The sequence below is a fragment of the Brevundimonas sp. genome, from assembly GCF_003248455.1.
Lineage (GTDB): Bacteria > Pseudomonadota > Alphaproteobacteria > Caulobacterales > Caulobacteraceae > Brevundimonas.
Map to the genome: position 1 here is coordinate 1 of NZ_QFNM01000002.1, position 54,578 is coordinate 54,578.

General features: G+C 67.6%; 57 protein-coding genes (1 of these 57 running past the window's edge). 19 read left to right on the forward strand and 38 right to left on the reverse strand.

Annotation, left to right across the window (positions count from 1 at the left end):
* Nucleotides 1–200: 200 nt before the first annotated feature.
* The 4 genes from DI624_RS00615 to DI624_RS00630 all read right to left on the reverse strand — a co-directional run bounded on the left by DI624_RS00615 (nt 201) and on the right by DI624_RS00630 (nt 2,536).
* Entirely contained in the window at nt 201–407 is a 207-nt protein-coding gene (locus DI624_RS00615) for a hypothetical protein (protein ID WP_291535404.1), read from the reverse strand.
* Nucleotides 408–464: 57 nt separating this feature from the next.
* Nucleotides 465–767, reverse strand: coding sequence for a DUF167 domain-containing protein (locus tag DI624_RS00620; protein ID WP_314187550.1), 303 nt, complete (start codon nt 765–767; stop codon nt 465–467).
* Between the two features lie 73 nt (nt 768–840).
* Complete coding sequence (locus DI624_RS00625) at nt 841–1,770, reverse strand: electron transfer flavoprotein subunit alpha/FixB family protein (protein WP_291535406.1); 930 nt, start codon at nt 1,768–1,770, stop codon at nt 841–843.
* A 1-nt stretch (nt 1,771) separates the two neighbouring features.
* Entirely contained in the window at nt 1,772–2,536 is a 765-nt protein-coding gene (locus DI624_RS00630; RefSeq protein WP_291535407.1) for an electron transfer flavoprotein subunit beta/FixA family protein, read from the reverse strand.
* 103 nt (nt 2,537–2,639) lie between these two features.
* Here DI624_RS00630 and DI624_RS00635 point away from each other — a divergent pair, with 103 nt between their 5' ends.
* The gene (locus DI624_RS00635; RefSeq protein ID WP_291535408.1) at nt 2,640–2,981 is read left to right on the forward strand and encodes a hypothetical protein; all 342 of its coding nucleotides are present in this window, start codon (nt 2,640–2,642) and stop codon (nt 2,979–2,981) included.
* A 16-nt stretch (nt 2,982–2,997) separates the two neighbouring features.
* Here DI624_RS00635 and DI624_RS00640 read toward each other — a convergent pair whose 3' ends face one another.
* Both DI624_RS00640 and DI624_RS00645 read right to left on the reverse strand, forming a co-directional pair.
* Nucleotides 2,998–3,570: a cob(I)yrinic acid a,c-diamide adenosyltransferase gene (locus DI624_RS00640; RefSeq protein WP_291535409.1), complete on the reverse strand. Its 573-nt coding sequence runs from the start codon at nt 3,568–3,570 to the stop codon at nt 2,998–3,000.
* A 2-nt stretch (nt 3,571–3,572) separates the two neighbouring features.
* Complete coding sequence (locus DI624_RS00645; RefSeq protein ID WP_291535410.1) at nt 3,573–3,776, reverse strand: twin transmembrane helix small protein; 204 nt, start codon at nt 3,774–3,776, stop codon at nt 3,573–3,575.
* 192 nt (nt 3,777–3,968) lie between these two features.
* Between DI624_RS00645 and DI624_RS00650 the strand changes: the two genes are divergently transcribed.
* A complete protein-coding gene (locus DI624_RS00650; protein WP_291535411.1) occupies nt 3,969–5,123 on the forward strand; it encodes a hypothetical protein in 1,155 nt (384 codons plus the stop codon).
* 7 nt (nt 5,124–5,130) lie between these two features.
* Here the strand turns inward: DI624_RS00650 and polA are convergent, their stop codons facing one another.
* From polA to DI624_RS00675, 5 genes are all read right to left on the reverse strand, one after another.
* Entirely contained in the window at nt 5,131–8,043 is a 2,913-nt protein-coding gene (gene polA / locus DI624_RS00655; RefSeq protein WP_291535412.1) for a DNA polymerase I, read from the reverse strand.
* Between the two features lie 37 nt (nt 8,044–8,080).
* Entirely contained in the window at nt 8,081–8,698 is a 618-nt protein-coding gene (locus DI624_RS00660) for a DUF6655 family protein (protein WP_291535413.1), read from the reverse strand.
* Nucleotides 8,698–9,138, reverse strand: a complete 441-nt coding sequence (locus tag DI624_RS00665; protein WP_291535414.1) for a VOC family protein — start codon at nt 9,136–9,138, stop codon at nt 8,698–8,700. Before DI624_RS00665 ends, DI624_RS00660 begins: the two co-directional genes overlap by 1 nt.
* Before the next feature lie 156 nt (nt 9,139–9,294).
* A complete protein-coding gene (locus DI624_RS00670; RefSeq protein ID WP_291535415.1) occupies nt 9,295–9,534 on the reverse strand; it encodes a zinc-finger domain-containing protein in 240 nt (79 codons plus the stop codon).
* Nucleotides 9,535–9,648: 114 nt separating this feature from the next.
* A complete protein-coding gene (locus DI624_RS00675; RefSeq protein WP_291535416.1) occupies nt 9,649–9,906 on the reverse strand; it encodes a hypothetical protein in 258 nt (85 codons plus the stop codon).
* A 206-nt stretch (nt 9,907–10,112) separates the two neighbouring features.
* Here DI624_RS00675 and DI624_RS00680 point away from each other — a divergent pair, with 206 nt between their 5' ends.
* The gene (locus tag DI624_RS00680; protein ID WP_291535417.1) at nt 10,113–11,087 is read left to right on the forward strand and encodes an ABC transporter ATP-binding protein; all 975 of its coding nucleotides are present in this window, start codon (nt 10,113–10,115) and stop codon (nt 11,085–11,087) included.
* On the opposite strand, the gene DI624_RS00685 is transcribed toward DI624_RS00680, so the two are convergent.
* Genes DI624_RS00685 through DI624_RS00695 form a run of 3 tightly spaced genes read right to left on the reverse strand, consistent with a single transcriptional unit; the run spans nt 11,084 to nt 13,634 of the window.
* The gene (locus tag DI624_RS00685) at nt 11,084–11,980 is read right to left on the reverse strand and encodes an alpha/beta fold hydrolase (protein ID WP_291535418.1); all 897 of its coding nucleotides are present in this window, start codon (nt 11,978–11,980) and stop codon (nt 11,084–11,086) included. The genes DI624_RS00680 and DI624_RS00685 overlap by 4 nt on opposite strands.
* A gap of 59 nt (nt 11,981–12,039) precedes the next feature.
* Nucleotides 12,040–12,549 carry an HAD family hydrolase gene (locus tag DI624_RS00690; protein ID WP_291535419.1) on the reverse strand — a complete coding sequence of 170 codons (510 nt, stop codon included), beginning with the start codon at nt 12,547–12,549 and terminating at the stop codon, nt 12,040–12,042.
* Entirely contained in the window at nt 12,546–13,634 is a 1,089-nt protein-coding gene (locus tag DI624_RS00695) for an AGE family epimerase/isomerase (protein WP_291535421.1), read from the reverse strand. Before DI624_RS00695 ends, DI624_RS00690 begins: the two co-directional genes overlap by 4 nt.
* A 198-nt stretch (nt 13,635–13,832) precedes the next feature.
* Here DI624_RS00695 and DI624_RS00700 point away from each other — a divergent pair, with 198 nt between their 5' ends.
* The 4 genes from DI624_RS00700 (at nt 13,833) to DI624_RS00715 (ending at nt 17,510) form a co-directional block, all read left to right on the forward strand.
* Nucleotides 13,833–14,990 (forward strand): DegT/DnrJ/EryC1/StrS aminotransferase family protein, encoded by a 1,158-nt coding sequence (locus tag DI624_RS00700; protein ID WP_291535423.1) that lies wholly within the window; start codon nt 13,833–13,835, stop codon nt 14,988–14,990.
* A 5-nt stretch (nt 14,991–14,995) separates the two neighbouring features.
* A complete protein-coding gene (locus DI624_RS00705; RefSeq protein ID WP_291535424.1) occupies nt 14,996–15,928 on the forward strand; it encodes a Gfo/Idh/MocA family oxidoreductase in 933 nt (310 codons plus the stop codon).
* A 32-nt stretch (nt 15,929–15,960) separates the two neighbouring features.
* The gene (locus DI624_RS00710; RefSeq protein ID WP_291535425.1) at nt 15,961–16,476 is read left to right on the forward strand and encodes a hypothetical protein; all 516 of its coding nucleotides are present in this window, start codon (nt 15,961–15,963) and stop codon (nt 16,474–16,476) included.
* Nucleotides 16,477–16,712: 236 nt separating this feature from the next.
* Nucleotides 16,713–17,510 (forward strand): exodeoxyribonuclease III, encoded by a 798-nt coding sequence (locus tag DI624_RS00715; protein ID WP_291535426.1) that lies wholly within the window; start codon nt 16,713–16,715, stop codon nt 17,508–17,510.
* A gap of 32 nt (nt 17,511–17,542) precedes the next feature.
* Here the strand turns inward: DI624_RS00715 and DI624_RS00720 are convergent, their stop codons facing one another.
* Both DI624_RS00720 and DI624_RS00725 read right to left on the reverse strand, forming a co-directional pair.
* Nucleotides 17,543–18,229, reverse strand: a complete 687-nt coding sequence (locus tag DI624_RS00720; RefSeq protein ID WP_055755062.1) for a response regulator transcription factor — start codon at nt 18,227–18,229, stop codon at nt 17,543–17,545.
* Between the two features lie 82 nt (nt 18,230–18,311).
* On the reverse strand, nt 18,312–19,010 hold the full coding sequence (locus DI624_RS00725; protein ID WP_291535428.1) for a YggS family pyridoxal phosphate-dependent enzyme: 699 nt from the start codon (nt 19,008–19,010) through the stop codon (nt 18,312–18,314).
* On the opposite strand from DI624_RS00725, the gene DI624_RS00730 reads away from it, so the two are divergent.
* Nucleotides 19,009–19,668: a thiamine phosphate synthase gene (locus tag DI624_RS00730; protein ID WP_291535430.1), complete on the forward strand. Its 660-nt coding sequence runs from the start codon at nt 19,009–19,011 to the stop codon at nt 19,666–19,668. The two genes, DI624_RS00725 and DI624_RS00730, sit on opposite strands and share 2 nt — an antisense overlap.
* On the opposite strand, the gene DI624_RS00735 is transcribed toward DI624_RS00730, so the two are convergent.
* Complete coding sequence (locus DI624_RS00735) at nt 19,658–20,014, reverse strand: NtrZ family periplasmic regulatory protein (protein WP_291535431.1); 357 nt, start codon at nt 20,012–20,014, stop codon at nt 19,658–19,660. The genes DI624_RS00730 and DI624_RS00735 overlap by 11 nt on opposite strands.
* A 392-nt stretch (nt 20,015–20,406) precedes the next feature.
* Between DI624_RS00735 and DI624_RS00740 the strand changes: the two genes are divergently transcribed.
* The 4 genes from DI624_RS00740 (at nt 20,407) to holA (ending at nt 25,174) form a co-directional block, all read left to right on the forward strand.
* Entirely contained in the window at nt 20,407–20,871 is a 465-nt protein-coding gene (locus tag DI624_RS00740; RefSeq protein ID WP_291535432.1) for a DUF3576 domain-containing protein, read from the forward strand.
* Between the two features lie 195 nt (nt 20,872–21,066).
* Nucleotides 21,067–23,646: a leucine--tRNA ligase gene (gene leuS, locus DI624_RS00745; protein ID WP_291535433.1), complete on the forward strand. Its 2,580-nt coding sequence runs from the start codon at nt 21,067–21,069 to the stop codon at nt 23,644–23,646.
* Nucleotides 23,646–24,125, forward strand: a complete 480-nt coding sequence (lptE, locus tag DI624_RS00750; RefSeq protein ID WP_291535435.1) for an LPS assembly lipoprotein LptE — start codon at nt 23,646–23,648, stop codon at nt 24,123–24,125. Before leuS ends, lptE begins: the two co-directional genes overlap by 1 nt.
* Nucleotides 24,122–25,174: a DNA polymerase III subunit delta gene (gene holA, locus DI624_RS00755; RefSeq protein ID WP_291535437.1), complete on the forward strand. Its 1,053-nt coding sequence runs from the start codon at nt 24,122–24,124 to the stop codon at nt 25,172–25,174. Before lptE ends, holA begins: the two co-directional genes overlap by 4 nt.
* A gap of 20 nt (nt 25,175–25,194) precedes the next feature.
* Here holA and DI624_RS00760 read toward each other — a convergent pair whose 3' ends face one another.
* From DI624_RS00760 to hemE, 11 genes are all read right to left on the reverse strand, one after another.
* A complete protein-coding gene (locus DI624_RS00760) occupies nt 25,195–25,377 on the reverse strand; it encodes a hypothetical protein (RefSeq protein WP_291535438.1) in 183 nt (60 codons plus the stop codon).
* Nucleotides 25,378–25,403: 26 nt separating this feature from the next.
* Nucleotides 25,404–26,291, reverse strand: a complete 888-nt coding sequence (locus tag DI624_RS00765) for a ParB/RepB/Spo0J family partition protein (protein ID WP_291535440.1) — start codon at nt 26,289–26,291, stop codon at nt 25,404–25,406.
* A gap of 29 nt (nt 26,292–26,320) precedes the next feature.
* Entirely contained in the window at nt 26,321–27,142 is an 822-nt protein-coding gene (locus tag DI624_RS00770) for an AAA family ATPase (protein ID WP_291535441.1), read from the reverse strand.
* Complete coding sequence (gene rsmG / locus DI624_RS00775; protein ID WP_291535443.1) at nt 27,123–27,755, reverse strand: 16S rRNA (guanine(527)-N(7))-methyltransferase RsmG; 633 nt, start codon at nt 27,753–27,755, stop codon at nt 27,123–27,125. Before rsmG ends, DI624_RS00770 begins: the two co-directional genes overlap by 20 nt.
* Entirely contained in the window at nt 27,755–29,635 is a 1,881-nt protein-coding gene (mnmG, locus tag DI624_RS00780) for a tRNA uridine-5-carboxymethylaminomethyl(34) synthesis enzyme MnmG (RefSeq protein WP_291535445.1), read from the reverse strand. Before mnmG ends, rsmG begins: the two co-directional genes overlap by 1 nt.
* 110 nt (nt 29,636–29,745) lie before the next feature.
* Nucleotides 29,746–31,053 (reverse strand): tRNA uridine-5-carboxymethylaminomethyl(34) synthesis GTPase MnmE, encoded by a 1,308-nt coding sequence (gene mnmE, locus DI624_RS00785; protein ID WP_291535447.1) that lies wholly within the window; start codon nt 31,051–31,053, stop codon nt 29,746–29,748.
* A 74-nt stretch (nt 31,054–31,127) separates the two neighbouring features.
* Nucleotides 31,128–31,352, reverse strand: coding sequence for a DUF6489 family protein (locus tag DI624_RS00790; protein WP_291535449.1), 225 nt, complete (start codon nt 31,350–31,352; stop codon nt 31,128–31,130).
* Nucleotides 31,353–31,404: 52 nt separating this feature from the next.
* Nucleotides 31,405–32,832, reverse strand: a complete 1,428-nt coding sequence (gene rho, locus DI624_RS00795; RefSeq protein ID WP_291535451.1) for a transcription termination factor Rho — start codon at nt 32,830–32,832, stop codon at nt 31,405–31,407.
* A gap of 203 nt (nt 32,833–33,035) precedes the next feature.
* Nucleotides 33,036–33,503 carry a CopD family protein gene (locus DI624_RS00800; protein ID WP_291535453.1) on the reverse strand — a complete coding sequence of 156 codons (468 nt, stop codon included), beginning with the start codon at nt 33,501–33,503 and terminating at the stop codon, nt 33,036–33,038.
* Nucleotides 33,500–34,573, reverse strand: coding sequence for a ferrochelatase (gene hemH / locus DI624_RS00805; protein WP_291535455.1), 1,074 nt, complete (start codon nt 34,571–34,573; stop codon nt 33,500–33,502). Before hemH ends, DI624_RS00800 begins: the two co-directional genes overlap by 4 nt.
* Nucleotides 34,570–35,628, reverse strand: coding sequence for a uroporphyrinogen decarboxylase (gene hemE, locus DI624_RS00810; protein ID WP_291535457.1), 1,059 nt, complete (start codon nt 35,626–35,628; stop codon nt 34,570–34,572). Before hemE ends, hemH begins: the two co-directional genes overlap by 4 nt.
* A 446-nt stretch (nt 35,629–36,074) precedes the next feature.
* On the opposite strand from hemE, the gene DI624_RS00815 reads away from it, so the two are divergent.
* From DI624_RS00815 to dnaQ, 5 genes are read left to right on the forward strand one after another with little or no spacing between them, the layout of a single operon-like run.
* The gene (locus DI624_RS00815; RefSeq protein WP_291535459.1) at nt 36,075–36,959 is read left to right on the forward strand and encodes a pyruvate, water dikinase regulatory protein; all 885 of its coding nucleotides are present in this window, start codon (nt 36,075–36,077) and stop codon (nt 36,957–36,959) included.
* Nucleotides 36,956–37,558, forward strand: coding sequence for a nucleoside triphosphate pyrophosphatase (locus DI624_RS00820; RefSeq protein ID WP_291535461.1), 603 nt, complete (start codon nt 36,956–36,958; stop codon nt 37,556–37,558). The genes DI624_RS00815 and DI624_RS00820 overlap by 4 nt, the downstream gene beginning before the upstream one ends.
* Nucleotides 37,555–38,361 (forward strand): shikimate dehydrogenase, encoded by an 807-nt coding sequence (locus DI624_RS00825; RefSeq protein WP_291535463.1) that lies wholly within the window; start codon nt 37,555–37,557, stop codon nt 38,359–38,361. Before DI624_RS00820 ends, DI624_RS00825 begins: the two co-directional genes overlap by 4 nt.
* Nucleotides 38,358–39,008, forward strand: a complete 651-nt coding sequence (gene coaE, locus DI624_RS00830) for a dephospho-CoA kinase (RefSeq protein WP_291535464.1) — start codon at nt 38,358–38,360, stop codon at nt 39,006–39,008. The genes DI624_RS00825 and coaE overlap by 4 nt, the downstream gene beginning before the upstream one ends.
* A 7-nt stretch (nt 39,009–39,015) precedes the next feature.
* Complete coding sequence (dnaQ, locus tag DI624_RS00835) at nt 39,016–39,738, forward strand: DNA polymerase III subunit epsilon (RefSeq protein ID WP_291535466.1); 723 nt, start codon at nt 39,016–39,018, stop codon at nt 39,736–39,738.
* A gap of 98 nt (nt 39,739–39,836) precedes the next feature.
* On the opposite strand, the gene dapB is transcribed toward dnaQ, so the two are convergent.
* The 3 genes from dapB to dnaK all read right to left on the reverse strand — a co-directional run bounded on the left by dapB (nt 39,837) and on the right by dnaK (nt 43,906).
* Nucleotides 39,837–40,586, reverse strand: a complete 750-nt coding sequence (dapB, locus tag DI624_RS00840) for a 4-hydroxy-tetrahydrodipicolinate reductase (RefSeq protein ID WP_291535468.1) — start codon at nt 40,584–40,586, stop codon at nt 39,837–39,839.
* Nucleotides 40,583–41,779 (reverse strand): molecular chaperone DnaJ, encoded by a 1,197-nt coding sequence (gene dnaJ / locus DI624_RS00845; RefSeq protein ID WP_291535471.1) that lies wholly within the window; start codon nt 41,777–41,779, stop codon nt 40,583–40,585. The genes dapB and dnaJ overlap by 4 nt, the downstream gene beginning before the upstream one ends.
* A 222-nt stretch (nt 41,780–42,001) precedes the next feature.
* A complete protein-coding gene (gene dnaK / locus DI624_RS00850) occupies nt 42,002–43,906 on the reverse strand; it encodes a molecular chaperone DnaK (RefSeq protein ID WP_291535473.1) in 1,905 nt (634 codons plus the stop codon).
* A gap of 394 nt (nt 43,907–44,300) precedes the next feature.
* Between dnaK and DI624_RS00855 the strand changes: the two genes are divergently transcribed.
* The gene (locus tag DI624_RS00855; RefSeq protein ID WP_291535475.1) at nt 44,301–44,948 is read left to right on the forward strand and encodes an alpha-ketoglutarate-dependent dioxygenase AlkB; all 648 of its coding nucleotides are present in this window, start codon (nt 44,301–44,303) and stop codon (nt 44,946–44,948) included.
* On the opposite strand, the gene DI624_RS00860 is transcribed toward DI624_RS00855, so the two are convergent.
* Both DI624_RS00860 and DI624_RS00865 read right to left on the reverse strand, forming a co-directional pair.
* Entirely contained in the window at nt 44,945–45,754 is an 810-nt protein-coding gene (locus DI624_RS00860; protein ID WP_291535476.1) for a siderophore-interacting protein, read from the reverse strand. The two genes, DI624_RS00855 and DI624_RS00860, sit on opposite strands and share 4 nt — an antisense overlap.
* A complete protein-coding gene (locus DI624_RS00865; RefSeq protein ID WP_291535477.1) occupies nt 45,751–46,386 on the reverse strand; it encodes a PadR family transcriptional regulator in 636 nt (211 codons plus the stop codon). The genes DI624_RS00860 and DI624_RS00865 overlap by 4 nt, the downstream gene beginning before the upstream one ends.
* A 107-nt stretch (nt 46,387–46,493) precedes the next feature.
* Here DI624_RS00865 and DI624_RS00870 point away from each other — a divergent pair, with 107 nt between their 5' ends.
* The gene (locus DI624_RS00870; RefSeq protein ID WP_291535478.1) at nt 46,494–47,243 is read left to right on the forward strand and encodes a dienelactone hydrolase; all 750 of its coding nucleotides are present in this window, start codon (nt 46,494–46,496) and stop codon (nt 47,241–47,243) included.
* A gap of 8 nt (nt 47,244–47,251) precedes the next feature.
* Here DI624_RS00870 and DI624_RS00875 read toward each other — a convergent pair whose 3' ends face one another.
* The 5 genes from DI624_RS00875 to typA form a co-directional block, all read right to left on the reverse strand.
* Complete coding sequence (locus DI624_RS00875) at nt 47,252–47,716, reverse strand: OsmC family protein (RefSeq protein WP_291535479.1); 465 nt, start codon at nt 47,714–47,716, stop codon at nt 47,252–47,254.
* Nucleotides 47,716–48,765 (reverse strand): tryptophan--tRNA ligase, encoded by a 1,050-nt coding sequence (gene trpS, locus DI624_RS00880; protein ID WP_291535480.1) that lies wholly within the window; start codon nt 48,763–48,765, stop codon nt 47,716–47,718. Before trpS ends, DI624_RS00875 begins: the two co-directional genes overlap by 1 nt.
* Before the next feature lie 125 nt (nt 48,766–48,890).
* On the reverse strand, nt 48,891–50,486 hold the full coding sequence (murJ, locus tag DI624_RS00885) for a murein biosynthesis integral membrane protein MurJ (protein WP_291535481.1): 1,596 nt from the start codon (nt 50,484–50,486) through the stop codon (nt 48,891–48,893).
* Nucleotides 50,487–50,520: 34 nt separating this feature from the next.
* The gene (gene glnD / locus DI624_RS00890; protein ID WP_291535482.1) at nt 50,521–53,220 is read right to left on the reverse strand and encodes a [protein-PII] uridylyltransferase; all 2,700 of its coding nucleotides are present in this window, start codon (nt 53,218–53,220) and stop codon (nt 50,521–50,523) included.
* Between the two features lie 42 nt (nt 53,221–53,262).
* Nucleotides 53,263–54,578: the 3' portion of a translational GTPase TypA gene (typA, locus tag DI624_RS00895; protein ID WP_291535483.1), read on the reverse strand. Its footprint extends 517 nt past the window's final position; the window shows 1,316 of its 1,833 coding nt (coding positions 518–1,833); its start codon lies off the right edge, out of view — the gene reads right to left on this strand; the stop codon is at nt 53,263–53,265.

Consider the following 54,578-nt stretch of genomic DNA (forward strand, 5'->3'; position numbering starts at 1 on the left):
CAAGACGTTTCTCAACACCCCGCTCCCCAAAAACCCCAGGAACCAAAGCCCCCAAGGCCCCAAAGGCCGGCCCGTCTCCGAGCGAGGCAGCCCTATACGCACCGCCCTTTTCCGCAGCAAGCGGATTCTGAAAACCAGGCGAAGATTCTCGCGGAATCGGGATCGGTGAACGCCGCCCTGCGTGGATCACGGCGGCCCGGCTAGGCTCCGCCAAGTCTGGACATCAGTTCGGGATCCTTTTCGGCCGCCACGACCTCGGCGTCGAAGGCGCGCAGCGCTTCGTCTTGGCTGTCGAACCTCATCGTCTGTTCCAGCCTCAGGCTGGCGACGGCGAACCGGTCGCCTTGCTGTTCGAGGGTCACGCCGCTGCGGGCGTGTAGGATTCGTGTTTGCGTCGCTTCGCTCATGGCCCAGGTCTCCGATTTCGCAAAACAACGCGGCAGAACCGGGAATGGCCGCGCCGTTCAGCCATTGGCGATAAGCTGCTCGATTCGCGCGGCGAGGGCGTCGTCATCCACGCCCTCGACAACGATCATCTTCAGGCGCGACTGGCCGCCGCGCGCCAAGCTGACGGCGGATTTCGGCTGGTCCAGGCTCCGGGCGAGGAACCGGATCAGGCCGGCATTGGCCTCGCCGTCGACGGGACGCGCCCGCACACGGATCTTCAGAACACGGCGGCCGGACGCATCGACGTCCCAGCTGTCGATCCGGTCCGAAGCGGCGCCGGGTTGGAGCTTCACGGCCAGGGTCGCCATCGTCTTGCTCACGGATACGAACAGGGGCGCAACGTCGGCTTGGACATCGCGCCCCTTCCCCAAGTTCGACTATCGCCTCGGCGCCTTAACCCAGGGCGGCCATCAGATCCGGCACGGCGGTCTTGTAGTCGGCGACTAGGCCATAGTCCGCCACCTGGAAGATCGGAGCGTCCGGATCCTTGTTGATGGCGACGATGGTCTTGGAATCCTTCATCCCCGCCAGGTGCTGAATCGCGCCCGAGATGCCCACGGCGATGTAGAGCTGGGGCGCGACCACCTTGCCGGTCTGGCCGACCTGATAGTCGTTGGGCGCATAGCCGGCGTCGACGGCGGCGCGCGAGGCGCCGATGGCGGCCCCCAGCTTGTCGGCCAGCGGCTCCATCACCGCGTGGAATTCGTCCGCCGAGCCCAGGGCGCGGCCGCCCGAGACGACGATCTTGGCGGCGCCCAGTTCGGGGCGATCCGACTTGACCATCTCCTCGGAGACGAAAACGGTCTTGGGCGCATCGGCGCCGGCGACGCTCTCCACCGGGGCCGATCCGCCCTCGGCGGCGGCGGCGAAGGCGGTCGGCCGCACGGTGATCACCTTTTTTTCGTCGGACGACTGGATCGTCTCCAGCGCATTGCCGGCGTAGATCGGGCGCACGAAGGTGTCGGGCGACACGACCTCGACGATGTCCGAAATCGGGGCCACGTCCAGCTTAGCGGCCAGACGCGGGGCGAAGTTCTTCCCGTCCGTGGTGGCCGGCGTCAGGATGGCGTCGTAACCGGAGGCCAGCGGCAGGACGGTCGCCTCGACCGCCTCGGCCAGCATCTTGCCAAGACCGGCGCTGTCGGCCAGCAGCACCTTGCGGACCCCGGCGATCTTGGCCGCGCTGTCGGCGGCGGCTTGCGCTCCCTGGCCCAGGACCAGCACGTCCACGTCGGACGACAGGCCGAGCGCGGCGGTCACGGTCTTGTGGGTGGTGTCGCGGACGGTCGAACCGTCGTGATCGGCGATGACGAGGACAGCCATATTACAGCGCTCCCGCAGACTTGAGCTTGGAAACCAGTTCGGCCGCATCCGCGACCTTGACCCCGGCCGACCGCTTAGGCGGTTCGGTCACTTTCACGACCTTCAACCGGTCGGCGACATCGACGCCGTAGTCGGCGACCGCCTTGACGGCGATCTCCTTCTTCTTGGCCTTCATGATGTTCGGTAGCGAGGCGTAGCGCGGCGTGTTCAGCCGCAGGTCCACCGTCACCACAGCGGGCAGGTCGACCGCAAGGGTCTGAAGGCCGCCGTCGACTTCGCGCGTCACGGTCGCCTTGCCGCCGTCGACGACCAGCTTGCCGGCGAAGGTCGCCTGGGGCCAGTCCAGAAGGGCGGCCAGCATCTGGCCTACCGCATTGTTGTCGCCGTCGATGGACTGTTTGCCCATCAGCACCAGGTCGGGCTTTTCTTCCTCGACCACCGCCTTCAGCAGTTTGGCGACGGCCAACGGCTCAAGATCCGCGTCCGACTGGATCAGCAGGCCGCGATCCGCGCCCATGGCCAGGGCCGTGCGGATGGTTTCCTGCGCCTGGGCGACGCCGATGGAGACGACCACGATCTCGTTCGCCGTGCCGGCGGCGTGGTGCTCCTTGCCTTCCTTGAGGCGAACCGCCTCTTCGACGGCGATCTCGTCGAAAGGGTTCATGCTCATTTTGACGTTGGCCAGATCGACGCCCGACTGATCCGCCTTGACGCGGGCCTTGACGTTATAGTCGATCACCCGTTTGACGGGGACGAGTACCTTCATGGGTCTATCCGTGAAATCGCCTGAATGATGGAGCGGTCGCGAAGGCCTGTCAACGTAACGCCGCGTCAGGTTTCCTGGCCGTCGTCCTCTAACGGATCCCGAGATGAAGCGTTTCCTGACATTCCCCAGGCTGGCGATGCTGTTCGGAGCCGCCTTCGCCGTGGTGCTGGCGGGCATTTTCGTCCTGCAGACCTATTGGGTGAACCCGGGCGCGCGCTGCGAGGCCAAGGGCAGCTGGTACGATATCGAAAGCCGCACCTGCGCGACGCCCATCTATATTCCCGACATCACCGGCCGCCCCGCCGGCGTGACGCGCGCCGAAGCCTCGGCCGAGAAGAACAAGGATCTGGTGCGCCTGGAGGACGAGGTGAACGCTCAGCAGCGCGCCGTCCGCGCCGAGGTCGCCCGGGAAAAGGCCGAACTGGCCGCCCGCCAGGGACGTTGACGGCCGATACGGCGGTTCAGCGGGTCGCGCCCGGCTTCCACTTGATGTCGCCTGCGCCATTGGCGTTGGCGCGTCGGGCGGCGACGAACAGGTGGTCCGAAAGCCGGTTCAGATATTTGACGGCCGCCTCGTTCACGGCCTGCCCCTCTTCGACCAGGCGCACGGCTTCGCGTTCGGCCCGGCGACAAACGGTGCGCGCCAGGTGCAGATGCGCCGACAGCGGCGCCCCGCCGGGCAGGATGAAGCTGTCGAGCGCCTTCAGGCTCTCGTTCATCCAGTCGATTTCCTGCTCAAGCCGTTCCACCTGGCTGTCGATGATGCGCAGCGCCTCCCAGGCCGGCGGCGGGTCCAGCGGCGTGGCCAGGTCGGCGCCCAGGTCGAACAGTTCGTTCTGGATACGGCCTAGCATGGCGTCGATTCGGTCGTTCTGGCCGCTGTTCAGCCGGGCGACGCCGATGACGGCGTTCAGCTCGTCCACCGCTCCATAGGCTTCGACCCGGGCGTCGCTCTTGGAAACGGGCGCGCCAGAGGCCAGCCGCGTCCGGCCGCCGTCGCCGGTCCGGGTGTAGATCTTGTTCAGCGTCACCATGGTCAGCCCCCCCGCGTCGCCTTCCACATCATGCCGACCGCCAGCAACAGCACCGCCACCGCCTGAAGCGCGACCCTCAGGCGCATCAGCCGATTGGAGTGGGTCCGCGCATAGTCTCCACCGCGAAACAGCGAATAGAGACCCAACCCAAGCGTCACCGTCACGGCGGCGATGGCGACGGCGATCAGGATGTCGAAAATCTGCATGGGCTCGTTCTAGACCCGGTTGGCGAGATGGCGCCAGCGCAGCGCGCGCGAGACGCCGCCATGAGGCTCCGCTTGAGCCGCAAAGTTCCCCGGAACCTGAGGTGAAGATTGAGGGAGGCCTTGCCGAACCCTGTTTTCTTTTTTGCGGCAACCTAAGCCATTTGGTGACGATTTCGCGCCTAGGATGATCGCATGACCGATCGCGCCGTCCGCAGCCTGGAACATCTGAAAAGCTCCGCCTCGACGGCGAGGGTGCTCAATCTGCTGCGGGTCTGGGAAGAGAACGGCGACAGCGGCCCGGACGGCGCGGTGCGCAACCCGGAATGGGCCGCCTATCCGATCTTCCGCACCACGGCGCTGAACCGCGCCCTGATCATCAAACATCGCCTGCGCCGCAACGAGACCGACCTGTTCACCGGCCGCCGCCAGGTCGTCACCAAGGTCGTCATCCCCATCGACGACGCAGACCTGAAGACCGGCGGCCGCTACGTCTTCGTCGACCAGATCGGTTTCGAACGAATGATGATGGAGGCGTTCGGCGTCGCGGCGAACCATCCCGATATCGAGACCCTGCGCCTGATCGACAAACTCCCGTCGCTCGATCCCTTCCTGTTGCGCGAGCAGCTGCGCCGCGGCGGGCTGGACCCGGCGCCCTGCTATTTCTCGATCAGCGACAGCGACCTGCAGCGGATGCTGGCCTTCGTGCGCAGCGAGATCGAGCCGCTGGTCACGCTCAGCCTGGGATCGGACACGGTGGCGGTGAACGCCGATTCGGCCGGACGCATGGCGGCCAAGATCCTGTCGAACACCCCTGGCGATCAGTTGGACGCCCTGCGGCTGACGCTGCGCCTGGCGCCGGAACAGTATCAGGAGGGCGTCTTCTGCTGGAAGGGCTTCCTCTATTACAAATGGACCCTGGCGGCCCTGCTGGGCGAGGTCGCGGGCGTCGCCGAGGCCGTGCGCACCATCCGCCCTGTCGGCAAGGTCGACCGCGCCGCCAAGGAATATCTGGCCCGCAGTCGCGACGTCCTGCGCGGTCGCATCATCAAGACCTGCGACGAGGTCAGCCGGACCCTTCGCATCTATGACGACGCCTATTCCAAACTGACCCAGGAGGGCCGCCCCACGGCCTTCCGCGACTTTCTGCTGGACGCGCCGTCCATGTTCGCCAAGCTGGGCGACCAGCTGGGCGCGGTCCAGCATATCGTCAGCTACTGGCGCTTCCGCTTCGGCCCCGGCGCCGCCCCGGTCAATGTGGAGGAGTTGATGGACATCTTCATGGACTTCGAGACCGGCCTCCTGGGCCGCGGCGAACTTCCCGACGACATCAGCATGATCGCGGCCTGACGTCCGATCAGTGCGCCTCATCCCAGTTGGCGGCGGCCCGGGCGTCCACGACCAGGGGCACGGTCAGGGCGACGGCAGGTTCGGCGGCGTTTTCCATCACGCGACGGATGACGGGTATCGCGGCCTGGGCCTCGGCTTCAGGTGCTTCGAACACCAGTTCGTCGTGGACCTGGAGCAGCATCCGCGTCGCCAGGCCCGCCTCGACCAGGGCGGCCGGCATGCGGATCATGGCGCGGCGGATGATGTCGGCGGCCGCGCCCTGGATCGGGGCGTTGATGGCGGCGCGTTCGCCGAACTGGCGCTCGGCCCCCGACTTGGAGTGGATCGCGGGAATGTGGATGCGCCGGCCGAACACGGTCGAGACGAAGCCGGCCTGGCGCACCTCGGCCTTGGTCCGGTCCATATAGTCGCGGATGCCGGGGAAACGTTCGAAATAGGTCTTGATATAGGCCCCGGCCTCGCCCTGATCGATGCCCAGCTGGTTGGCCAGGCCGAAGGCGGAAATGCCGTAGACGATGCCGAAATTGATCGCCTTGGCCCGGCGGCGCGTCTCGGACGGCATGCCCTCGACCGGCACGCCGAACATTTCGCTGGCGGTGGCGGCGTGAATGTCGAGCCCCGCCTTGAAGGCGCGCTTCAGCTCGGCGATGTCGCCGATATGGGCCAACAGCCGCAGTTCGATCTGGCTGTAGTCGGCGCTGATCAGCACGTGGCCGGGCGCGGCGATGAAGGCCTGGCGAATCTCTCGCCCCGTCTCCGTGCGGATCGGGATGTTCTGCAGGTTCGGATCCGAGGACGCCAGGCGCCCGGTCGAGGCGGCCGCCAGCTGATAGCTGGTGTGCACCCGGTCTGTCGCCGGATCGGCTGCGGCGATCAGGGCGTCGGTATAGGTGCCCTTGAGCTTGGACAGCTGGCGCCAGTCCAAAATGGTGCGCGGCAGGTCGTGGCTCAGCGCCAGGTCCTCCAACACGCTGGCGTCGGTGCCCCACTGGCCGCTGGCGGTCTTCTTGCCGCCCGGCAGGTTCAGTTCGCCGAACAGGATGTCGCCGATCTGGCGCGGCGACCCGATGTTGAAGGGGCGGCCGGCGATCCGCTCGGCCTCGGTCTCCAGTTCGGCCATCCGCAGGCCGAACTCGCTGGACAGGCGCTTCAGCCGATCCGGGTCGATGCGAATCCCCGCGGTCTCCATGTCGGCCAGGACCGTCGGCATCCCCCGCTCCAGCGTTTCATAGACGGTGGACAGGCCCTCGCGCGCCAGGCGAGGCTTCAGAATGCGCCACAGGCGCAGCGTCACGTCCGCATCCTCGGCGGCGTATTCCGAGGCGGGCCGCAGGGCCACGTGCTTGAACGATTTCTGGCTCTTGCCGACGCCCGCCACGCTCTTGAACGGGATCGGGTCGTGGCCGAGATGCAGCCGCGCCAGCTCGTCCATGCCGTGTCCGTGCAACCCGCCCTCCAACACGTAGGAGATCAGCATGGTGTCGTCATAAGGGGCGATGCGGACGCCCCGGCGCGCCATCACGGCGATGTCGTATTTGGCGTTCTGCAACACCTTCAGGACCGAGGGGTCTTCCAGCAGCGTCTTCAGCTTGGCCAAGGTGGTCGGCTTGTCCAGTTGCTGGATCGGTTCGCGCGGTTCGGCCGCCTCGCCGAACAGGCCGCCGTCGCCCGCCTGCGGCTCGTGCTCGTGGGTCAGGGGGATGTAGCAGGCCGCATTCGGCCCGATCGCCAGCGATACGCCGCACAGGCCGGCGTGGGTCGCCGACAGGGCGTCGGTCTCGGTGTCGAAACCGACTACCCCGGCCTCGGTCGCGCGCGCGATCCAGCGATCCAGCGCCTCTTCGGTCTGGACGCATTCATAGGTCGAGTGATCGAAGCTGTGGACCTCGGTCGGCGCCGCGACCGCCTGGCCATAGCGCGGCGTGGCGACGGGCGCGCTCAGGTTCGGGGCGCGCTTGGGCGCGAAGGCCGAGGTCTCGCTGGGGCCGGCCTTGCCGTCGCCGACGCGCCGCTGCAGCGACCGGAACTCCATCGTTTCCAGGAAGGCCGACAAGGTTTCCGGGTCGGGGTCGCGCACGGCGAAATCGTCGATAAGTTCCGGGGCCGGCGCATCGCAGGTCAGGCGCACCAGTTCGCGCGACAGGCGGATCTGATCGGCGAAATCGATCAGGGTCTGGCGTCGCTTGGGCTGTTTGATCTCCTCGGCGCGCGCCAGCAGCGTGTCCAGGTCGCCGTATTCGTCCAGCAACTGCGCCGCCGTCTTCGGCCCGATGCCGGGCGCGCCGGGCACATTGTCGACGCTGTCGCCGATCAGGGCTTGCAGATCGACCATTTTCTCGGGCCCGACGCCGAACTTCTCGAACACCTCGGCCTCGGCCAGGCGTCGGTCCTTCATCGGGTCCCACATGACTACGCCGCCGCCGATCAGCTGCATCAGGTCCTTGTCGGAACTGACGATCACCGCCTCCCCGCCCGCGTCGCGCGCCTTGCAGGCGTAGGTGGCGATCAGATCGTCGGCCTCGTAGCCCGGCAGTTCCACGCAGTGCACGCCGAACGCCGCCGTCGCCTGGCGCACCAGCGGAAACTGCGGGATCAGGTCTTCGGGCGGCGGGGGCCGGTGGGCCTTGTACTGGTCGTACAGGGTGTTGCGGAACGTCTTTTCCGAATGATCGAAGATGGCGACCAGGTGGGTCGGTCCGTCCGCGCCCTTCATGTCCTTCAACAGCTTCCAGAGCATGTTGCAATAGCCCTGGACCGCGCCGACCGGCAGGCCGTCCGACTTGCGCGTCAAAGGCGGCAGGGCGTGGTAGGCGCGAAAGATATAGGCCGAGGCGTCGATCATCCACAGCCGCAGCGCGGGCCCGTCCTGGGTCAACGGTCGGTCGGTCTCAGTCGTTTCGGGCGCGGTCGTCTCGGTCATGCCCGGAACATAGGGTGCCCGAGGGCGCGCGTCAGTGTCAGAATTCCGTCCAGCTCGAACCCGGATCGCGCTGGCCGGGTTGGGCCTGCTGCTGACCCCAGGACACGACCATGAAGGCCTTGTGGCTGCGGATGCGATAACTGCCGATCATCGGGGTCACGGCGCCCAGGGGCGCGCCCGTCTTGGCCTCGTAGAGAAAACCCGAAAATTCCGCGACGCCCACGCGGTCGCGGTGGCTGTAGACCGACAGTTCGGGCAGGGAGACGACGTTGAACGTCTCGTTGATCGGGATGCGCATCTCGGGAATGCCGAAGACCCGCCGCATCTGCTCCAGCGACAGGGCGCCGGCGCGGATTTCGAACACGGCGTTGGCGTCGTCCTTGGTGCGGGCCAGGCTGAAGCCCGCGTCCGAGATGGCGCCCCGGATGGCGCTGACGGCGTAATGGGCGCCGTCTCCCTGGAAATAGGCGTCGTCCACGAAGACCGACGCCCCCAGCGGCAAGGGCAGCACCAGCCCCTCGATCGCCCGGTCGGAGGCGCGGGCCAACAGCAGCTGTTCGGTGGCCGTGCGCCCCGTATTGCTTTCGGTGGTCGAGGCGCAGGCCGACAGCACGCACGCCGCAGCCGTCAGCGCCGTCCCCGCGCGCAAACGCATCACCAGACCCCGGTGTTGGTCATCGAAGCCCAGGGTTCCGCCGGCGCCAAGGGCGCGCCTTTCTGAAGGAGTTCGACGGAAACGCCGTCAGGCGATCGGACGAAGGCCATGTAGCCGTCGCGCGGCGGACGATTGATCGTCACGCCGCCGTCCATCAGCGTCCGGCAGGCGGCGTAGATGTCGTCGACCTCATAGGCCAGGTGCCCGAAGTTGCGGCCGCCCTGATAATCCTCGGGCTCCCAGTTGAAGGTCAGTTCGACCTCGGGACACCGCTCCGCAGCCGACTGGGCCAGATTCTCGGGCGCGGCCAGGAAGACCAGGGTGAACCGGCCGGCCGCGTTCTCCGTGCGTCGCACTTCCTTGAGCCCCAGAAGGTCGCAATAGAAATGCAGCGAGGCGTCGAGGTCCTTCACGCGGACCATGGTGTGCAGATAGCGCAAAGGCGAGGCTCCGTCCAAACAGGTTCCCTAGCAATCCTATAGACCGGGATCGCCCGACTTCGCGACTGAACTGAGGTTACGGCCGAAAGCAGGCGAGAGCCTGATTCACGCTTCAGGCGTAACCGCGAAAACGGTCCCGTCTAAAACGATCAGTGCTTAATGGGCCTCGGGCGCGCGCGCCGCCGGGCTCAGATATTCGTTCTCATCGTGCGGGTGGGCCGACAGGACGAAACGGCGGTCGCAATAGCCGCATTCGATGAAGTCGTCCTCGCCCATGTCCATATAGACCAGAGGATGGCCCAGGGCGCCGCCGCCCCCGTCGCAGGCCACGCGCTTGGTGGAGACGACGATCTCTTCGGGCGGGGGGATGATGGCGTCGGCGTGGCGCGTGGGCATGATGCGGTCCGGGTCTGGGAGGCTGCCGACCCCTTGGCCGGAGCGAAATCTGAGACGCGACCGACGAAAGGCCGACGCGACCGATTTCCGCTCTAAGCGGGCCGGGCCGGAAGGTCAAACCTCGGCGGGCTTGCTCCGGCCCAGCAGGCGATCCATCAGGGCCTTGCGCTTCTTGAACAGCGTCAGCCCCAGACATCCGGCCCCGACCCACAGACCGACCTCGCCCACGACCGCCAGCCCCGCCGCCGCCAGGGCGGCCTGGCTCATGTCCATCTGGCCAATCTTGCCGACCCACAGGGCCAGGCCCGCCCCGACATAGCCGACCGCGCAGACAGCCATGGCGAAAAATCCGATCAGGCGGGTGCGCGTCATACGAGGTCTGACAGACGGCGTCGTCATAATGTTCTCCATCAAGTCGAGTTGTCCTATGACAAGGAACCTAGACATCCCGACCTCATAAGTCAAGGGTCATTGACATAAAGTCTGGCCCGCTTGTCTCTTAATACGGCTTGGCCAGCTTGGCGGATGGTCCAGCGCGCCCTACCTATGCGCCTCGCCACGCCGCCCTGAGTGAAGCCATGCCCGAGACCCTCGCCCTGCCCGACAACGCCATCGCGGTGCGGGGCCTGAAGAAGACCTACGCCGGGTCCAAGAAATCGCCGCCCAAGATCGCCCTGCGCGGCGTCGATCTGGTTATCCCACGCGGTTCCGTCTTCGGCCTCTTGGGTCCGAACGGCGCCGGCAAATCCACACTGATCAACATCCTGGCCGGGGTTGTGAAGAAGTCCGAAGGCTCCGTCGTCATCTGGGGCCGCGACATCGACAAGGAGCCGCGCGACGCCGCCGCGGCCCTTGGGGTCGTGCCGCAGGAGATCGTCGCCGACGTCTTCTTCACCCCGCGCGAGTCCCTCGAGGTCCAGGCCGGCTTCTACGGCGTGCCCAAGAACGAGCGGCGTTCCGACGAACTGCTGGCGGCGCTGGGTCTGTCGGACAAGGCTGACGCCTATGTCCGCGCCTTGTCGGGCGGCATGAAGCGCCGCCTGATGGTGGCCAAGGCCCTGGTCCACAATCCGCCGATCCTCATCCTGGACGAACCGACGGCGGGGGTGGACGTCGAACTGCGCCGACAACTGTGGGCCTATGTCCGCCGCATCAACGAAGAGGGCGTCACCATCGTCCTGACCACCCACTATCTGGAAGAGGCGCAGGAGCTCTGCGACACCATCGCCATCGTCAATCGGGGCGAGGTGGTGGCCTGCGAGCCGACGCCGCAACTGCTGCGCCGGCTGGATAGCCGAAACGTGGTGGTCACGCCCGAAACGCCACAGGCGACGCCGCCCGCCCTGCCGGGCTTCGAGGTCACGCCGCGCCCCGGCGGCGCCTTCGCCGTGGCCTACAAGAAAGGGCAGTCTTCGGTGGAGCAGGTCATCAACGCCGTCCGCGCCGCCGGCGTGACCATCGCCGACATCACCACCGAGGACCCGGACCTGGAAGACGTCTTCCTGGCCCTGACCTATGGCGACGCCTCGCGCGTCGATCCGACCCGGGATTAATCGACCTCCGCCAGGAATTCGAAGATCGCGGCGCGGGCCTCGGGCTCGTCCAGCATCGGGGCGTGGCCCACCCCGGGAACCTCGACATAGACCATGTTCGGCGCCGCCTTTCTCATCCGCGCGGCGATGTCGGCGCTGAGCAGGTCGGATGTCCCGCCGCGCACCAGCAGAGTGGGACGTTTGCGCGCCATCCGCCGGAACATCGGCCACAGGTCGGGGACCAGGGCCTTCGCCCCCGCCGCCTGGATCGGCACGGCGATGTCGGGATCGTAGTCCAGCGCGACGCGCCCATCCGGCAATTCGCGGAAGATGCGGCGCGCGAAAGCCTCCCAGTCCGCATCGCCGTAATGCGGGAAGGCCACGGCGTTGATCCGCCGGGCATAGGCCGCCGCATCGGCCCAGGACCAGATTTCGACCGGCTGGCCGCTGTAGGCGGCGATGCGCGCCAGACCCTCGGGCGCCACTTCCGGCCCGATGTCGTTCAGCACCGCCGCGACCACTGCCCTGGGCCGCATCGCCGTCAGCGCCATGGTGATCAGACCGCCCATCGAGGTGCCGACGAAGACCGCCCTCGCGATCCCCGCCTGGTCCATCAGGGCTAGAGCATCCTGGGCGTAGATGTCGGGCCTGTAGGTCATCGGATCGGGCGCCCGATCCGACAGGCCGCGCCCGCGCACATCGACCGCCAGGACACGCCGGCCGCTCTGGGCCAACAGGGGGGCGACGGCTTCGAAATCCGCGCTGTTTCGGGTCAGGCCGTGGATGGCGATGATCGGCGTTCGCGCCACGCCGCTTCCCGGCGCATAGTCGCGAGCGAACAGACGAAGGCCGCCCGGCGCGGTCCAGCGCCGCTCCGAGAAGGGCCTTGCGTCAGGCGACTGCGGATAGGTCATTGAGATTTCCTCCGACGTTTTCGTCAGAGTAATTCACCGGACGACGAAATGCGACGCCCTTAGAGGTCCACCGTGTCGTGCACGAAGGCGTCCAGATCGCCGCCCGCGAACAGATATCCCTTCACCCCCGCGCGCCGCCCGGCCTCCAGATCGGTCGGCTGATCGCCGATGATGAAGCTGCGGGCGGGATCCAGATGGTGTTCGGCGATGGCGCGTAACAGCATGCCCGGATTGGGCTTGCGATCTGGATGGTCCGGGTGACGATAGCGCGCCTCGACCGCGTCGGCATGGAAGGGGCAGGCGTAGACGGCGTCGATCACCGCGCCCTGTTCGGCCAGGGCCTCGATCAACAGGGCGTTGAAGGCGTGCATCCGCTCTTCGGTGAACAGGCCCCGCGCCACGCCCGACTGATTGGTGACGATGACGGTGCGATAACCGCCTCGGTTCATTCGCCGCACGGCCGCAGCGGCGCCCGGCGTCAGCTTCAGGTCCTCGGGGCGATGCGGATAGCCGCAGTCCTCGATCAGGACGCCGTCGCGATCCAGAAAGGCGGCGGGGGCGGCGGTCATGCGTCCAGTCTCAACAGTTCGGAGAAGGCGGTCATCAGGTGATAGAGGCTGGACGCCGGCGCGGCTCGATCCTGCGGCCGACCGTCCGCATCGTAGCTGTCGATCCATAGCCCCGGCACGGCCGTCGCCAGATGGGTGTCCAGGATGCGGTCGATCAGGTCGACGGCGCCGTCGTCGCCGAAGCTCAGGGCCGTGCGCGCCGCCTCGGTCTGGGCCCACAGCCGTCGCCCCGCATCCAGGGGCGCGCCGGTCGGGTCGATCTCCCGAATTACGAAACCGTCGCGGCGCCCTTGCGTCATGGCGCGACGATGAAGCGCCTTGGCCGCATCGTCCGCCGCCGGATCCAACGTCCTGGCCTGGCGCAGCAGCCAGGCCCACTCTTCCAGATGGCCCGGCTCGATCACCCGCCCCTGGTGCGGATCGAGCCGCCAGTCTTCGCCGAAGTATTCGCGGATCGCGCCATCGACCAGGAAATGACGCCGACACAGATCCAGCGAGACGCCCGCCGCCCTCGCGAACGCCGGATCGGCGGCCGTCGCTTGCCAGGCCAGCATCGCCTCCAGCATATGCATATGCGGGTTCTGGCGACGCGGCAGGCGCGGCGGCAGGGCCTCGTGCCAACCGCCGTGGGGGGCGGTCATTTCCCTGTCGATCGCCTCCAACGTCTGCAGCGCCAGCGGCCGCGCGCGCGAATCGCCCAGCACGCGATGGGCGGCGGCCAGGGCGAACAGCACGAAAGCCAGGTCGTAGAGATCCGGCGCCGCGTCCGTCACCGCCCCTTTGTCGTCGGTCGCGCCGATCCACAGCCCGTCGTCGCGGCGTCCGCTCGCGATCAGACAGTCCAGCCCCGCCTGGGCCGGGCCGCGCCCCCCCGCCCAGCCCAGGGCCGTCGCTTCGCAAAAGACATAGATCTGGCGCGCCTGGACGCGGGTGCGCCGACGCTGGCCCACGACGGGACGACCGTCGAAATCCAGTTGTTCGAAAAACCGCCCGCCGGCGTCCAGCCCCCGGTCGGCCCATAGCGGCAGGGCGTGGTCGAACAGCCAGTTCGAGACCCTTGTCTGGGCGGCGGCGCGGGCGATCATGGCGCTGGCTTAGAGCATGATCCCGGCCCCCGCCAAGCGAAAGCGACGGTAGCAAAGGGCAACGCGATGTGACGCCGCATGATTTGGCCCGCGCGTCCGATCTTGCTAGGACGGCGCGACAGATGACGGCCCAAGTGGCGTCCTTGACGCGGCCCGGCCCGACGCCGCCCCGATCCCGTTACGGAGAGTGCGACCCCCATGATCCCCTTCATCGACCTTCAGGCCCAGCGCCTGCGTCTCGCCGGCAAGATCGAGGCCGCCGTCCAGGAGGCCGTCGTCGGCGGCGCCTGGGTCATGGGTCCGCAGGTTCGCCGGTTTGAGGCCGATCTGGCCGCCTTCGGTCAGGCCAAACACGCCCTGGGCTGCGCCAACGGCACTGACGCCCTGGCCCTGCCGTTGATGGCCTGGGGCGTCGGACGCGGCGATGCGGTCATCGTCCCCAGCTTCACCTTCGCCGCCACGGCCGAGGTCGTGCCCTGGTTCGACGCCGAGCCGGTCTTCGTCGATGTGGACGCCGAAACCTACAATATGGACCCGGCCGCGCTGGAACGGGCCATCGAGGGGATCAAGGCCGAGGGTCGGTTGACGCCCCGCGTGGTCATCGCCGTCGACCTGTTCGGCCAGCCCGCCGACTATCCGGCGATCAAGGCGATCTGCGACAGGCACGGGCTGAAGCTGATCTCGGATTCGGCGCAAGGGTTCGGCTGCACCATCGACGGCGCCCATCCGTTGAAATGGGCCGACGTCACCACCACCAGCTTCTTCCCGGCCAAGCCGCTGGGCTGCTATGGCGACGGCGGGGCGGTGCTGACCGACGACGACGAACTGGCTCAGCTGATGGATTCCGTGCGGGTGCACGGCAAGGCGGTCGCGGTGGATCTGAAGGACCGCACCTTCGACCACGACCCCAAATATCTGAACATGCGCATCGGCCTGAACAGCCGTCTGGACACCATCCAGGCCGCTGTCCTGATCGAGAAGCTGAAGGTCTTCGGCCAGGAGATCGAATGGCGCAACCGCATCGCCGGCCGCTACAACGACGCCCTGCGGCCCCACGTCGCCAAGGTCCCCGACGTGCCGACGGGCAACATCTCCAACTGGGCGCAATATACGATCGAACATCCCGACCGTGACGGACTGGCCGCGCACCTCAAGGCCAACGACGTGCCCACCGCCGTCTATTATCCGATTCCGCTGCATCTTCAGCCGGCCTATGAGCACTATCCGCGCGGCGCCGGAGGCCTCCCCGTGACGGAGCGGCTGAAGGACGTGGTCGTCAGCCTGCCGATGCACGCGGATCTGGACGCCGAGACCCAGGACCGCATCGTCGCCGCCGTCGCCAGCTACAAGGCCTGAACCCGATGCCCAACACCGCCCCCCTCAAGTTCGGCGTCGCCGGCGTCGGCGTCATGGGCCGCAACCATGCCCGCGTCGCCTCGGAGATGCGCGAGTTCGACCTGACCACCGTCTTCGATCCCGACGCCATCACGGTCGAGGGCGTCGCGGCGGCCTATGACGCCGCGCCCGTCACCACGGTCCAGGCCTTTGTCGACGCCGGCCTGGACGCCGCCGTCGTGGCCACCCCTAACCGTGTCCATGCCGAGATCGGCGTGGCCCTGCTGGAAAAGGGCGTCCACGTCCTGGTCGAAAAGCCCATCGCCGCCACCGTGGCCGACGCCCAGCGCATGATCGACGCGGCCAAGGCCAACGACCGCGTCCTGATGGTGGGCCAGGTCGAACGGTTCAATCCGGCTGTCGAGGCGGTCAAGCGCGCCGTCGACGGCGACGAGATCATCTCGATCCAGATCACCCGCGTCGGCCCCTTCCCGCCCCGGATGGGCGAGGTCGGCGTCGTCATCGACCTGGCCGTGCACGACATCGACATCATCCGCCACCTGACCGGGTCCGAGATCGTCGAGGTTCAGCCTCAGCTGGCCCGCACCCGCGCAGACCGCGAGGATACGGCCCTGTTGCAGTTCCGACTGGACAACGGCGTGATCGCCCACATCACCACCAACTGGGTCACGCCCTACAAGACCCGTACGCTGCAAGTCGCCACCAAGACCAAGTTCGTCGTCGCCGACCTGATCACCCGCCAGGTGACGGAATATTTCGGCCAGCAGCCCGACGGCTCCTACTCGACCCGGATGCTGAACAGCTGGCCGGCCGAGCCGCTGAGGAAGGAGCTGGAAGCCTTCGCCCGCGCCATATCCAGCGGGGAGACCCCGGCCGTGACCGGCGAGGACGGCCTGCGCAATCTGGAAGTCGCCTTGCGCTGTCTGGGCGAAGCCTAGTTCTCGCCGCAAAACCTGGGGAAGAAGCCCGAATGCGCCGTCCGAACCGCCCGTCTTTCAGCCTGCCTCTCGGTCTGGCCGCCGCCATCCTGATCGCGGCCCCGGCCCATGCGGACACCCGCTTCCTGTCCTACAACGCCTCCGACCGCATCACCCAGGCCCTGACGAAGGGGGTCACGCTGGAAGTGCGGCGTGGTCTGTTCGGCGCGGTCCAGGTCGAGCGGCTGTTCTCCACCACCGCGCGCGGCACGGCCGGTTTCACCCGGGGCGGCCCCGACGCGGCGCGGCGCGTCCTGCCTGACGGCGCGCAGGAGAACGACATCTACGCCGTGAATCAGGACGGCGACGGCCGGGGCCTGGCCCGCGCCCTGTGCCCCGGCGCCGACGAGGTCTGGCTGATCATGAGCCGGGTGCGCGCGCCGCGTCCCCTGACCATGCAGGCGGTCGGCCGCTGGTCCGACAGCGCCTACCGCCATTGCGTCACTCTGAGTTACGAGTGGCGCGGCGAATGGGCCGCCGCGCCGGCCGCACGCGGAAACGTCGACTGAGCCGCGACGGCCTGATTCGTCCGGCGTCGGACTGTTTCATAATGAGCACGCGCAAGCGGCAATTGTGACGATTTGACTTTTCTGTCCGACAGTGACACTTTCGGCACACGAACGGCGGCGGCCGTTCTGCCGCCACGGAAGATATCCCCCTCCCCGGCGGCGAGAGAGACGAACCTCCCATAGCCCGGCCATCGCGGCCGGGCTTTTTTTACGCCGCGCGCCTGCTAGACGGAGGCATGACCCTTCGCCTCGCCACCTGGAACATCAACTCCGTCCGCCTGCGCATCGACCAGGTCGCCCGTTTCGTCGCCGACCGCGCGCCCGACGTCCTGATGCTGCAGGAGATCAAATGCACCACGGACCAGTTCCCGCGCGGCGCCTTCGAGGCGATGGGCCTGCCGCATCTGCGCGTGGCGGGCCAGAAGGGCTGGCACGGGGTCGCCATCGCCAGCCGCCTGCCGCTGGAGGACAGCCAAACCTTCCAGGTGTGCAAACTGGGCCACGCCCGCTGCGTCTCGGCCCAGGTCGCCGGGATCGACGTCCAGAACTTCTACATCCCGGCGGGCGGCGACATCCCCGACCGGGCGCTGAACCCCAAGTTCGATCACAAGATGGACTTCTACGAACAGCTGACCGCGCTCGTGGCCCGCCAGGACAAGGCCCGGCCGCTGATCATGGCCGGCGACTTCAACATCGCGCCCGGCGAAAACGACGTCTGGAACCATCGCTACATGTCCAAGATCGTCAGCCATACGCCGATCGAGGTCGAGACGCTGAACCGGCTTCAGGCGGCCGGCGGTTTCGCCGACGTGCTGCGCGACCGCTTCCCCGAACCGCAGAAACTGGCCAGCTGGTGGAGCTATCGCGCCGCCGACTTCCGTAAATCCAATCGCGGCCTGCGCCTGGACCACATCTGGACCTCGCCGGGCCTGACCTCCGCGGTGGTCAGGGACACCGCCCGCATCCACGACGACGTCCGCGAATGGGAACGCCCCTCCGACCATGCGCCTGTGACGGTGGACCTGGACGTCTGAAGGCGGCCGACTTCCCCCGCCGCCCCGATCCTTCAGGGTTGCAGCCGATAGCCGCCCGCGTCGGTCAGCAATAGCCGCGCATGGCCCGGCTCCGGCTCGATCTTCTGGCGCAGCCGATAGATATGGGTCTCCAGCGTGTGGGTCGTGACCCCGGCGTTATAGCCCCATACCTCGGTCAGAAGTTCCTCGCGCGACACCGGCTTGGCCCCCGCGCGATAGAGGTATTTCAAGATGTTGGTTTCCTTCTCGGTCAACCGCACCTTCTTGCCCTTGGCGTCCATCAGCACCTTGGCGGCGGGCCGGAACTCATAGGGACCGATGGTGAAGACCGCGTCCTCGGACTGTTCGTGGCTGCGCAGATGAGCGCGGATGCGGGCCAGCAGCACGGCGAAGCGGAAGGGCTTGGTCACATAGTCGTTGGCCCCGGCGTCCAGGCCCAGGATCGCGTCGGCGTCCGCCGACTGGGCCGTCAGCATGATGACCGGGGTCGATACCCCGTCCTTGCGCAACAGCCGACACGCCTCGCGCCCGTCCATGTCCGGCAGGTCGACATCCAGCAGGATCAGATCGGCGCGAATCTCGCGCCCCATCCGCACCCCGTCCGTGGCGGTCGCGGCCTGCTGGGTGCGAAACTCCTCGTGAAGGTTCAACTGCTCGGCCAGGGCCTCGCGCAGGTCGTCGTCGTCGTCGATGATCAGGATGGTCTTGGGCGTGGGCATGGACAGACAATGGCGAGGCTTGACCCCCGCGCCAAGGCTTGAGGGTGCGAATATTCACATCGGGTTACGGGCTAGAGGGGCTTTAGCGCCGATTTCGTTCCCCGAACAGCGCCGTTCCGACCCGCACATGGGTGGCCCCGCATCGGATCGCGGCCTCGTAATCGCCGCTCATTCCCATCGACAGGACCGCCAATCCATTGCGGTCGGCCAGGGCGGACAGGGTTTTGAAATGGGGTTCCGGGTCCTGCGCCGCCGGGGGAATGCACATCAGCCCTTCGACCGTCAGCCCATAGGTCAGACGCGCCGTCGCGATCAGAGCGTCGGCCTGATCGGCCGAGATGCCGGCTTTCTGCGATTCTGCGCCGGTATTGACCTGGACCAGGACGCGCGGCGATCGGCCGCGTCTCATCGCCGCCTCGGCCAGGGCGCGGGCCAGCTTTTCACGATCCAGCGTCTCGACGACATCGAACAGGGCGACGGCGTCCGCCGCCTTGTTGGTCTGCAAAGGGCCGATCAGCCGCAGTTCCAGGTCGGGAAGCCCCGCGATCCGGGCGGTCCAACGCGATTGCGCCTCCTGCACCCGATTTTCGCCGAACACCCGCTGGCCGGACGCCAGTATGGCGTCGATCGCGTCGGGGCCCTGGGTCTTGGATACGGCGGTCAGGGTGACGTCATGGGGATCGCGCCCGGCCGCGCGACAGGCGACGTCGATGCGGGCGCGGACCTCTGCGACCCGTTCGGCGATGGACGGCGGGGCGGAAGCGGGAGATGAAGGGGTCATGAACCTGCCGGCCGGTTACAGCGACGATGCGCGCACGCTCTGGAACGCCGCGACCGCTCTAAACCGCGCCGCCGCCGCTGTCAGCCCAGGCGCCGCCTGGCTGCCGCCCCTTCTGTTCTTCACCGATCCCGACCGAACGCCGCGCCCGTGGGAGACGGCGGCCCGGCTGCCTGTCGGTTCGGCGGTCGTCTATCGCGCCTTCGGCGCGGCGGAGGCCGTCCAAACGGGCGAGAGACTGCGCGAAACGACAGCGACGGCGGGGGTCCGGCTCCTGATCGGACTGGACGCCGAACTGGCCGAAACGGTCGGGGCCGATGGCCTGCATTTGCCGGAACGCGCGGCGCATCGAGCGGTCGAGATACGCAGCGCCCGCCCCCAATGGCTGCTGACCGCCGCCTGGCATGGCGCGGAGACGACGCCGGACGGCTTGGACGCCCTGGTGCTTTCGCCCGTCTTCGCGGCCGGGGGCGTTTCGGCGTCCAGACCGCCCCTGGGGGCCGAGCGGTTCCAAATCCTGGCGAGGGGCGCCGGTCGCCCGGTCTATGCGCTGGGTGGGATCGACGCGACCAACGCAGGCCGGATCGGCGGCGCCTGCGGCCTGGCCGGGGTCGATGCGATCAGGACGGCGTTCGATGCACCGTCCCAGATCAGAACTTGAAGATGGTTTCCAGACGCACGCGCGGCTGGGCGCGGCTGTTGGTTTCCGGGGCGCGGGCCGGGTCGGCTTCGGGCGTGGCCACGGCGGCGGCGGCGCCCACGCGCAGGCGGTCGTTCAAACGATAATAGGCCCCGGCCTCGACATCGCCCCAGTCGGTTTCACGCCCCACGGGCTGGTTCAGGTTGAAATCCAGGCCCCAACGGCCGTTGTCGTTCAGGCGAAGGCCGCGACGCTGCGGCGCCGGCGCATTGCGCTGGGCCGCCTGGGCTTCCGACAGGGACACCGTGTTGGACGCGTTCTGGGCGAGCGCGGACGTCGAGACGGCAAGCGCCGTCGTCGCCAACATCACAGCAAGAAAACCGCCGAACCGCATAACCAAACCCTTAGAACCCCGCCAACGGCGACGTTTCGACCCCGAACCGACCTTATATGGTCGTGAGCCTGGCGATTAGACACCGGGCGCCGGCTCGGTCAACGGAATGACCGCTCGATAACAAGGTTCCTCTTCATTGTTGTCGGCGCATGTGTCTCAGGCGTCACGGGATTTGGGTCGCTTCGGGTCGGATGACGCGCCCCTGTCGCGAAACCGCTGCTTCGACGGACGCCCTCGGGCGCGACTTCGCCTTGTCATCGCCCCTTTTCACCGTGTTATAGAGCGGTGCAGTCGGCGTTTTATCGCGCCGTGCGCGCGTGCGAGCGAGGGCTCCCACGTCCCTGGATTTACGGAGACTTCTCTTGATGAGCCTCAACAAGGCCCTGGTTCGCAACGTCGCGGTCGTGCTGGTGTCTGGCGTGGCCCTGGGCGCGTCGCTTTCGGCCTGCTCGAGCATTCCCTTCGTCGGGGGCAAGAAGTCCGCGCCCAAGACGAACGCCCAGCAGGGCATCGGGGTCAACGCCTATCTGTGGCGCGCCTCGCTCGACACCCTCAGCTTCATGCCGCTGCTGACCGCCGATCCGTGGGGCGGCGTCATCAACTACGACTGGTATATCAACCCCCAGACGCCGAACGAGCGCTTCAAGGCGACCGTCTTCATCCTGGACACCCGCCTGCGCGCCGACGCCCTGAACGTGACGGTGACGAAGGAGGTGAAGGGCGCCGACGGCCAGTGGACCGCCGCCCCGGTCGCCGCCCAGACCGAGGCCGACCTGGAAAACGCCATCCTGACCAAGGCGCGACAGCTGAACCTGTCGAATGCTGGCTGATCGCCAGCATTCGGTTTTCGGCAGGCGCTATCGCCCTTCGGGCTGCTTGAGCGGCATTTGGGGTGCTATCGCCCTTCGGGCTACTTGAGCACGCTGGTTATCGCTCATTGGGGCGCAATTTTCTTGGGCGCTGCCGTCCTTCGGGCTAGTTGAGCCGGGAGGGCGTCAGCGCCCTTTTCGACTTTCAGGACGACCGTGGCCCGATACGACCCCAAGACCGCCGAACCCCGCCAGCAGGCCCGCTGGGCCGAAGCCTCCGCCTTCGTGACGAAGGATGCCGGCCGTCCGAAATACTATGTGCTGGAGATGTTTCCCTATCCTTCGGGGAACATCCACATGGGACACGCCCGCAACTATGTGATGGGCGACGTGGTCGCGCGGTCCAAGCGCGCCCAGGGGTTCGACGTCCTGCACCCGATGGGCTGGGACGCCTTCGGCATGCCGGCCGAGAACGCGGCCATGGAGCGCGGCATCCACCCCAAGGGCTGGACCTATTCCAATATCGCCAACATGCGCGAACAGCTGAAACTGCTGGGCCTGTCGCTGGACTGGTCGCGCGAGTTCGCCACCTGCGACCCGGAATATTATGGCAAGCAACAGGCCTGGTTCCTGGAGCTGTATCGGCGCGGTCTGGTCTATCGCAAGGACGGGGTCGTCAACTGGGACCCGGTCGACAATACGGTCCTGGCCAACGAACAGGTGATCGACGGGCGTGGCTGGCGCTCGGGCGCCTTGGTGGAGAAGCGCAAGCTGAACCAGTGGTTCCTGCGCATCACCGACTATGCCGACGACCTGATCGACGGTCTGAAGAACCTGGACCGCTGGCCCGAAAAGGTCCGGCTAATGCAGGAGAACTGGATCGGAAAGTCCAAGGGCGCGACCCTGTGGTGGACCATCGCCGAGGCGCCGGCCTTCCTGCCCGCCTCGCGCGAGGGCGAACCGAACCACGCCCGCGACCCCATCGAGGTCTACACCACCCGCCCAGACACCCTGTTCGGCGCCAGCTTCCTGGCCCTGGCGCCCGACCATCCGCTGACCAAGGCCATCGCGGAGCATCGGCCGGACGTGGCGGACTTCGTCAAGGCCTGCGCCCAGGCCGGCACCAGCGAAGCCGATATCGAAAAGGCCGAGAAGCTGGGGATCGATTTGGGCGTCCGCGTCCGCCATCCCTTCGATCCGGACAAGACCCTGCCCGTCTGGGCGGCCAACTTCGTGCTGTCCACCTATGGCTCGGGCGCCATCTTCGGCTGCCCCGCCCACGATCAGCGCGACCTGGACTTCGCCCGCAAATACGATCTGCCGGTGACGCCGGTGGTCAAACCCGACGACGCCGAAACCGTCGAGATCGGGACCGAGGCCTATGTCGGTCCCGGCCGCATCTTCAACTCCGGCTTCCTGAACGGCCTGGATGTGGAAGCCGCCAAGGCCGCCGCCATCGCCAGAGTCGAGGCCGCCGGCCAGGGTCGCGCCGAGACCATCTATCGCCTGCGCGACTGGGGCGTCTCGCGCCAGCGCTACTGGGGCTGCCCGATACCGATCATCCACTGCCCGTCCTGCGGCCCGGTCGAAGTTCCCGCCGACCAGTTGCCGGTCGTCCTGCCCGAGGACGTCACCTTCGACGTGCCCGGCAATCCGCTGGACCGGCACCCGACGTGGAAGCATGTCAAATGCCCGTCCTGCGGCGCGGATGCGACGCGCGAGACCGACACCCTGGACACCTTCGTCGATTCCAGCTGGTATTTCGCCCGCTTCACCGATCCCAAGGCCGAGGCGCCGATCGACAAGGCCGCCGCCGACCGCTGGCTGCCGGTGGATCAGTATATCGGCGGGGTCGAGCATGCGGTGCTGCATCTGCTCTACGCCCGCTTCGTGACCCGCGCCCTGACCGACGCCGGCCTGATGAGCGTCAAGGAGCCGTTCGCCGGCCTGTTCACCCAAGGCATGGTGGTCCACGAGACGTATCGTCGGCCCGACGGCGCCTGGGTAGAGCCGACCGACGTCGAGCTGAGCAACGACAACGGCGTCCGTTCGGCCCGCCAGCTGTCGACCGGCGACGCCCTGATCATCGGCGACATCGAAAAGATGTCCAAGTCCAAGAAGAACGTGGTCGCCCCGGCCGAAATCCTGGAAAGCCACGGCGTGGACGCTGGGCGCCTGTTCGTCCTCTCGGACAGCCCGCCCGAACGGGACGTGCAGTGGACGCCGGGCGGGGTGGAGGGTGCCAGCCGCTTCGTTCAGCGCGCCTGGTCCCTGTTCGACGCCTACGACCCCGCCTTCGCCGGCGAGGACACGGCCAACGCCGAACTGCTGCGCGAGACCCACAAGGCCGTCAAGGCCGTGTCCGAAGGCGTAGAGGGCTTCCGCTTCAACTCGGCCATCGCCAAGCTTTATTCTTTCGTCGCCGCGATTCGCGACGCGGACCAGGCCGGCGGCGACGCCAAGCGCCAGGCCCTGTCGGCCCTGGCCCGGCTGATCGCCCCCTTCACCCCGCACCTGGCCGAGGAATGCTGGACCCGGCTGGGCGAGGACGGGATGGTTCTGGACGCGCCGTGGCCTGTGTGGGACGCTGCTCTGGCGGCCGACGACGAGGTGGTGCTGCCCATCCAGATCAACGGCAAGCGTCGGGCGGAAATCCGCGTGGCGCGCGGCATGGAGCCGGCCGAGGTCGAGGCGGTCGTCCTGGCCGATGCGACCGTGCAGGCGCGGCTGGAGGGTCTGAGCGTGAAGAAGATCGTCGTGGTCAAGGACCGCATCGTCAATCTGGTGGCCGGCTGATGCGTATCGCGGCGGCCTTTGCGGTGTTGACGGCCCTGGGCGTATCCGCCTGCGGCTTCACCCCCATTTACGCCGAGCCGGCCCTGGGGTCGTCCCTGCGCCGGATCGCCGTCTCGACCCAGGACGACCGACTGGGCTATCGCCTGCGCGAGCAGTTGGAGGACGTCCTGGCCTGGGACCGGGGCGAAGCGCCCCTGTACCGTCTGACCACCCAGGTCGAGCAAAGCCGCCGCTCCCTGGGTCGCCGCATCGACGACACCGCGACCCGCTATGAGTTGACCGTCAAGGCGACCTGGATCCTGACCCCCGCCGCGGGCGGCGCGCCGATCACCGGCGCGGAGACGGTGACGACCACCTACGCCGCCGCCGACCAACCCTATGCCGCCATCGCCGCCCAGCAGGACGGCGAGGAGCGCGCGGCCTCGGAGCTGGCCCGCCTGATCCGACTCGACCTCATGCAGGCCCTGTCCAACCCGTGATCCTGGCCAAACGTCCCGAGATCGAACGCTTCCTGAAGGCGCCCGATCCGGCGATCCGGGCGGCGGTCATCCACGGAAAGGATCGCTCCGGCGTCGCCGAGCGGGCCGAAGTCCTGTGCCGGACCGTCACGTCCGATCTGAACGACCCCTTCAACGTCACCGTCCTGACCGACAGCGACATCGACAGCGACGAGACGCGGCTGGAAGAGGCCTTGACGGCCATGTCCCTGATGGGCGGGCGGCGTCTGGTGCGCATCCGGCTGGCGGCGCTGAAGCCCGGCGTGGACAAGGCCGTAGCCGCCGCGCTGAAGACCCACGCCCAGGGCGGCTACAATCCCGACGCCATGCTGGTGGTCGAGGCCGATCAGCTCGGTCGCGAATCGGCGCTGAGAAAGACGGCCGAAAAGGAAAACGGGGCCGTCGGCATCGTCTGTTACGAGGATGAGACCGGCGATGTCGCCCGCATGGTGCGCGAGGCCCTGGCGGCGGACAAGGTCGGTCTGACATCCGACGCCCTGGATCGGTTCGTCGCCCGTCTGCCCCGCGAACGCGGCCTGATGCGTCAGGAGATCGAGCGCCTGGCCCTGTTCATCGGTCCAGGGTCGGGCCGGACGCTGGACATGGACGCGCTGGAACTGCACCTGGGCGTAGAGCCGGACGCCTCGCTGTCCGATGCGGCGCTCCAGGCCTTTGGCGCCCGCGCCGCCCCGGCGCAATCGGGCCTGAGGCGCGCCTTCGCCGAGGGCGAATCGTCGGTCATGGCCGTGCGATGCGCCGCCATGCATCTGGGAAAGCTTCGCAGGATCAATATCTTGCAAGCCAACGGCGCAAACGCCAAAGAGGCCGCGAAGGCTGCCGGCGTTTTCTGGAAGCAGGAGGCGGAAATGCTGCGTCAGGCCCGGTCCTGGCGCCTGGAGGCTCTCGACGAGGTCATGGACAGCATCAACGTCGCCGATGTCGCCGCCAAGACGACCGGAATGCCCGACCAGCTGATCGCCGAACGCCTGCTGCTGGAAATCGCCGGCCGGGCGAGACGACTGGGGCTTTAGACGAACCCCGAGAAGCAGGCTCACCCGCGCTTGGACGCCTTGCGGAACGCCGGCTTGGCCATCGCCACATTGCGGGCGGCCACGCTCTTCTCCTCGGCCTTGGCGCCGGGCTGCACATTGAATCCGTGTCCGCCTTTCGCCTTCTTGGCGGCGAGCGCCTGTTTCAACTTGTCGGCGGCTGTGGGCGTGTTCTGATCGGTCATACGCCCACCCTACCACATCCCCGGCGTCAACCTCGCATCAGACGACGGCACAGGTCGTCCAACTGCTCCAGCGTGCCATAACGGATGGTCAGTTCGCCCTTTCCGTCACGGTCCGTCAGCTGGACGTTCAGCCCCAGGGCGTCGGCCAGGTCCTGTTGCAGGGCTGCGACATCCGCAGAGCCGCCGCCGGACCTGGCGCCCCCCGACCGCGCCTTCGACGGTTTCGGCCCTTCGACCGCGCGCCGCGCCAGGGCTTCGGTCTCGCGAACGCTCAGGCCGTCGACAAAGGCGATATCGGCCAACCGGCCGGGATCGGGCGTGTTGATCAAGGCCCGCGCGTGGCCGGCCGACAGCTTGCCTTCACGCACATAGAACAGCACCCGTTCAGGCAGTTGCAGCAGACGCAGGGTGTTGGCCACATGGCTGCGGCTTTTGCCGACGACGCTGGCGACCGCGTCCTGGGTGCGCCCGAAACGCTCCATCAGGACACGGTAGGCCTCGGCCTCTTCCAGCGGATTCAGGTCGGCGCGCTGGACGTTCTCGACGATGGCGACCTCGAACACCTCGACGTCGTCCATTTCATGGACCACGACCGGCACTTCGGTCAGGCGAGCGGCCTGGGACGCGCGCCAGCGGCGCTCGCCGGCTATGATCTGCCAGACGCCGGGCTCGCCGGGCTGGGTCCGCACCAGGATCGGCTGAAGCACCCCCTTGTCGCGGATCGAGGCCGTCAGTTCTTCTAGGTCCTCCTGGCGGAACACCTTGCGCGGTTGGTCCGGGTTGGGCTTGACACTCTCGATCGGCACGCGCCGCACGCCGGCTGACACGGGCGCGTCCGTCGCGACGGGAGCCTCCGCATTCTCGCCCATAAGCGCCGACAGACCGCGGCCCAAACCTCTTTGTCGTTCAGCCAAGATACTGCTTCCGTTTCTTTTCTTAGGAATCAAGCGGCCAGCGCGAGGCGTCGCCGCTCGCGCTTGACCACCTCGCGCGCCAGCCGCAGATAGGCTTGGCTGCCGGCGCATTTCAGGTCGTAGATCAGGGCCGGCTTGCCGAAGGACGGCGCCTCGGCGACGCGCACGTTGCGCGGAATGACGCTGTCATAGACCTTGTCGCCGAAATGGGCGCGGACATCGTTGGCGACCTGGCCCGATAGGGCGCTGCGCCGGTCGAACATGGTCAGGACCAGGCCCTGGATTTCAAGCGTGGGGTTCAGGCTGTGCTTGACCATGTCGATGGTCCGCATCAGTTGGCTCAGGCCCTCCAAGGCGAAGAATTCGCACTGCAACGGCACCAGCACCGCATCCGCCGCCGCCATGGCGTTCAGCGTCAACAGGTTCAGCGACGGCGGGCAGTCGATCAGCACATAGTCATACGCGGTAGGCCCGTCGTCATGCGCGCGCAAGGCGTCGCGCAGACGGTAGGAGCGGCGGTCCGCCTGACTCAATTCGATCTCCACCCCCGACATATCGGCGTCCGCCGGCACGATCCAGAGGCCGGGCACCGTCGTCTGCACCGCCGCGTCGTCGATTGAGCGGTGATCGACGACGACGTCGTAGATGGTGACGCGACGTGTTTCACGTGGAACACCGAGGCCGGTAGAGGCGTTGCCTTGCGGATCCATGTCGACGATCAGCACGCGCTCCCCAATGGCGGCAAGAGCGGTGCCCAGGTTTATCGCCGTCGTCGTCTTGCCCACCCCGCCCTTCTGGTTGGAGACGGCCAGGACCCGGGCGGGTTGTTTTTCACGAGCGGATGCGGGCACGTCGAACACTCCGAATTGTCACGATTCGGCCACGCGGGTCGCTCTGCGACGGGGCCAGTTCCGCTTCGAAATGCCAGGATTTCCGTGCGGCGATCAACTCGGATTCGGCCTTCTCGCCCTTGAGGAAAAGACCTTGTGCACCCCTTTCGAAGTAGGGCTGTGCATAACCCAGCAACTTATCCATCGGCGCCACAGCCCGCGCGGTGACGATATCGCATCTCACCTGCTGCTCTTCCGCCCGACCATTGATGACGGTGGCGGGCAGACCTAGCGCGTCGACCGTTTCCCGCAGGAACCGACACCGCTTTCCCAGACTGTCGATCAGCCATATGTGGCTGCCGGGACGACCTTTCAAAAGGATCGCCAGGATCACCCCGGGAAATCCCGCCCCCGCCCCCAGGTCCGCCCAGGTGGATGCCTTCGGCGCATGACATAGCAGTTGGGCGCTGTCCCAGGCATGGCGATTCCAATAGTCCGGCAGGCTGTCGGGTCCGACCAGGTTCATCACCGCGTTCGCATCGCCCAATCGCAGGCGAAACGATTCGAGATCGGCCATCTGAATATCGGTCGCGTTCGTGCGTGCCTGAAAGATCGACCGTTCGGCCGCCAGCATCAGGCGGCCGCCACAGTGCGCGGTGTGCGCTTCACATGGGCCAGAAGGGCCGTCAGCGCGCCGGGCGTCATGCCCTCGATCCGCCTCGCCTGTCCCAAGGTCATGGGCCGCACCCGCGCCAGCTTTTCGCGCACCTCGTTGGACAGTCCCCCGACGACCTCATAGTCGAGATCGGCCGGAAGGTTCAGCGCCTCTTCGTTCCGCAGGGCCTCGGCGTCCATGGCCTGGCGATCCAGATAGTTGGCGTATCCTGCGTCGATGACCACCTGCTCCCGAACGTCTTCGTTCCAGGCCATGACCTCGGGGATCACCGGCGCGAACTGGTCCAGCATCACGCCGGGGAAGGCCAAAAGTTCGCGCATCGACCGACGACGGCCATCGGCGTTCACGGCGATTCCGATCGCGCCGGCCTCATTCGGGGTGAAAAGGGTTTCACGTGAAACAGCGCTGGCGCGCTTCAGGGCGGCGGACTTTCGCTCGAACCGAGTGCGACGCACTTCGCCGACAACTCCGAGGGAAATCGCCAGCGGCGTCAAACGCTGATCGGCGTTGTCCGCCCGCAGGGTCAGTCGATACTCGGCCCGGCTGGTGAACATCCGATACGGCTCCGTCACGCCCCGCGTCACCAGGTCGTCGATCATCACCCCGATATAGGCCTGGTCGCGGCCCAGGATCACCGCCTCCTGGCCTGCCGCCGCGCGCGCCGCATTCAGGCCCGCCATCAACCCCTGGGCGGCCGCTTCCTCGTAGCCGGTGGTGCCATTGATCTGGCCGGCCAGATACAGCCCGGGCCGCGTCTTGAGCTCCAGGGCGGGCGTTAATTCGCGCGGATCGACATAGTCGTATTCGATGGCGTAGCCGTACCGGAACACCTCGACCTGCTCCAAACCCGGGATAGTGCGCAGAAAAGCCAGCTGGGTCGTTTCGCTGACCGAGGTCGAAATGCCGTTGGGATAAACCGTTGGGTCGTCCAACCCCTCGGGCTCCAGAAAGATCTGATGGCTGGTCTTGTCGGCGAATCGCACGACCTTGTCCTCGATCGAGGGGCAGTAGCGCGGCCCCCGGCCCGACAGCCGCCCGCCATAGACCGCGCTCTCGCCCAGGTTCTCGGCTATGATCCTATGGGTCTCTTCCGTCGTATGGGTGACGCCGCAGGCGATCTGCGGCACGGCGATCCGCTCGGTCAGAAAGGAAAAGGCCGAAGGGACCTCGTCCGCCTGCTGCATCTCCAGCCGGTCCCAGGCGATGGTGCGCCCGTCCAACCGTGCGGGCGTGCCCGTCTTCAGCCGACCCATCTGCAGATCAGCCGCACGCAGATTGGCCGCCAGCCCCGTCGAAGGGGCTTCGCCATGACGCCCTGCCGCAATGCGCTGTTCGCCCCGATGGATGACGCCGTTCAGGAAGGTTCCCGTGGTCAGGACGACCGCCCTGGCCCGCACGCGTTCGCCGGCGCCGGTGACGACGCCCAAGACCCGGTCGCCTTCCAGGATCAGGCTTTCCGCCGTGCCCGCCATCAGCATCAAATTCGGCGTGACGCCGAGTTCGGCCTGCATGGCTTCACGGTAAAGACGGCGATCGATCTGACTGCGCGGGCCGCGGACGGCGGCGCCCTTAGACCGGTTCAGCAGACGAAACTGGATGCCCGAGGCATCGGCCAGGCGCCCCATGATTCCGTCCATCGCGTCGATCTCGCGCACCAGATGCCCCTTGCCTAGGCCGCCGATGGCTGGGTTGCACGACATCTCGCCGATGGTTTCCAGCTTCTGGGTCAGCAGGAGCGTACGGGCCCCGGCTCGCGCCGAAGCCGCCGCTGCTTCACAGCCGGCGTGGCCGCCGCCGATGACGACGACATCGCAGACGATTTCAGAGAAGGTGCGCATCCGCGCCACATAATGCAAAAGGGCGTCGGTCGCCAGTCTCGCGCCGTCTTCCCACCACCGGACAAGGTAAGGCGGATTGTTTCACGTGAAACGCCGGTATGGCGGCGGAACTATTTTCCTATGCAGAAAGAGGCGAACACCTGGCCCAGTATGTCCTCCACGCCGATGGCGCCGGTCACGCGGGCCAGGCTATCGGCGGCGCGCCTCAAATCATCCCCTGCCATTTCGGGCGCGACCGCCAAGGCCGAACGGCCCGCTTCGACCGCAGCCAGGGCTTCCATCAACCGCAGCCGATGCCGTTCGCGGGTCACGGCCGGAAAGTCGGTCCCCGACAGGTCACGGGCCAATCGGGCGGCGATCCAATCGTGAAGCGCCTGCAGCCCCTCGCCGTTGGTCGTACTGACGCGAACGGCTTCGAGCCCAGGCTCCACTTCGTCCACACCCAGATCCGCCTTGTTGGCGACGATCAGATCGCCAGGCCGGACATAGGCGCCGGCTGCGCCCTCCGGATCGCCTGGGGCGCGCACCCATAGACGCAGGTCGGCCTGTTCGGCCCGCGTCCGGGCCCGCCGGACGCCTTCGGCCTCGACCGGATCGTCGCTCTCGCGCAGGCCGGCGGTGTCGGAAAGGGTCACGGCATAGCCCCCAATCACCAGTTCGGCGTCCAAGACATCGCGCGTCGTTCCGGCGATGGGGGTCACGATGGCGGCTTCCCGCGCGATCAGGGCGTTGAACAGCGACGACTTGCCGGCGTTGGTCTCGCCGATCAGAACGATGCGATACCCGTCGCGAACCCGCTCGCCGCGCCGCGCCGTCGCGACCGCCCGGCGCAAATCCTCGGCCAGCCGATCCAGCACCGGCCCCGCCGTTCGCGCCAGATTGTCGGGCACCTCTTCGTCGGGAAAGTCGATTTCCGCCTCGACCAACGCCAGGGCGGTCAGCAGATCGCGACGGAAACCCGCATAGGTCTCGCTTAGCCGCCCGTCCAATTGGCCCAGCGCCTGCTTCGCCTGGGCGGCCGTTTCGGCGTCGATCAGGTCGGCGACCGCTTCCGCCTGGGCCAGGTCCATCCGGCCGTTCTGAAAGGCGCGGCGGGTGAACTCTCCCGGTTCCGCCGGTCGGAGGCCGAGCGCGATCAGGGCCTGGCTCGCCGCTTCCACCACAGCCCGGCCGCCGTGAAGATGCAACTCGGCGGCGTCTTCCCCTGTATAGGAGTGAGGCGCGACGAAACGCAGGACCAGAGCCTGGTCGATATGGCCGCCATCGTGGCTCAGATTCCGCACCGACGCCAGGCGCGGCGGCAGGCGGGGCGCGCCAAGCGCCGTCAAAGTCGGTTCGACCTCCGGCCCGGACAGCCGAATTACGGCGATGGCTCCACGCCCCGGAGGCGTGGCGAGGGCGAAGATGGTCTCGTTCATGTCAACAGTCATCCTGCTTCATGAAGCCGAGGAGGCGATGGCGGCGTATCGGCATCGCGGCCGGAGGCGCGGCCTCACTTGACCGCCGCTTCCATCAATCGACGGAACTGATCCTGGGCCTGAAGGCCGAAGCTTGCCCAGGTCTTCATCAATTCCTCGGGCTGCATGGCGGCGACATTGGCCTGCATCCGCTGCTGCATCTCCGCGACCAAGGCCTCGTTCAATGGGGCCACGTCGGGCAGACCCAGGAAGGCCCGCGCCTCAGCCGGGGTGCAATCCACCTCGACATTGATCTTCATCGGTCTTGGCTCCGTTTCACGTGAAACAGAACGCCTGACGGTCGAATCCGCCTCAAGTGTTCATAGACTGGAAGAACTCGGCGTTGTTCTTGGATTGACGCAGCTTGTCGAGCAGGAACTCGATCGCGTCCTGCGGCCCCATCGGATTCAGGATACGGCGCAGGACATAGGTCTTGGCCAGCTGATCCTTGGGCGTGATCAGATCTTCCTTGCGGGTGCCGGACTTCAGCACGTCAATGGCGGGGAAGATGCGCTTGTCGGCGACCTTGCGGTCCAGCACGATCTCGGAGTTGCCGGTGCCCTTGAACTCTTCGAAGATCACTTCGTCCATGCGGCTGCCGGTGTCGATCAAGGCCGTGGCGATGATGGTCAGCGATCCGCCCTGCTCCACATTGCGCGCCGCGCCGAAGAAGCGTTTCGGCCGCTGCAGGGCGTTGGCGTCGACGCCGCCGGTCAACACCTTGCCCGACGACGGGACGGTGGCGTTATAAGCGCGGCCCAGGCGGGTGATGGAGTCCAGCAGGATCACCACGTCCTTCTTGTGCTCGACCAGGCGCTTGGCCTTTTCGATCACCATTTCGGCGACGGCGACGTGGCGGGTGGCGGGCTCGTCGAAGGTGGAGGCCACGACCTCGCCCTTCACCGTGCGCTGCATGTCGGTGACTTCTTCAGGACGTTCGTCGATCAAGAGGACGATCAGGAAAACTTCCGGGTGGTTCTTCTCGATCGACTTGGCGATGTTCTGCAGCATCACCGTCTTGCCGACGCGGGGCGGCGCCACGATCAGGCATCGCTGACCCTTGCCCAACGGGGCGACGATGTCGATGACCCGCCCGGACCGGTCCTTCAGCGTCGGGTCCTGGATTTCCATGTGCAGCCGCTCTTCGGGGTACAGCGGCGTCAGGTTGTCGAACAGGACCTTGGTCTTGACCAGTTCCGGGTCTTCCAGATTGATCGTGTCGACTTTCAACAGGGCGAAGTAACGCTCGCCCTCGCGCGGGCCGCGCACGGCCCCGTGCACCGTATCGCCCGATCGCAGCCCGAAGCGTCGAATCTGCGACGGCGAGACATAGATATCGTCCGGCCCCGGAAGATAATTGGCGTCCGGGCTGCGCAGGAAGCCGAAACCGTCGGGCAGGATCTCCAGCACCCCGTCGGCGATGATCTCCACCTCCTCGTCGGCCAGGGCCTTGAGGATGGCGAACAGCAGGTCCTGCTTGCGCAGGTTCGAGGCGTTCTCGACTTCCAGCTGTTCGGCGAAGGCGACCAGGTCGGCCGGCGTCTTCTCGTTCAGTTCGGCCAGCGTGATACGGCCGTTGGCGACGACCGGCTCGCCATCGTCGTCCTCGTCGGCCGTGGTGTCCACGCCGGAATCGGCGCTGGCCGCCTCGCCCGGCGAATGGACGGCGCCGTGATGTTCAGCGGGTTCGAGGGATTCAGCCTCGGGGGAATCGGGATCGGTGTCGCGGACGTCGGTCATGATGCAGGCTCGTGGGCGCGCGCAGACGGTCTCTGCGGCGTCGGGTCTTCGAGATGTCTGGCCTTTCGGCCGGAGGAGGATGCGACGGGCTCCTGCGGGTCGAACCGCCAGGCGTCGCGAAGAAGAGAGGGCCGCCGGCGCAAGGGTCGAGCGGTTCGCCGCCAGCGGAACCACAGGCCGCGCCCGACGTCAAGCGCAGCCGCCTAGCCGAAGCGCCATTCGGTCGTCACAGACAAGACCATGACGATGGCCAGCAGGAACGGAATCTCGTTCGTCATGCGCCAGAACCGGCCGGAATATTTCGATGTTCCCGCCGCGATCTTCTTCCTCTGGGCGGCCAGGAAGCCGTGCCAGCCGCTGAGCAGGAGGACTCCGACCAGTTTGACGATCATCCACGGCTCGGCCAGAAAGGCCGCGCCCCGGGCGGAGACGTCGATGTGGATCAGCCATAGTCCGAAGCCCCAGGCCAGGATCATGGCCGGATTGACGATGATGCGCAGCAGCCGCGTCTGCCACAGACGCAGCAGCCGCTGCATCTCGCCGCGCAGAGGCTCGGGCTTGGCGTTCTGTTCGACGTCGTAGGCGTAGAGGCGGGGCAGAAACAGCAGGCCCGCCATCCAGGCGATCACCGCCAGAATGTGCAGGCCGCGCGCCAGGTCATAGAGGGTCATGCCGCGTGTCTCCCGTTACGATGCGGACAGGCCTTCCAGTCCGCCTTGCAGCCCTGGCCATGGGGCGCGACGCCGGTCCGGCCCAGGGCGCCGACCGCCGCCTCGGCCAGGGCGTCGATGAACAGCGGTTCGATCCCGACGGCGGAAGCCCTCAAATAGGGGACCACGCCTTTGTCCCGGGCCAGCTCCGCATATTCGATATCCAGTTCGACCAGGGTTTCGACATGCTCGGAGACGAAGGCGACGGGGGTCACGACCACTCCGACGCCGTCCTCGGCCGCGCTCTGAATCGCCTCGGGAGTCGAAGGACCCAGCCATTTCATCGGGCCGACCCGGCTTTGATAGCAGATGGCGTGGTCGATGGGTCCGCGACGGGCCTCGATTTCCGCGACCACGGCGGCGACCGTGGTCTCGACCTGTTCCTGATAGGGATCGCCCTTTCCCGTCACGAGCTTTTCGGGGATGCCGTGGGCGGAGAACAGCACCCGCACGGGCGCCTCGCCGGCCTCATCCAGTTTTTCCCCGATCGCCTGGGCCTGGGCCGCGATCCAGCCGGCGGCCCGGGGATAGCAGCAGACGGCCCGACTGACGCCCGATCCGGCGTAGGTCTCGTTCCAGATCTTCAGAGAGGATTGAGTCGTCGTCGTCGAATACTGCGGATAGAGCGGCAGCAGGATGACCTCGTCCGGCCCGAACACGGCGACGTCGGCGGCCGTCTCCTCGGTCAGCGGGTTCCAGTAACGCATGGCGATAAAGACCCGGATCTCGTCGCCCGCCAGCCGCGCGGCCAGCGCGGTCTCCAGCGCCCGGGCCTGGGCCTGCGTTTCCCCCAGCAGGGGCGATCCTCCGCCCATCAGCCGGTAGTTAGCCTGGGCGGCGGCCTCGCGCCGACTGGAGATCAGCCGGGCCAGAGGGGTGCGCGCCAGGCCAGGCAGGCCGATGATGGCCGGATCGTTGAACAGGTTGAACAGGAAGGGTTTGACCGCGGCCTGGTCGTCCGGTCCGCCGAGATTGAACAGGACGACGGCGATGCGCCTGCCCCTCAGTCCTGTTCCGTGGTGCTCGGTCATTGGGCGCCGATCCGTTCCAGCACCTGCTCGACATGACCGATGGGCACGTCCGGCAGGATGCCGTGGCCCAGGTTGAACACCCACGGCCCCTGGCCCCAGGCCTCCATCAGTTGATCGACGCGGCGGTCCAGAGGATCGCCCCCGGCGCGCAGCAGCAGCGGGTCCAGCGCGCCCTGGATCGGCTTGATCTGCTGAACCCGCCGTCCGACCTCCAGCGGACAGGCGGTGTCGAGTGCGACGGCGTCCACCTCCACCGCCTCGGCATAACGCTCAGCCAGCGCCGCAGAGCCCCGAGGAAAGCCGATCAGAGGGACTGCGACCCCCAGCTCTTTCGCGCGCTTCACCAGCGCCTGGTGCGGCTTCAGGACCAGTCTCTCGAACAGATCGTCCGGCAGGCCTTCGGCCCAGCTTTCGAAGATTTTGAGCACCTGAGCGCCGGCGTCCGCCTGCATCTTCAGATAACGGGCCGTGGCCTCGACCAGGACCTCCAGCGTCTCGTCGACCCGTTTGGGATCGGCATAGGCATAGGTGCGGGCCTGGGCGCGTTCGCCCTTGCCGATGGTCCGATGCTCGCCGTCCAGCATATAGGTCGCCACCGTCCATGGCGCGCCGGCGAAACCGATCAGGGCGCGTTCCGGCTCCAGCGCCGCGCGCACGATCGCCAGGGTTTCGCCCACCGCCGACAGATGCTCGCCCGCCGCCGGGGCCAGTTCCGCCATCCGGCCGGGGATCGGCATTTCGCCCAGCCGCGGCCCCTCCCCCGTCTCGAACCAGACGTCCTGGCCCAGGGCGCGGGGGATCAACAGGATGTCGGCGAAGACGATGGCCGCGTCGAAGCCGAACCGCCGCATGGGCTGAAGCGTCGCCTCGGCCGCCATCTCGGGATTCAGGCAGAAGGCGATGAAGTCGGGCGCCTCGGCCCGCAGCCTGCGATACTCGGGCAGATAACGCCCCGCCTGACGCATGAACCAGACCGGCGGGCGCTTCAGCGTCTCCCCCCGAAGCGCCCTCAGCATCAAGGGCGTCTGACTGGCGTTCTGGCTCGGATCGGTCATGCCGGACGATTAAGGTCACAGCCCCCCGCTCTCAATCCCTAATCAAGATAAGAATTAAAAGATTCGAAGTGGCAGGTAGGGCGGTGGAACGACGGGGAAGATTCCGGCCGCAGCGGCGGAACAAAACCGGATATCCCCGGTCCGGCCATCGTTAACGGGGATCGTCGCACGGGGTTTCCCGGCCGTGGACAATCCCTAACGAAACCTTAACGCCAAAGGCTTTCCGGGACCTTGCGCCTGTGAATGCGGTTAAGCGCCGTTAACCCTTCGTTAGGATTTCCACAGGCGATGCGAAACCGTTTTTCCGCCGTGGGATGATCCTGGAGCGGACCGGCGACGCGATCCACCCTCATCCCCGCTCGCGGCCGGGACGCGGACCGGCTAAGGAAAACGGCGCCCCGGCGGTCCCCCGCCGTCCCCCAGGTTTCAACAGGGAGCCCGACCGCATGAGCCCTGCCCGATCGACCGGCGCTCGGCCGCCCAATCCCGGCCGCCTCGCCACCTATTTCCACGTCCACCTGGTGTCGGACTCCACCGGCGAGACGCTGAACGCCATGGCCAAGGCCGTGACCGCCCGTTTCGACGGCGTCATCCCCATCGAACACATCTACGCCCTGGTCCGTTCGGAAAAGCAGATGGAGCGGGTTCTGCAGGAAGTGGCTTCGGCTCCCGGCGTGGTCCTCCACACCTTGGTCGACCGCGATTTGCGGGAGCAGCTGGAAGAGGGCTGTCGTCGTCTGGACATGCCCCAGATCGGGGCGCTGGACCCGCTGGTGGGGGCCATGTCGCGCTATCTGGGCGCGGCTCTGTCGACCCGCGTCGGCGCCCAGCACGCCCTGGACCACGATTATTTCAACCGGATCGCGGCCTTGGACTTCGCCATGGCCTATGACGACGGCCAGGGGACCCTGGATCAGCTGGAGGGCGCCGATGTCGTGCTCTGCGGCGTCAGCCGGACCTCCAAGACCCCGACCTGCATCTATCTGGCGCACCGGGGCATCCGCGCCGCCAACGTCCCCCTGGTGCCGGGCCAGGAAGACGGGGAACGGCTGACCAAGCTGAAGAACCCGCTGGTGATCGGCTTGACGGTCTCGCCGGACCGGCTGGTTCAGATCCGGCGCAACCGGATCGACAATCTGAACGCCAATCCCTCGTCGGCCTATACCGATCAGGAGGCGGTTCGCGAGGAGACCATCAAGGCCCGGCGCGCCTTCGAGCGTCGGGGCTGGCCCACCATCGACGTCAGCCGCCGCTCGGTCGAGGAGACGGCCGCCGCCATCACCAATCTGCTCAGCGAGCACCGCAACCAGAAGATCGGGACCACCTGGTGAACGACAGCGCGATCAAGCTGATCCTGGCGTCCAAGAGCGCCGCGCGCCGAGCCATGCTGGAAAACGCCGGCGTGCCGTTCACGGTGCGCGTCGCCGGGGTGGACGAGGATGCGATCAAGGCCGTCTCCGGCGATCTGCACCCCGCCGCCCTGGCCGTTCGCCTGGCCGAGGCCAAGGCCCTGGCCTTATCGCGCGACGACGCCGGCGCCTGGGTGCTGGGATCGGATCAGACCCTGGCGTTCGACGAGGGCCTCGTGTCCAAGGCCCGATCGCTTCAGGAGGCGCGCCAGCGTCTGCAGGCCATGCGCGGTCGGACGCACCAACTTCATTCGGGCGCGGCCCTGGCCGCCAAGGGCCGAATCGTCTGGTCGGGCGTCGACACGGCGCAGATGCGGATGCGCGATTTTTCCGACGCCTTTCTGGACGCCTATCTGGCGGCCGAGGGTGAGGCGCTGTTGTCCTGCGTGGGTTCCTATCGGCTGGAAGGCCTGGGATCGCAGCTGTTCGAGGCGGTGGAGGGCGACTATTTCACCGTCCTGGGCCTGCCCCTGTGGCCTGTCCTGGCCGAACTGCGCCGCGTCGGGGTCCTGCCGTCATGACCGTCCAGGCCGGGGTCGTCGGCTCGCCCATCGCCCATTCCCTCAGTCCCCTGATCCACGCGACCTGGATCGCGGCGGCGGGGCTCGACGCCCGCTATGTCGCCCACGGACCCGAAACGCCCGAAGCGTTCGAAGCCCTGTTGGACCAGGGCCGTCGCGGCGCCCTGCGGGGACTAAACGTCACCGCTCCCTATAAAGAGCAGGCCTACGCTGCGGCGGACGAGGTCTCGGAGGCCGCCCGTCTGGTCGGATCGGCCAATCTGCTGGTGTTCGAGGATGGACGCATCCGGGCGGACAGCACCGACGGGCTGGGGTTGATGAACGCCCTGGGCGAACAGGCGCCGGGTCTGCAGGTGGAGGCCAAGCCGGCGGTCATCCTGGGCGCCGGCGGGGCGGCCCGCGCGGCGGCCGGCGCTCTGGCCTTGGCCGGCGCCCAGGTTCGCATCCTCAATCGGTCGCGCGATCGGGCCGAACGCCTGGCCGCCGACCTGGGCCCGGCCGTCGCCGTGGTCGAGGATGCATCCGCCTTCATCGGCGCGACCCTGGTCGTCAATGCGCTCAGCGTGCGGCCCAATCTGGACGTGGGGCGGCTGGAGGCCGGGACGGTGGTCATGGACATGACCTACCGCCCGCTGGAGACGCCCCTGCTGGCCGCCGCCCGTGCTCGCGGACTGGTCGGCGTCGACGGTCTGGCCATGCTGATCGGCCAGGCCAGACCCTCGTTTCAGGCCATCTTCGGCCATCCGGTTCCCGATACAGACGTGCGCGAGCGCGTGTTGCGGCACCTGGGAGAGGCGGCGTGATCCTGATCGGCCTGACGGGCTCCATCGGTATGGGCAAGTCGACGACGACGGCCATGTTCGCCGATCTGGGCGCCGTGGTCTGGAACGCCGACGACGCGGTGCACCGTCTGTATGCGCCCGGCGGTGCGGCGGTCGCGCCGGTTCAGGCCGCCTTCCCAGGCGTGGTCGTGGACGGGGCGGTGGACCGCGCCCGCCTGGCCGAGGCCCTGGGCCGCGACGATGCCGCGTTCAGACGTTTGGAGGCCATCGTCCACCCCCTGGTCGCCGAGGGTCGCCTCGCCGATCTGGAGGCTGCGCGCGCGGCCGGAGTCCGGCTGGCGGTGCTGGACATTCCCCTGCTGTTCGAGACGGGCGGAGACGCCAAGGTGGACGCCGTGGTGGTGGTTACGGCCGATCCCGCCGTCCAGGCCGAACGGGTTCTGGCCCGGCCCGGCATGACGCGCGAACGGTTCGACGCCATCCTGGCCCGCCAAACGCCCGATGCGGAAAAGCGCGCGCGGGCCGACTTCGTCATCGACACCGGCCGGGGCCTGAAGGCCGCCCAAGCCCAGGTCGCGGCGGTGGTGGAGACGGTGCTGGATCCGGCGTGGATATCTCGACGTCGGGACGCCGCGACTCTTTCGGACCGGGACGAACATCGCCATTAAAGGGCGCATGGCGCGCGAGATCGTTCTCGATACGGAAACCACCGGCTTCGACCCCAGGACGGGGGATCGGCTGATCGAGGTCGGCTGCATCGAACTGCAGGATCTGTTGCCGACGGGTCGCACCTTCCACCGCTTCGTCAACCCGGAACGGCTGATCCCGCCGGATGCGATCCGGGTGCACGGCATCACCGACGAGAAGGTCAGGGATGCGCCCAAGTTCGCCGAAATCGCCGACGATCTGATCGACTTCATCGGCGATGCGAAGATGATCGCCCACAACGCGGCCTTCGACCGGAACTTCATCGACTTCGAATACAGTCGCTGCGGCCGTCCGATCACCGGCGAGGCGCGCTGGATCGATACCCTGAAACTGGCCCAAAGCCGGTTTCCGGGCATGCCCAACTCGCTGGACGCCCTGTGCAAACGGTACAAGGTGTCCCTGGTCGAGCGCACCCTGCACGGCGCCCTGATCGACGCCCGCCTGCTGGCGGAGGTGTATCTGGAACTGCGCGGCGGCAAGGAGCGGGTGCTGGACCTGTCGTCGGGTCCGGTCGGCCGGGGTCAGGGCGGCGTCGTCCAGGTCGCCGCCTATGGCCAGCGCCCCCGCCCCCTCGCCCCGCGCTCCACGCCTGAGGAACAGGCCGCCCACCTCGCCTTCCTGGCCAGGATGCTGAAAGACCGGTCCCTGTGGGACGCCTATGGTCTGCCGGCGCAAGAAGACGCGGCTTAGGCCAGAGGCGGCCGTTGAGCGCATTCCTCGTCAAAATTGCGCTCAAGTCGTGAGCGACCGCGTCGCGAACATACGCGGTGTGAAGCGCCTCGTTGGGTTCAGGCTTGCCTGAACCCGAGCACGTCCTGCATGTCGTAGAGGCCGGCCTTGCGGGTGCGGACCCAGGCGGCGGCGGCCACCGCGCCGCGCGCGAACAGCGACCGGTCGATGGCGGAATGGCTTAGGGTCAGAACCTCGTCCTCCGAGGCGAACAGGACGGTGTGTTCGCCCACGATGCCGCCTGCGCGGATCGAGGAGAAGCCGATCTTGCCCGTTTCCCGCTCGCCCTGCACGCCGTCGTAGGGGGCGGTGCGTAGGTCCGCCAGATCGGCGAACCGGCCGTCCGCCGCCGCCTCGCCCAGCATCAGGGCGGTGCCGGAGGGCGCGTCCACCTTGCGGCGGTGGTGGGCCTCGGTGATTTCGATGTCCCAGTCCTGGGCGTCCAGCCGCTGGGCCGCGTGCTGCACCAGGCCGATCAGGATGTTCACGCCCAGGGAGAAGTTGCCGCTCTTGACGATGGCGACCTTCTCGGCCGCCTTCAGCAGCACGGCTTCCTGCTCGGGCGTGAAGCCGGTCGAACCGATGACGAGGGCGGGGCCGCCGCGTTCGGCTGCCTTCTCCGCCAGGGCGGCCGAGGCGTCGGGCGTCGAAAAGTCGATGATCACGTCGCACAGCGACAGGTCGGCCGTTTCGCCCCAGTCGAAACGGGCGGCCACCACCACGTCGTCGCGAGCGTCCAGAACCTGGGACACCGCACGGCCCATTCGTCCGCGATAGCCGGAAATTCCGGCGTGGAAGATTGCGCTCAAGCCGCGTTTTCTTTCGACCCGTCCGCGTCCTGGTTGCCCAGGATGTCGGCCCAGAAACGCTTCGCCTTTCCGGCGAAGCTGGAATTACGGGGGTTTTGCCCTTCGCCGAACGACAGGGCAAGCTCTTCCAGCAACTCACGCTGGCGCGGGGTCAGATCGGTAGGCGTCTCGACGAACAGCTCGACAACCAGATCGCCCCGATTGCGGCCGTTCAGATGGGGCATGCCCTTGCCCTTGATGCGCACGGTCTTGCCGGTCTGGGCGCCGGCCGGCACGGCGACCGAGGCCTTGCATTTGCCGTCGCAGGCCGAGGACACCAGGCAGGGAGCATCGATCTCGCCGCCCAGGGCCGCCACCGTCATCGGCACGGGCACGGTGACAAGAAGGTCCAGGTTATCCCGTTCGAACAGATCGTGCGACGCCACCGAGATGAAGACATAGAGGTCTCCGCGCGGTCCGCCGCGCTGGCCGGCGTCCCCTTCGCCCGACAAGCGGATGCGCGATCCGTCGTCCACGCCGGCGGGAATCTTCAGATTCAGGGTGCGGGTCTTGCGCACCTGGCCGTGGCCGTGACAGGTCGGGCAGGGATCGGCGATCATCTGGCCCTGGCCGTGGCAGCGGGGGCAGGTGCGCTCAACCTGGAAGAAGCCGTTCGCCTGGCGCACCCGGCCGGCGCCGTTGCAGGTGGTGCAGGTGACGGGCTTGGTGCCCGGCTTGGCCCCCGATCCCTCGCACGCGTCGCAGGTCAGGGTGGCGGGGATGTCCAGTTCGACCTCTTCGCCCTTGTAGGCCTGCTCCAAGGTGATCTCCAGGTCGTAGCGCAGGTCCGATCCGCGACGCGGCCCGCCCTGCTGGCCCCGGCCCTGTCGTCCGCCGAAGGCGTCGCCGAACGCATCGCCGAACACCTGGGAGAAGATGTCGTTGATGTCCGAAAAGCCCTGCTGGCCCTGACCGAAGGGATTGCCGCCGCCGTTCACGCCCGCATGGCCGAACCGATCATAGGCCGCGCGCTTCTCGGCGTCCGACAGGACCGAATAGGCCTCGGATATTTCCTTGAACTGGGCGACGGATTCTTCAGATCCGCCGTTGCGGTCCGGGTGATGGATCATGGCCAGCTTGCGGTAGGCGGCCTTCAGACCGGGCGCGTCGATGGTGCGCTCGACGCCCAGTACCTCGTAATAGTCACGCGCCATCGGGCGATCGTCCTCATACTTCCCCTGCCGCGTTCCCTCCGCCTCTTTGCGAGAGCCCGACCTGCGCTCCTTCAAAGGGAAGGATCAGCCTCTGGCGGGCTATGACGGAACTACGGTGTCCCGGCTGACATGGGGGCCGGGACGAATGATGCAAGTTTCATGAAAAGGCCCCGCCTATCGCAAGACAAGCGGGGCCGTATCATTTCAGCGACCTGTTGCGGATCAGGCGCTCTTCTTGTCGTCGGCGTCCGACACTTCCTCGAACTCGGCGTCGACCACGCCGTCGTCGGCCGGCTGGCCTTCTGCGGCGTCGCCCGAACCCTGCTGGGCCGAATACATGGCTTCACCCAGCTTCATCGAGGCCTGGACCAAGGTGTTGGTCTTGGCGCGGATGTCTTCCGGGTCCGAGCCCTCGCGCGCGGTCTTCAGATCGGCCAGGCCGGTCTCGATCGCCGCCTTCTCGTCGGCGCCGACCTTGTCGCCGTGTTCGGCCAGGGCCTTTTCGGTCGAATGGATCAGGCTGTCGGCGGCGTTCTGCGCCTCGACCAGATCCTTCTTGGCCTTGTCGGACGCGGCGTTGGCCTCGGCTTCCTTGACCATCTTGTCGATGTCGGCGTCCGACAGGCCGCCATTCGCCTGGATGCGGATCGACTGTTCCTTGTTGGTCGCCTTGTCCTTGGCCGAGACGTTGACGATGCCGTTGGCGTCGATGTCGAAGGCGACCTCGATCTGGGGCATGCCGCGCGGCGCGGGCGGGATGCCCATCAGGTCGAACTGACCCAGCATCTTATTGTCCGCCGCCATCGGCCGCTCGCCCTGGAAGACCCGGATGGTCACGGCCGACTGGTTGTCGTCGGCGGTCGAGAAGGTCTGGCTCTTCTTGGTGGGGATGGTGGTGTTGCGTTCGATCAGGGGCGTGAAGACGCCGCCCAGGGTTTCGATGCCCAGGGTCAGCGGCGTCACGTCCAGCAACAGCACGTCCTTGACGTCGCCTTGCAGCACGCCGGCCTGAACGGCGGCGCCCAGGGCCACGACCTCGTCGGGGTTCACGCCCTTGTGCGGCTCCTTGCCGAAGAAGGCCTTCACCGCCTCCTGCACCTTGGGCATGCGGGTCATGCCGCCGACCAGCACCACCTCGTCGATGTCCGAGGCCTTCAGCCCGGCGTCGGCCAGGGCCTTCTTGCACGGCTCGATCGTGCGCTGGACCAGGTCCTCGACCAGGGATTCCAGCTTGGCGCGCGTCAGCTTGATGTTCAGGTGCAGCGGACCCGAGGCGTTCATGGTGATGAACGGCAGGTTGACCTCGTACTGGGTCGTGGTCGACAGTTCCTTCTTGGCCTTTTCGGCCTCTTCCTTCAGCCGCTGCAGGGCCAGCTTGTCCTGGCGCAGGTCGACGCCCTGCTCCTTCTTGAACTCGTCGGCCAGATAGTCGACCAGGCGCAGGTCGAAGTCCTCGCCGCCCAGGAAGGTGTCGCCGTTGGTCGACTTCACCTCGAACACGCCATCGCCGATCTCCAGGATCGAGACGTCGAAGGTGCCGCCGCCCAGGTCATAGACCGCAATCTTCTGGCCGTCGTTCTTCTCCAGCCCATAGGCCAGGGCCGCCGCGGTCGGCTCGTTGATGATCCGCAGCACTTCCAGGCCGGCGATCTTGCCGGCGTCCTTGGTGGCCTGGCGCTGGCTGTCGTTGAAATAGGCCGGCACGGTGATGACCGCCTGAGTGACCTTGTCGCCCAGATAGGCCTCGGCCGATTCCTTCATCTTCTGCAGGATGAAGGCCGAGATCTGCTGCGGGGAATAGTCCTTGCCGAAGGCGCGCACCCAGGCGTCGCCGTTCGGACCCTTGACGATCTCATAGGGCACCATGCCCTTGTCCTTGGCCACCACCGGATCGTCGAAGTTGCGGCCGATCAGGCGCTTGATCGCGAAAAAGGTGTTGGAGGGATTGGTCACGGCCTGACGCTTGGCGGGCTGACCCACCAGCACTTCGGCGCCGTCCTGGATCGCGACGACCGACGGGGTCGTGCGGTTGCCTTCGGCGTTCTCGATGACCTTGGGGTTCTTGCCATCCATGGCGGCCACGCAGGAGTTGGTGGTGCCGAGGTCGATGCCGATAATCTTGGCCATGGGCGTTCTTCGTCTCTCTCGTTCAGCGGGCGATGCGGCGGCCTTCGACGAAGCGCCGCGCGTGACCGCCCCCGGGTTGGGTTGGCGTTGTTCGGGCCGGATAGCCCCAGTTTTAGCGGGGTTTCTCCGAAGCTGGCCCCGATATGGGAAAATCCCCCGGGCCCGCAAGGGCGATCTGCGATTCGTATGGGGCAAAGAACGACGGGACGCCGCGTTGCGCCGGGAAAGACCTCCAAGGCTCGGATTCGCGCAAGGACGACTGGGAGGGCGACATCCTGGGTTCGTGCGCTGGAGGACGGCCGAAACTTGCGTCAATATCGATGACGGCTCGGGCGGCTGCGTCTATGCTTTCGAAGCCGAGCTCACGAAGGGCCCAGGAGCCGAGGCGCTCGCCATGTCCGTCAGATCAGCGATCACACCCGCCCCCGTAGAGGTCGCCACCGCCGTCGAGGGCTTTCGGCTGTGGCCGGGCGCGCTCGATGCGGCGGCCCAGGCGGCCCTGGCCGCGACCGTGTTCGCGCGCTTGCGGCAGGCCCCGCCCTATCGGCCGCTCACGCCGGGCGGGCGGCCGTTCTCGGTCGAGATGAGCAACTTCGGCCCGCTGGGCTGGGTGTCAGACCGGGCGGGCTACCGCTATCAGGCGACCCATCCCGAAACCGGGCGGCCGTGGCCCGCGATCCCGTCCTTCCTGCTCGATCTATGGCGGCGAACCGTGGATTGGCCCGGCCTGCCCGACGCCTGTCTGGTCAATCTGTATCGCGAGGGCGCCAGGATGGGCCTGCACCAGGATCGCGACGAGGCCGATCTGGGGGCGCCGGTCCTGTCGGTGTCCCTGGGCGACGCCGCGCGCTTCCGCATCGGCCCGGCCGAGGGCGGGACCACCACCACCGTCCGGTTGGACAGCGGCGACGTTTGCGCCCTGACGGGCCCGGCCCGCCTGGCCCGGCACGGAATCGACCGCATACTGGCCGGCTCGTCCCGTTTGCTTCCCGGCGGGGGCAGGCTGAACCTGACCCTGCGCGTAGCGGGCCGGGGCCTTTAATCCTCGATGACCTCGTGCGCGCCGGCGCCGCCCAGCCGCCAATAGCCGGCCGCCTTCATCGCTCTGGGCGAAAAGCCCATGTCCAGAACCTTGGCGCGCAAGGTCTTGGCGACGCCGGATTCGGCCGCGATCCAGACATAGGCGTCGCTGCGGTCGACCAGGGCCAAGGCCGTTTCGACCGCCGCAGTCAGCGCTTCGGCCCGGCCGCGCGGGGCGCCGTCGCGCACGGCCCAGGTCACAGTCGCCTTGGCGGCGCTGTCCAAAGTCAGCCGCGACGCCGCGCCGGCGACCTCGACCACCACATGGGCGCGGGCCTGGGCAGGCAGTTCCTCCAGCCGCCGCGCGATGGCGGGCAGCGCCGTCTCGTCGCCGATCAGCACATGGTCGGCGAAGGCGGTCGGCACGACGAAGGAGCCGCGCGGTCCCCCGACGCCCAGCACCGAACCGGTGCTGGCCGCCATGGCCCATTCGGTCGCCGGCCCGCCGTGCCCCGTCACGAAATCCAGCGTCAGGCGGTTCTTCGCGGAGTCATAGGCGCGGGGCGTATAGTCGCGCGCGACCGGACGCGGCTCAGGAAAAACCGGCCCGTCGGGCCCGATGGTCGGCAGGATCGGGGCCTGGCCCTCCGCCACGGGAAAGATCTTCACATGGTCGTCGAACCCCAAAGAGACGAACCCGTCCAGGTCCGCCCCCTCCAGCACGATGCGGCGCAGGGTGGGCGTCAGGTCCTGAACTTCGGCGACGCGCAGGGTGCGGAACTTCAGTTCGTGCCGCAACCGTCGGGGCGTGCGAAGCGCGTCGCTCATGCCCGCTCCACCTTGTCGGCGGCCTCGTTCAGGATGGCCGCGATGCCCTGGACCTGGGCCTCGGTCAGGGCGGCCTCGCCCGTCAGCCGCGCATGGATGGCGTGGCGCAGCCGGCCGACGGCGTCTTGGATGGCGGCCGGGCGCAGGGCGCGGGCGGCGAACTTGTCCATGGTCGCCTCGGCGGCCCTCAGAACCTCTTCGTTTTCGGCCAGCATGGCGCGGCCGGCGCCGGTGATGGAATACAGTTTCTTGCCGCCCTGGGCCTCGGATTCCAGCGCGCCCATTTCCTCCAGCAGGGTCAGGCTGGGGTAGATGACGCCGGGGCTGGGCGAATAGGCGCCGCCCAGTTTGGTCTCCACCGCCTTGATCAGCTCGTAGCCGTGGCTGGGCTTTTCGGCGATCAGCGACAGCAGCACCCAGCGCAGCGTGCCGTGGTCGAACAGACGCCCGCCGCCGCGCCGGCCATGGCCGTGACCGCGTCCGCGCGTATCGCGTCCTTCCCAGCCGGGACCGAAGTCGGCGCCGCGCGCGCCGCGCATCCCCCGGCCGAAGCCGTTGCCAAACCCTTCCGGCCGGCCGTGTTTTCCGCCGCACCCGTCGCGGCGGCCCTGGAAGATCCCCTTAGACCTCATGATCGATTCTCTTTCGATATATCTGTTCTTGTGGATTAGATATATCGGAACATCGAAATGCGCAAGAGGGGCTGGCGTTCGCCGCTCGCCTGCGGCGTAAGGCGGTCATGGACGATCTGAAGCGCCGCTGGTCTCGCCTCGAACCTCATGTGACCGTCGTCGGCCCCGACGACGACAGGCCGCGCCCGGCGGTCCTGCTGTTTCATGGCTGCGGGGGCCTGCGGGACCACCTGCCCCGCTACGCGGCCGTGGCCGAGGCGGCGGGATGGCGCGCCTTCATCGTGGATTCCTACGCGCCGCGCGGTTGGGGAAGGACCTTCACCCTGACGGCCGTCTGCACCGGCCTGTCGTTCCGAGGTTACGTGCGGGCGGGCGACGTGCTGGCCGCGATCCAAGGGGTTTCGGCGTGGCCCGACGTGGATGCGACGAAACTGGCCCTTGGCGGCTGGAGCCATGGCGGCTGGTCGATCATGGAGATGATGAGCGAGACGCCCGGCCCCGGGACGATGGGCGTATCCAACCCCGCCGAAGCGGACCTGTCGGCGGTGCGCGCGGTCTGGCTGATGTACCCCTATATCGGTCCCTTCGCCTTCAACCGGATGAAGCCGTGGCGGCATTGCCCGCGGGTTCTGGCCGTGACCTGCCGGCGCGACCACCTGACCACCGTACGCAACGCCGAACGGGTCAACGCCATGATCCGCGACTGCGGCGCCGAGGTCGAAAGCTGGGTCGCAGGCGGCACCCACGCCTTCGACGAGCCGACCAGCAACGGCCCGATGCGTCACGATCCGCACCTGACCGAAGAGGGCCTGCGCCGCTTCCGCGCCTTCCTGACCGACGCCGTCCCAACGCCTTAGACGCCGTTTCAGCCGGTAGTCGCGATGGTCGTAATCGTCGCCCGTACCGAATGGGCCATCTCGCAATGGTCGTGGGCCTGGCGGTGCAGGGCGTCCAGTTCCTCCTGCGACGGAACGCGACCGGTGAAGCGCGTGCGGGGACGAAGAACGACCTTGGCGATGTAGCGGCGGTCGCCGTCGTCCTGTCCCATTTCGCCTGAGGCCTCGTCGACATAGGTGTCGACCGTCAGGCCCGCATTGGCGGCGAAGGCCAGAAACCACAGCATATGACAGCTGGACAGGGAGGCGATCATCGCCTCCTCCGGGTCCACCCCCGAAGGATCGGACATCGGCACGGGCACGCTCGACGGGGCCGAAGACGCCGGCACGACCGCCCCGCCGTCGAAGGTCCAGGAATGGGCGCGGCTGTAGCGCTTGTCCAGGAACGGCTGGTCGCCCCGGCTCCAAGCGATCCGGGCTTCGTAGACGCCCATCACGCCCGCCAGAAACCGACGATCGTCTTGACCTCGTCCACGACCGGATCGGCGACGGCGGCGGCGCGTTCGGCCCCGTCCTTCAGCACCCGGTCGATCTCGGCCGGGTCGTCCATCAGGCGGCGCATCTCGGCCGTGACCGGCGCCAGGGCGGAGACGGCCAGGTCCGCCAGCGCGGGCTTGAAGGCGCCGAAGCCCTGGCCGCCGAAGTCGGCGATCACCTGTTCGCGCGTCGTCCCCGCCAGGGCGGCGTAGATGGCCACCAGATTCCTGGCCTCCGGCCGCTCGTTCAGCTCCTCCAGGGTTTCCGGCAGGGGCGCCGGGTCGGTCTTGGCCTTGCGTATCTTGGACGCGATCGTGTCCGCGTCGTCGGTCAGGTTGATGCGGCTGTTGTCGGACGGATCCGACTTGGACATCTTGGCCGCCCCGTCGCGCAGGCTCATGACGCGGGTCGCCGGGCCCTGGATGATCGGTTCGGGCACGGGGAAGAAGCCCGGAACGCCGAAGTCGTTGTTGAACTTCTGGGCGATGTCGCGGGTCAGTTCCAGATGCTGTTTCTGGTCCTCGCCGACCGGCACCTCGGTCGCCTTGTAGAGCAGGATGTCGGCGGCCTGGAGCACCGGATAGGTGTAGAGGCCGACCGAGGCCCGCTCCTTGTGCTTGCCCGACTTCTCCTTGAACTGGGTCATCCGGTCCAGCCAGCCGAGGCGGGCGACGCAGTTGAAGATCCAGGCCAGGTCGGCGTGGGCGCGCACGGCCGATTGCGGGAAGATGATCGACTTGGCCGGATCCAGGCCCGACGCCAGATAGGCGGCGGCGATCTCGCGCGTCTGGGCCGCCAGCTTCTCCGGTTCCTGCCAGACGGTGATGGCGTGCATGTCGGCGACGAAGACGAAGACCGGCGCGCCCTGGTCCTGCAGTTCGACGAACCGCTTCAGCGCGCCCAGATAGTTGCCCAGATGCAGGGCGCCGGAGGCCTGGATGCCGGACAGGATGCGGCGCGGGCCGGTATAGGCCGGAGCAGCGGTCGGCGGGATTTGATCGGTCATGAAATCGGGTCTCGAAAGGTCGGAAGGCAGGCGTGGCGAAGCGGGCGGCGGATCAGCCGCGCCATCGCCGGTCGAAGGTCGGGCCCGAGGTCGTCATGGTCTCGCGCTTATCGGTTCGCCGCCGGTCAGTCCAGACCGGAGACCGCCGTCCCGCCCGGCTCGCGCCGCAGCGTCGCCTTCAGTTCCGACAGGGTGACGGCGCGGAAGGCCAGCAGACAAAAGCCATATAGACCAGCCCCCGCGCCGCACACCGCCAGGACGGCGATCTCCTTGGCCAGGAACAGGCGGCTCAGTTGCGGATAGAAGACGTCGGCCGCGAACAGCAGGGCGGCCATCATGGCGCTGGCGGCGGCCACCCGGGCGAAGCGGGACACGAAGGCCGGCGACGGCCGCCAGCTGTTCTCGCGGACCAGCACCCCGCCCAGCAGGGCGACATTGATCCAGGCCGAGGTGCTGGTGGCGATGGCCAGGCCCAGAACCCCGTCCCAGCCCTGGCTGCGGAACCAGAAGAACAGGACCGAGCCCAGGACGATTGTGATCGCCACGCTGGTCACGGCGAAGATCATCGGCCGGCGGGTGTCCTGGCGGGCGAAGAAGGGCGGGGTCAGCACCTTGGCCAGGACGAAGGCCGGCACGCCCCAGGCGAACTGGCGCAGCACGTCGGCCGTGCGGGCGGCGTCGGCCGAGGTGAAGGCGCCGCGCGTCACCGTCGCGTCGATGATGAAGAAGGGGATGACGAACAGGGCCACGGCGGCGGGCAGGGTGAAGGCCATGGCCAGGTTGACGCCGTCGTCCAGGGTGCGCTGGCCGCCCTCGTGATCGCCGGCCACGAAGGCCTTGGTCAGTCGCGGCACCAGGGCCAGGCCGATGGCCACCCCGACAAGGCCCAGCGGAAGCTGGTACAGGCGGTCGGCGTTATACAGCACCGAGCGAGCGCCCTCGTCCGAGCCTGTCAGGAACTGCGACACCAGGGAGTTGATCTGAAGCGCCCCGCCGGCCAGGGCGCCGGGCACGGCCAGGGCCAGAGTGTGGCGCACATTGGGGGTGATGCGCGGCAGGCCGATCTTCAGACGCACGCCCAGCCGCCGTACGCCCCACCACAGCAGCCCCGCCTGGATCAGGCCGGAAACCGTCACCGCCGCCGTGACCATCAACAGCACCGTCTCCTGCGCGATCGGCAGGATCAACGGCGGCATCAGGGCGGCCAGGGTGCACAGGTTCAGAAACACCGGCACGGCCGCCGACAGGGCGAACCGACCGCCCGTGTTCAGCACCCCCGACAGCAGGGACGCCACGGTCATGCAGGCCAGATAGGGCATGGCCAGCTGAGTGGCGATCACGGCGGCGCGCAGCACCTGAGGCTGATCGCGATAGGCCGACAGCAGCCACGGCATGATCCACGGCATCACGATCTGCAGCAGAATGCAGAAGCCGGCGACCACCGCCAGCATGAAGCTGAGCGCCTCGGACGCCGTGACGGCGGCCGCCGCCTCGCCCTCGCGCGCCCGGACCCCGCCATAGACCGGCACGAAGGCCTGGGCGAAGGCGCCCTCGGCGAACAGGCGCCGGAACATGTTGGGCAACATCAGGGCGGTGGTGAAGGCGTCCATCATCGGCCCCTGGCCGAAGCGCGCCGCCAGCGCCATGTCGCGCACGAAGCCCAGGATGCGGCTGCCCAGCGTCAGGCTCGACTGGACCAGGGTGTTGCGGGCGAGGCTCATGCGGACATTCGACAGAGGCGAAGGATCGTTTCGCTTAGCGCGCTTCCCCAGGCGGCGATACGGGCTTGCGCACGCGCCGGCCCAGTTCCGAGACGTCGCGGGCGCTGGCGCGGGCCGAACGCACCTTGCGGCCTTCCGGAGCGGGGGCGCGGCTGTTCAGCACCGCCTCCAGCGCCTGGCGCAATTCTTCGATTCGCTGTTCTGACGTCAGTTTTCGTCCCTTGCGATCCACCACATAGAAACTGTCCACCGCCCGTTCGCCATAGCTGGCCACATGGGCCGAACGTATGCTGAGCCCCTCGTCGGTGAACACCCGCGACAGATCGGCCAGCAGGCCGGGCCGGTCGGCGCAGGACACTTCGATCACCGTGGCCGCCTCGCTGGCGTGATGATCGACCATGACCACCGGCCGAACCTCGAAGGCGGCCTTGCGGGCGTTGCCGGCCGGCCGGGGCGCCTGTCCGATCCGACCCTCGCCCCGCGCGGCCTTTTCCAGCGCCAGGACCAGGGTCTTCAGCCGGCGCGGCTCGGCCTGGCCATAGGGCAGGCCCGCCCCATCCTGAACGCGAAAGACATCCAGCACCACGCCCGCCTCGGTCGCGACACGCGCGTCGGTGACGTCCGCGCCCAGGGCGGCCATGGTCTGGGCCAGGTCGGCGAACAGGCCGGGCCGGTCGGCGGCGGCGATGGAGATTTCGGTCGCCTGGACCGGCAGCCCCTCGACCGGCGACACCGGCGCCGCCTCGGCCGCCGCCCCGTCCTTGCGTGCGCGCTCGACCAGGGCGGGGTGGGCCGACAGGGGATCCGCGCACATCACGTCCTCGCCCCGGAACAGGGCGGCGACCTGGTCGTAGAGGGTGCGCATCAGCTGGCCCTTCCAGCCGTTCCAGACCCCAGGCCCTACCGCCCGGATGTCGGCGACCGTCAAAACCAGCAGCATTCGCAACCGCTCGGGATCGCCGACCAGTTCCGCGAAGGCGCGGATCGTGGCCGGGTCGGACAGGTCGCGCTTCTGGGCGTAATCGGACAGGGCCAGATGGCTGCGCACCAGCCAGACCACCAGTTCTATCCGGCGCGGATCGACACCCAGCCGTTCGCACGCCCGGCGCGCGGCGATGGCGCCATCCTCTAGCTGTCCCCGTTCGCCGCCCTTGCCCACGTCGTGCAGCAGCATGCCCAGCATCAGGGCTTCGGTGTCCGAGATCAGCTGCACGATCTCGGTCGCCAACGGGTGGTCGCCCTTCAGCTTGCCCCGCGCGATGTCGTTGATGATGCCGATGGCCTGCAGCGTATGCTCGTCCACCGTATAGGCGTGATACATGTTGAACTGGGTCTGGCCGACGATCCGGCCCCATTCGGGCAGGAACCGGCCCAGCAGGCCCGTCTCGTTCATGATGGTCAGAACGCGGTAAGGCCTTTGTCCGTGCGCCAGAACGTCCAGAAAGGCGCGGCTCGCCGCCGGATCGCGTCGCAGACGGGGCGTCACCAGCGACAGCGAGCGCGTCACCGCCGAAAAGGCGTCCGGGTGCAGATCGAGGTCATGCCTGTCGGCGGCTACGAACAGGGTCAGCAGCTTGACCGGATCGGCGGCGAACACCTCCGGTCCCTCGACCGACAGCCGGCCCTGGTCGATCCAGAACCCGTCGATCTCCAGCTTGCGCCGCGCCGGGCGAAACGGGATCATCAGCCGCGACAGGCCTTGGGCCGTCTTCTGATGGCGCGCCTCCAGCTTGGCCGACATGGCGCGGGTCAGGGCGCCGACATCGCGGGCGACCAGGAAATAGCGGTGCATGAATCGCTCGACCGCCGGTTCGTCGCCACGCCCGCGCCACCCCATGCGCCGCGCGACCTCGGGCTGCATGTCGAAGGTCAGCTTTTCCTCGGGCCGCCCCGCGATCAGGTGCAGGTGGATGCGCACGCGCCACAGGAAGTCGAACGCCTCGTCGGATGTGCGCCGCTCGCGTGGGGTGAACAGCTCGTCCATCACTGTCGCGCCCAGCCGGCTGTCGGGCGCCAGGGAGCGAGCGATCCAGTACAGGGTGTTCAGGTCGCGCAGCCCCCCCTTGCCGTCCTTGACGTTGGGTTCGACCTTGTACCGCGTCACGCCCGCCTTCTGGTGGCGAAGGGTCCGTTCTTCCAGCTTGGCGGCGATGAAGGGGCGCGGATCGGTCTTTGACACCATGTCCCGAAACCGCCCGATCATCAATTCGGCCAAGGCCTGATCGCCCGCCAGCGGCCGCGCCTCGAGCAGGGTGGTCCGAACCGTCATGTCGGAGCGCGACAGGGTCAGGCATTCCTCGACCGAACGCACGGAAGGCCCGACCTTCATCCCCAGGTCCCACAGCACATAGAGGACGAATTCGATCACGTTCTCGCCGCGCGGCGTGGCCTTGGCAGGGCGCAGGAACAGCAGGTCCAGATCGGAGAAGGGCGCCAATACGCCGCGCCCGTAACCGCCCACCGCCACCAGCGACAGGCGCTCGCTCTCGACCGGCGATACGGGGAACAATATCTGCGTCGCCACCCGCCACAGGGCGGTCAGCATCTCGTCCGCCGCGGCGGCGTAGAGCCGGGCCACCTCGCGCCCCTTCAGGCCGGCGTCCAGCTTGCGCTCTGCGCGGGCGCGGGCGGCGTCATAGGTTTCGCGCAACACGAAAGAGACCGCCGCGCGCGGATCCTGCGCGGCGGCGGCCTCGTCTAGTCGGTCGTCCAGGCTGGGCGAAGCGGGGGTCATCCGCCGATATAGGCCTCAAACCCTCGCCGCGTCAGTGGACGATTATTCGGGGCGAACGCGCTTCTTGCGGAACGACGGGTTCAGCACCTGCTTGCGCAGGCGGATGGACTTCGGCGTCACCTCGACCAGTTCGTCGTCGTCGATATAGGCGATGGCCTGTTCCAGCGACATCTGGCGCGGCGGGGTCAGGCGAACCGCCTCGTCCTTGCCGGCGGCCCGGACGTTGGTCAGCTGCTTGCCCTTGATCGGGTTGACGTCCAGGTCGTCCCAGCGCGCGTTCTCGCCGATGATCATGCCCTGATAGGTCTTTTCGCCCGCGCCGACAAACATGACGCCGCGATCTTCCAGGTTCCACAGGGCGAAGGCGGCGGTCTCGCCGTCCGAGTTCGAGATCAGCACGCCCTTCAGACGGCCGGCGATGGCGCCCTTGTGCGGCTCATAGTGGCTGAACACGCGGTTCAGAACGCCCGAACCGCGCGTGTCGGTCAGGAACTCGCCCTGATAGCCGATCAGGGCGCGCGACGGCGCCTTCAGGCTGATGCGGGTCTTGCCGGCGCCGGACGGACCCATGTCCGACAACTCGGCCTTGCGGGCCGAAAGCTTCTCGATGACGACGCCGGTGAACTCGTCGTCCACGTCGATCATGACGTCCTCGATGGGCTCCAGCTTCTCGCCGTTCTCGCCTTCCTTGAACACCACGCGCGGACGCGAGATCGAGACCTCGAAGCCTTCGCGGCGCATGTTCTCGATCAGAACGCCCAGTTGCAGTTCGCCGCGCCCCGCGACCTCGTAGGCGTCGCCGCCTTCGGTCGTCGTCACGCGGATGGCGACGTTGGCCTCGGCCTCCTTCAGCAGGCGGTCGCGGATGACGCGCGACTGGACCTTGTCGCCTTCGCGGCCAGCCAGGGGGCTGTCGTTGACCGAGACGGTCATGGAGATGGTCGGCGGGTCGATCGGCTGGGCGTCCAGCGGCTCGGTGACTTCCATGGCGCACAGGGTGTCGGCCACGGTCGCCTTGGACATGCCGGCGATGGCGACGATGTCGCCCGCTTCCGAACCCTCGTCCAGCGGCTGGCGCTTCAGGCCGCGGAAGGCCAGGACCTTGGTGATGCGGCCGCGCTCGATCTCCTTGCCGTCGCGGTCCAGGGCGTGGATCGCCATGCCGGGGATCGCCTTGCCGCTCTCGATCCGGCCGGTCAGCAGGCGGCCCAGGAAGGGGTCGCTTTCGATCAGCACGTTCAGCATGCGGAACGGCTTGTCCTTGTTGGCCTGGACGGCGGGCGGCGGGACGTGGTCGACGATCAGGTCGAACAGCGGCGCCAGATTGTCGTTGGGCTGGTTCAGGTCCAGCGTCGCCC

Excerpts from the sequence above, each read along its gene's own strand:
- dnaK (WP_291535473.1), bottom strand. The coding sequence starts at position 43,906 with ATGGCCAAGATTATCGGCATCGACCTCGGCACCACCAACTCCTGCGTG.
- hemH (WP_291535455.1), bottom strand. The coding sequence starts at position 34,573 with ATGACCGAGCACCACGGAACAGGACTGAGGGGCAGGCGCATCGCCGTC.
- DI624_RS00685 (WP_291535418.1), bottom strand. The coding sequence starts at position 11,980 with ATGACCTATCCGCAGTCGCCTGACGCAAGGCCCTTCTCGGAGCGGCGC.
- DI624_RS00715 (WP_291535426.1), top strand. The coding sequence starts at position 16,713 with ATGACCCTTCGCCTCGCCACCTGGAACATCAACTCCGTCCGCCTGCGC.
- DI624_RS00735 (WP_291535431.1), bottom strand. The coding sequence starts at position 20,014 with ATGTTGGCGACGACGGCGCTTGCCGTCTCGACGTCCGCGCTCGCCCAG.
- DI624_RS00675 (WP_291535416.1), bottom strand. The coding sequence starts at position 9,906 with ATGACGCGCACCCGCCTGATCGGATTTTTCGCCATGGCTGTCTGCGCG.
- lptE (WP_291535435.1), top strand. The coding sequence starts at position 23,646 with ATGCGTATCGCGGCGGCCTTTGCGGTGTTGACGGCCCTGGGCGTATCC.
- DI624_RS00700 (WP_291535423.1), top strand. The coding sequence starts at position 13,833 with ATGATCCCCTTCATCGACCTTCAGGCCCAGCGCCTGCGTCTCGCCGGC.
- dnaQ (WP_291535466.1), top strand. The coding sequence starts at position 39,016 with ATGGCGCGCGAGATCGTTCTCGATACGGAAACCACCGGCTTCGACCCC.
- DI624_RS00870 (WP_291535478.1), top strand. The coding sequence starts at position 46,494 with ATGGACGATCTGAAGCGCCGCTGGTCTCGCCTCGAACCTCATGTGACC.
- DI624_RS00860 (WP_291535476.1), bottom strand. The coding sequence starts at position 45,754 with ATGAGCGACGCGCTTCGCACGCCCCGACGGTTGCGGCACGAACTGAAG.
- DI624_RS00615 (WP_291535404.1), bottom strand. The coding sequence starts at position 407 with ATGAGCGAAGCGACGCAAACACGAATCCTACACGCCCGCAGCGGCGTG.
- mnmG (WP_291535445.1), bottom strand. The coding sequence starts at position 29,635 with ATGCGCACCTTCTCTGAAATCGTCTGCGATGTCGTCGTCATCGGCGGC.
- DI624_RS00875 (WP_291535479.1), bottom strand. The coding sequence starts at position 47,716 with ATGGGCGTCTACGAAGCCCGGATCGCTTGGAGCCGGGGCGACCAGCCG.
- DI624_RS00710 (WP_291535425.1), top strand. The coding sequence starts at position 15,961 with ATGCGCCGTCCGAACCGCCCGTCTTTCAGCCTGCCTCTCGGTCTGGCC.
- DI624_RS00695 (WP_291535421.1), bottom strand. The coding sequence starts at position 13,634 with ATGATCGCCCGCGCCGCCGCCCAGACAAGGGTCTCGAACTGGCTGTTC.
- mnmE (WP_291535447.1), bottom strand. The coding sequence starts at position 31,053 with ATGAACGAGACCATCTTCGCCCTCGCCACGCCTCCGGGGCGTGGAGCC.
- DI624_RS00630 (WP_291535407.1), bottom strand. The coding sequence starts at position 2,536 with ATGAAGGTACTCGTCCCCGTCAAACGGGTGATCGACTATAACGTCAAG.
- DI624_RS00650 (WP_291535411.1), top strand. The coding sequence starts at position 3,969 with ATGACCGATCGCGCCGTCCGCAGCCTGGAACATCTGAAAAGCTCCGCC.
- DI624_RS00640 (WP_291535409.1), bottom strand. The coding sequence starts at position 3,570 with ATGGTGACGCTGAACAAGATCTACACCCGGACCGGCGACGGCGGCCGG.
- DI624_RS00730 (WP_291535430.1), top strand. The coding sequence starts at position 19,009 with ATGAACCTGCCGGCCGGTTACAGCGACGATGCGCGCACGCTCTGGAAC.
- DI624_RS00815 (WP_291535459.1), top strand. The coding sequence starts at position 36,075 with ATGAGCCCTGCCCGATCGACCGGCGCTCGGCCGCCCAATCCCGGCCGC.
- rsmG (WP_291535443.1), bottom strand. The coding sequence starts at position 27,755 with ATGCTGGCGGCCGAACGGTCGATCTTTCAGGCACGCACGAACGCGACC.
- DI624_RS00825 (WP_291535463.1), top strand. The coding sequence starts at position 37,555 with ATGACCGTCCAGGCCGGGGTCGTCGGCTCGCCCATCGCCCATTCCCTC.
- DI624_RS00855 (WP_291535475.1), top strand. The coding sequence starts at position 44,301 with ATGTCCGTCAGATCAGCGATCACACCCGCCCCCGTAGAGGTCGCCACC.
- murJ (WP_291535481.1), bottom strand. The coding sequence starts at position 50,486 with ATGAGCCTCGCCCGCAACACCCTGGTCCAGTCGAGCCTGACGCTGGGC.
- glnD (WP_291535482.1), bottom strand. The coding sequence starts at position 53,220 with ATGACCCCCGCTTCGCCCAGCCTGGACGACCGACTAGACGAGGCCGCC.
- DI624_RS00760 (WP_291535438.1), bottom strand. The coding sequence starts at position 25,377 with ATGACCGATCAGAACACGCCCACAGCCGCCGACAAGTTGAAACAGGCG.
- dnaJ (WP_291535471.1), bottom strand. The coding sequence starts at position 41,779 with ATGGCGCGTGACTATTACGAGGTACTGGGCGTCGAGCGCACCATCGAC.
- hemE (WP_291535457.1), bottom strand. The coding sequence starts at position 35,628 with ATGACCGATCCGAGCCAGAACGCCAGTCAGACGCCCTTGATGCTGAGG.
- DI624_RS00865 (WP_291535477.1), bottom strand. The coding sequence starts at position 46,386 with ATGAGGTCTAAGGGGATCTTCCAGGGCCGCCGCGACGGGTGCGGCGGA.
- DI624_RS00635 (WP_291535408.1), top strand. The coding sequence starts at position 2,640 with ATGAAGCGTTTCCTGACATTCCCCAGGCTGGCGATGCTGTTCGGAGCC.
- DI624_RS00740 (WP_291535432.1), top strand. The coding sequence starts at position 20,407 with ATGAGCCTCAACAAGGCCCTGGTTCGCAACGTCGCGGTCGTGCTGGTG.
- DI624_RS00690 (WP_291535419.1), bottom strand. The coding sequence starts at position 12,549 with ATGACCGCCGCCCCCGCCGCCTTTCTGGATCGCGACGGCGTCCTGATC.
- DI624_RS00660 (WP_291535413.1), bottom strand. The coding sequence starts at position 8,698 with ATGCGTTTGCGCGCGGGGACGGCGCTGACGGCTGCGGCGTGCGTGCTG.
- rho (WP_291535451.1), bottom strand. The coding sequence starts at position 32,832 with ATGACCGACGTCCGCGACACCGATCCCGATTCCCCCGAGGCTGAATCC.
- DI624_RS00800 (WP_291535453.1), bottom strand. The coding sequence starts at position 33,503 with ATGACCCTCTATGACCTGGCGCGCGGCCTGCACATTCTGGCGGTGATC.
- DI624_RS00720 (WP_055755062.1), bottom strand. The coding sequence starts at position 18,229 with ATGCCCACGCCCAAGACCATCCTGATCATCGACGACGACGACGACCTG.
- trpS (WP_291535480.1), bottom strand. The coding sequence starts at position 48,765 with ATGACCGATCAAATCCCGCCGACCGCTGCTCCGGCCTATACCGGCCCG.
- DI624_RS00680 (WP_291535417.1), top strand. The coding sequence starts at position 10,113 with ATGCCCGAGACCCTCGCCCTGCCCGACAACGCCATCGCGGTGCGGGGC.
- DI624_RS00645 (WP_291535410.1), bottom strand. The coding sequence starts at position 3,776 with ATGCAGATTTTCGACATCCTGATCGCCGTCGCCATCGCCGCCGTGACG.
- DI624_RS00705 (WP_291535424.1), top strand. The coding sequence starts at position 14,996 with ATGCCCAACACCGCCCCCCTCAAGTTCGGCGTCGCCGGCGTCGGCGTC.
- polA (WP_291535412.1), bottom strand. The coding sequence starts at position 8,043 with ATGACCGAGACGACCGCGCCCGAAACGACTGAGACCGACCGACCGTTG.
- DI624_RS00725 (WP_291535428.1), bottom strand. The coding sequence starts at position 19,010 with ATGACCCCTTCATCTCCCGCTTCCGCCCCGCCGTCCATCGCCGAACGG.
- DI624_RS00670 (WP_291535415.1), bottom strand. The coding sequence starts at position 9,534 with ATGCCCACGCGCCACGCCGACGCCATCATCCCCCCGCCCGAAGAGATC.
- DI624_RS00625 (WP_291535406.1), bottom strand. The coding sequence starts at position 1,770 with ATGGCTGTCCTCGTCATCGCCGATCACGACGGTTCGACCGTCCGCGAC.
- DI624_RS00790 (WP_291535449.1), bottom strand. The coding sequence starts at position 31,352 with ATGAAGATCAATGTCGAGGTGGATTGCACCCCGGCTGAGGCGCGGGCC.